The organism is Larkinella sp. C7 (genome assembly GCF_006149005.1).
In the GTDB taxonomy this organism is placed as follows: domain Bacteria; phylum Bacteroidota; class Bacteroidia; order Cytophagales; family Spirosomataceae; genus Larkinella.
In genome coordinates this window covers 1-57,671 of sequence record NZ_VBSL01000008.1, presented here as the reverse complement: position 1 = coordinate 57,671, position 57,671 = coordinate 1, and the positions used below count along the sequence as shown (strand labels likewise).

Genomic DNA, 57,671 nt, shown 5'->3' with positions numbered 1-57,671 from the left:
ATCAGCACGGTTTCCAGCAAATGCCGCCGGGCGTGAAATTTTTCACTCAGATACACCATGTCGACGGCGGGTTCCAGGCGGTCGGCATATACCGAACCCAGCGCCTGATCCATCTCCCGCATCGTACTGCGCATACTCAGCGACGTAAGTATGACCACCACCATGACGGGCAAAAGCAACAGTGTTGCCTTGATTTTTTGCTGAGTGATTCCGGATCTGTTCATACGTACGCCCTTTCCTTTAAAAAGTTGCTTCTTAATTTTTACAACTGTAAATTTACAACTGTAAAAATGGAAAACAAATAAAATGACGTATATCAGCGCACAGCCCCAACTGACCAATTCCTGGGACGACATCTGCTATCCGGTGCAGCCCGTCTGGTTAACCGACCTATTGCCAGACTACGACATTGTGGCAACCGATCGGCAGCAATTGATTGTCGGGCAGGTGAAGGGGGGACGGAATACCATCTTTGGCATTCAGAGTGCCGATTATTCCATTATTCCCAATGCGGTGATTCGGGAAGTGGTGGATGCCCTCATTCCGCAGTATACGCTCCTGATCAAGTATACGCCAACCGGAGAGTTCAACATCAACATTGTGCTGCCGGAGGTGTTTGTGCTGGGCGGGGAGCCACTGCAACGCTGTCTGATCTTAACCAACAGCTACAACGGAAAAACGCCTTTCAGCATTCAGGGGCAATCCCTTATGGCCCTGCTGGACCCGATGGTAGCCCTGCGCAGCAGCATGTTCCGAAAGCTGTGTCAGAACGGTTTGCTGGGCTGGGCCGATCACTTCGATCAGGTGTCGAGCTACCAGACCTGGCTGGGGCAGTGGTCGGGAGAAAGCGCCAAGGGGCGTTCGTCCAAAAACCGCCCGACCGAAAACCGATCCGACCGGCCCGGTCCGGCCATCCGCAAAATCCACCACAGCCAGCTCACCATCGACGTCTTTCGGCAGCACCTGCATAACCTGCTGGTCGACCACCTCAAACCGGAGCTGACGCTGACCACCACGGTCTATTCGCAGTTGCAGCAAACGGAAATACCGGGCCGACCCAATGAAATCGTACGGGAGTTGCCCATTCCGGTTCAACTCGCCAAACAGGCCTACGAGCGTCTGCGGACGGAAGAGCAGTTGCTCCATACGGGTCCATCGCTGTGGTTGTTGTACAATGCCGTCAATTATGCCTTATTCACCAGCCGCAGTAGCCTGACCCTCAACGACCGTTACCGGCTGGACGAACGGGTATTTCATCACCTGGCCACGCGGGCCTATGCCTGAACAGGTTGAAAATCAAGAAAATGGTTTCGGGCGTGATCCCGGCAAGATTCATTTAAAGTACGAGTTATGATGAAACGTGTGGCAGTTTTGACATCCGGCGGAGATGCGCCCGGGATGAATGCCTGCATCCGGGCGGTGGTCCGGGGAGCAGCCTACCATGGCATTGAAGTAATCGGCATCCGCCGGGGCTACAGCGGATTGATTCTGGGGGATGGTATTCCGCTGAGTTCGTCGACCGTCAGCAACATCATTCAACGCGGTGGAACCATCCTCAAATCGGCCCGCAGTCCTGAATTCAGGACGGTTGAAGGCCGGCAAAAGGCGTACGATTACCTCACGCATCGGGCGGTCGACGGCCTGATCGTCATTGGTGGAAACGGCACCTTCAGAGGAGCCCTGCAATTCGTCGACGAGTTTTCGTTTCCCGTTATTGGCGTGCCCGGGACCATCGATAATGACCTGTTTGGTACGGATTATACCATTGGGTATGATACCGCAGTGAACACCGCTGTGGAAGCTATCGACAAAATTCGTGACACCGCGGATTCGCACGAGCGCATCTTTCTGATTGAAGTCATGGGCCGCGATTCGGGCTACATTGCCATTCAGTCGGGCATTGCGGGGGGCGCCGAGCGGGTGCTGCTTCCGGAAACCGGGGTATCGGCTGCGGAGCTCATTGAAGGACTCCAGCAGGGCCGGAATGGCTCCCAGTCGTCTGCCATCCTGGTTCTGGCCGAAGGGGAGGGAAGAGGGACGGCAACAGTGGTCGCTGAACAAATCAAGAAACAGTCCGGTACTGAATTGGATTTGCGGGTGACGACCCTGGGACACATCCAGCGTGGAGGGGCTCCAAGTGCCTGCGATCGGATTCTGGCGAGCCGGTTGGGGCTGGGCGCCGTGGAAGGTCTGTTGAAAGGTAAAAAGAATGTGATGGTGGGAGTGGTAAATAACAATCTGGTATACAGCGATTTGTGGGGGTCTGTTTCCCGTTCCAAACCCATTCACGGAGAGTTGTTACGGTTAGTTACGATCCTGAATGGTTCGGCACCACCTGACGCTCCTGACTGAAACGAAACACCGACGGGTTTTAAGAACCGGTCGGTATAAAATTGGGGAGGGCTGTAAAGGCAACCAGCGAAAGTCCTGCCGGTGGATCAGTAGATTTTACTGGGAATGATACCGAATTTATTTTTGAAGGCCCGACCAAAATAATTGGGGTCGTTAAAGCCAACCTCGAAGGCCGCTTCGGTCACGCTCATACCACCTTCGAGCAGCTGCCGGGCCAGCCCCAGTCGATAATCGTTCAGGTACTCTTTCGTACTCAGGCCGGTGAGGGTTTTCAGTTTTGTATGAAGCTGCGACCGGCTGCAATTCATTTGCCTGGCCAGTTCATCGGCGGTTACCTCTTTATTTTTATACTGCTGGTTCACCAGGGCTGCAAACTTCAGCACAAACTCCTGGTCTTTGTTCCGCCGGGGCAGGGCACTGCGTAATGAACCCGTCAGACTGTCTGTTAATTTAGTTTTCAGCAACGATACGGTTTTCAACTGATTGCCAATGATCAAATCCAGTTCTTTCAGACTAAACGGTTTGCCGATGTATCCGTCTGCACCATTGTTCAGACCCTCGATGATTTTTCGGTCATCTTCATCGTCCAGCAATAGAATAACCGGAATGTGCTGAGTCTGAGGGTTTCTTTTTAGCACCAGGCAGACGCTCCGATGTTCTTTATCGTGTATATCGCTATCGCACAGAATAATTTCAGGCAGCATCGTTTCGGCTTTCTTCAGGGCTTCGTTGAAGGTGTTTGCCACGCTAATGCGGTAAATTTCCCCGTAATGGCGTTTCAGAAACTGAGCCAGCTCTTTCGAGCGTTCGATAATCAGCAGATTGGGTTTGCCGTTCAGTAACGATTCATCCGCCGGCGGGCTAAACCACTCCCCGTCCGGCAGCAGACTTACCTCCGGCGAATCCACAATATGCTGGCTAATGGAATGCTGGAGTTTGGCACCCGGGGTGGTTTTGCTGACGGGTGTTTTCTGAATCGGAATCTGGAGCGAAAGCCGGCTCCGGTTGTTGGCGTCGAAAACAGATACCCGGCCCGCCTGTAATTTTAGCAGGCTGAAAGCCAGAAGGATACCGATGTTGAGGGCGTTGTCCTGCCCAAAAATTTCTTCAGCGTTTCCGGCATATTGATAGCTGGTTTCGATACTGGTCAAAAGTTCCGGTTGCCCCTCGAAGGTAAAGGTCAACCACAACTGGGCCGGTTCACCTTCCGTCGTGTTCACAACCTCAACGTCGAAGTTCAGTTCGTCCCCTTCGGTCAACTGGTCGATCAGGTAAAAGAACACATTGCTAATGATCATTTCCAGCTTTCCGGCATCGAAGGAGGCCATCAGATAGGGGGGCGAAAACGTAAGCCGCTTCTGAATCTGCCTTGCCCGCAGCAACGGATCGAATCCTTTCAGGGTTTCTTTGATAAAAGCAATAACATCGGCGTCGGTGCAGTGAATTTTCTGGATTTCGTGGCCCGTTTTCCGGAGTTCCGTAATCTGGTCGATCAAGGCCTGCAACCGACGGGCGTTTTTCTTGATAACGCTGTAGTTCGTGGCCGAATCGGCCCGCCAAGCCTGATTATTTTGAATCAATTCGTCAATCTCCGCAATAATCAGCGTAATGGGTGTCTTGAATTCGTTTGAAAGAAACGTGAAGAAGTTCAGCTTCTGCTGGTTCAATTCCCGGCTTTTTTCCCGTTCTACCCGCTCTACCTGCACGGCCATTTTCTGGCGGTTCAGGTACGTAATGATTCGCCGGTAGACCACCAACAAACCAATGCCAAACAACGCGTAGAGCAAATAGGCATAGGTGGTACGCCAGAAGGGCGGTTTCACAATCAGCCGAATCGTCCGTTCGGTTGGCGACAAATCGCCGTTCGATTGAAAGGACCGGACATGGAACGTGTACTGACCGGGAGACAGATTGGTATAGGTCTGCGAGTTGACGGTGGTTTTTGGCCCCCAGCTTTTTTCAAAGCCTTCGAGGTAATAGGTGTAATAATTCGTCCGTTTCGAGAAATAATTGATGGCTACAAAATCCAGCGTAATTACATTTTGTGCGTAATTAAAGACCAGTTCGCTGGTTTCGTCAAGGCGTTTGGTGAGCATCAGTTCACCATCGGCGCGCACTTCTTTGTTGAATAGTTTCAGGTCCGTGAAATAAACCGGCGGGTCAAAAACCCGTTTCGTAATGTTATCGGGATTGAAATAACAAAGACCATCCACACTACCGAAATACAGATAACCCCGCTGGTCTTTCAAGGCCGATTTAAAATTGAACTGTGTAGCCTGAAGCCCGTTGCTGCCGTCGAAAACACGATGCGTTTGCTGGTCCGGCTTGTAGGACAGCAAACCGCTGTTGGTCGAAAACCAGTAGGTTCCGTGGTCATCCTCCAGCGTTTCATAGACGGTCTGGTTTAGCAGCTGCGCCTGTATCGGGTGGGGGATAAACTTTTTTTGCTGGTAATTCCATTGATAAACCCCCGCATTCAGGCTGCCGAACCACATATTATGGCCTGAATCTTCGTAAATGCTGATGATCTGATTGCCTCGCAAAACGGGCGTATTGCCAGCGTGGAAATGGGTCAATTGGTCAAGGAGGGGTTCGTATTGGTACACCCCCGAATTTTCGGTAGCAATCCAAATCCGGCCCGACGCATCGCCCAGGATATCAATGATAAACGGAGTGCCTAATGCATGGGGTTTGAACAGCCGGAAGGTGCCTGTTTTCTCATCAAAAATATCGACTCCCTTCGTCGTACCTACCCAAAGACGGCCCGTTTTGTCGTGGAACAGGGAATTGACAAAGTTGCTGGCCAGCGAGGTAGAGTCGTCCGAATTGTGGAGAAACACCCGTTTTTTTCCCGAAACCGGGTCGATGCGGTTTAACCCTCCCAGAAATGTCCCCACCCAGGCTGCCCCCGACTTATCGATCGAGATAGCGTGCACGTTATTGTCACTCAGTCCATTCGCCTGGTTGTGGTACGTGTAGCGGCCGGTAGCCCGATCCTGAATGCTAATGCCTCCGTCTTCAGTACCAATCCAGAGCCGTTCCTGCCCGTCGATGGCAAGCTGACTAATGGCCTTCCCCGCAATGGTTTGCCCGTCGGTGGCAGGAAACAGGTGCTCGAATGAAATCCCGACGGGTTTGGTGTAATTGACACCCCCAAAATAGGTACCCAGCCAAACCATTCCGTCCCGGCTGACGAAGCTTGAATACACCGCCCGGTCGGTTAGCCCGTAAGGCGAGGCCGTAAATGATTTATCATATCCCTGCACCATCCGGCGCTGACTGTCGATCATCATTACGCCCGATTCGCCACCAATCCACACATTGCCGGCCTGGTCTTCAGAAACCGTTCGCATGACCCGCACCCGGTCTTTGACCAGCCGAACGAACCAATCCATTGTCCTGAACGTCATCGTCTTTTCATCCAACTGCAACAGATTGGTTTCTGTATTGAGCCAGATAGCCCCCCGCCGGTCTTTGAAAAGTTTGTGGTCACGGAACGTAAATGCTTTTATGGGGTTTCCGCCTTCGATTGCCAGGGAGACAATGGTTTCACCGGCCCCGTTGATGACACAGGGCGTGTTGTTTTGCAAAATCAGAAAAGAACCTTTCCGGAATTCATGAATGGCATGGACATTCTGCGCCGGCAGAATGCGCCGGACTGACCCGTTTTTCGACAGAATATAGATTCCATCCCGGCAGCCAATCCACAGTTCGCCCGATGATACCCGCTGAATGACGGAAACATTTACCGGACTTTTCCCCAGCGACACCGGTACAAACTCATCTTTATCGAAAAGATAGCTAAACAGGCCACCAGCGGTTCCCACCCACAGTTCATCCCCAACCGCATACAGGCATCTGACACGTGTAGATTCAGTGTAGGGGTTGAAGGCATTCAGCGGGTAATTTTTGATCTGCTGGCTATCGTAACGACTAACGCCACCCCGCGTACCGAACCAAATAAAGCCTTTGTGGTCCTGGGTAATACTAAATACACTATTGTGCGACAAGCCCTGCTTGGATGTAAGTGCGTTAAAATAAAATTTTTGGGCCGTGCTCCTTGGAGAGCATAGTAGTAATAAACTGAAAATCAGGCTGGTGAATTTTATGGTGGGCAGCAGGAAATAGCCTTTTTTTTGCATTGACATACATTCAGCTAGATGTATTGTGATTCGCACAATTCTTCAGAATAGGATATTAACAGGCAAAAATTGAACAACTGTCCTGGTTAATTGATCAAAAGTAAAGATGACGCCGTTCTCTACTTCTTATAATTGCAAAATCATTCCTTTGAATTATGCCAGATTACAAAGGAGATGCCTATTCCTCACAAAATCCTCTAATTAAATTCATTTCTATGAAGAACATTTCCATCATGAAGGCAATTTGCCTGCCTGGGTTCTTGCTGCTTCTTCTGGTTGGGATGCCTGCGCTGGCGCAGCAACGTACCCTGACAGGAAAGATTACGGGTGACAAAGGGGAGGTGCTGCCGGGAGCTACCATTCTTTTGAAAGGTACCACAACCGGTACTTCAGCCAATGCCGAGGGTATGTACAGTCTCCCGATTCCGGCCGACCAGACGAACGGCACGCTGGTCGTCTCGTTTATTGGTTATCTTTCGAAAGAAGTACCCATCGGGAATCAGTCCACGCTGAACGTTACCATCGACCCTGATTCCAAAGGATTGCAGGAGGTTGTCGTCGTGGGGTATGGCACCCAGAAAAAAGAATCGATAACGGGGGCCATCTCGGCCGTAACGTCGCGCGATGTGGGGCGGGTTCATGCGGCTACTGTTACCGGAACGCTGGCCGGTAAGATTCCGGGCGTGCAGTTCCGTCAAGCCGATGGCCGGCCGGGTGCGGCTGCCAACATTCAGATCCGGAACATGGGTGGCAATCCCCTGTTCATCATCGACGGGGTGCCGAAAGACAAAACCCAGTTTGATAACCTCTCGCCGAACGACGTCGAAACCATTACCGTTCTGAAAGATGCCTCTGCTTCCATCTACGGCTCACGGGCGGCCAATGGCGTGATTATCGTGACCACCAAACGCGGGGTCGTTGGGCAGAAAAGCACCATCAACCTGGACGCTTACTACGGTTTTCAGAACTGGACCCGGTTTCCGACGGTTGTGAACGCCTATGAATGGAACCTGGGCAAAGCCGAAGCCGAAGTAAACCGCAACGGCACTACAGCCATCACCCAGGCTGAATTAGACAAGTATAAAGCCGGCACCGAATACGGTTACCAGAGCTTTGACTGGTATGATTTCATTATTCAGCCCAACTCGCCCCAGTCGAACATCAACCTGAGTGCCAGTGGTGGCTCGGACCGGATCAATTACTACATCTCCGCTACCCGCCTGGACCAGAATTCGGTGATGGGTCGTGAGTTTATATTCAATCGTTCCAATATTCAGTCGAACATCGACGTCCGGGTTACGGACCGGATTAAAGTCGGACTGACAATTGCCGGGCGGCAGGAAACCCGCGAAAATCCAGGGGTGCCGGGTGGCGACGATTATGTGGCGCCCAAATTTGCCATTCTCCGCAACCGGCCCGGCGAACGCCCCTACGCCAACGATAACCCCGATTACATCAATACGATCAGCAATCCGGCCTCCAACTGGGGCTACCTCAACTACGCGCGGTCGGGTTTTCTCAAAGAAGTCTATTCGTCGATAACCCCGCAGGCTACGGTCGAATACCAGACACCCATCAAAGGCTTGTCGGTCAAGGGCTTGTATTCGTACATGTTCCGGGATTCGCAACGTGAGGTGTTTGAGTATACTTACGATACCTACACCTACAACCCAACCACCCAGCAGTATAACCGGACGGGAGGCAGCCAGAATCCGTACCGGCAGCGGGTGGTAAACAAGATTGACGAAAATATCGGGCAGTTGCAACTTCTGTATACCAACACCTTTGGCAAGCACTCCATCAATGCCATTGCCCTGACCGAGCGGCTCAAGAAGCGCGAACGGAACGTAGAGGCTCGTACCGTGCCCAAAACCAATTCGTTGCCCGTGATGCAGTTTGCCGATATTGTCGCTTACAATGATGCCGACTTCACGCAGGCCAGAGTCGGTTACATCGGCCGGGTGAATTATGGATACGCCGACAAATACTTCCTGGAAGTGGCCGCCCGGCGCGATGCCTCCTGGAAATTCTCCCCCACCAAACGCTGGGGCACCTTCCCATCGGTTTCCATGGCCTGGCGAATTACCGAGGAACCTTTCTTTAAGGCATGGACCAACGACGGGGCCTTCCTGAATGACCTCAAACTGAGGGCGTCCTACGGGATGCTGGGTGATGATAACGTCCGACCCAACAACGCGGACCTCGACGCCTTTGCCTACAATCCTGGCTACAACTACAACACCGGCGTGGGCATCATGTCGGGAACAACGACCGTTGCGGCCCGCGACCGGGGGATTGCCTTCGACCGGATTTCGTGGCTGAAGGCCAAAGTGACTGACATCGGGGTGGATTTCTCGCTGCTGAACAACAAAATCACGGGTACGCTCGATTATTTCCGGCGGGTGCGCGACGGGTTGCCCGCCGTGAAGAGCGACGTGTTTGTACCCAGCGAACTGGGCTACGCCCTGCCGCAGGAGAACCTGGAGCGCGATGCCGTGGTTGGTGGCGAAGCCTCGCTGGTGTATAATGGCGACATCCGGGGCGTCCGGTTCACCATCGGTGCCAACATTTCCTACGCCCGGAACCGGTTCCTGAGTCCCTACAATCCGCGCTACGGCAACTCGCTGCTCGAATACCGTGAATCGCTGGAAAACCGCTGGAGCAACATTTTCTGGGGATATGAAGCCGTCGGTCAGTTTCAGTCGCAGGAAGAGATCAACAACTACGTGGTCAACAACGACGGACAGGGCAACCGGACCATGATTCCGGGCGATTTGATTTACCGCGATCAGAACAACGATGGGGTCATCAACAGCCGCGACGAACGGCCCATTGGCTACGGCATCAACAATACACCCATTCTGTCGGGTGGTCTGAACTTCACCCTGCAATACAAAGGCTTTGATTTTGCAATGGATTTCTCCGGCGGCACGATGATGGCCATCAACCGGCAGTTTGAGCAGCGCAACGCCTACCAGAACACCGGGAATGTGCCGCGCCTGCTTTTCGATGACCGCTGGCGCCGGGCCGATCCGCTCAACCCGGATAGTCCGTGGATTGCCGGTACCGAAATCCCCCTTCGCTACAACGATACCGGACACAGCAACATCAATAAAAATTCGACCTGGTGGCTCCTGAATATCAGTTACCTGCGCAACCGGACGATGGAACTGGGCTATACCCTGCCGGCGCTGCTGACCCAGAAAGTGAAGATCCAGAAGGCCCGTCTGTTTGTGAACACCTACAACCTGTTCTCCATTGACAACACCCACCCCTACGGCATCGACCCCGAAGTGCAGGACGAAAACGGGCTGCAATACCCGCAAACCAAACTGTTCAATTTTGGCCTGAACCTGAGCTTCTAAACCGACCCTGCCATGAAGAAAACTATTTTATCGCTCGTCGCTCTCTTTTCGTTAACGACCGGCTGCAAGGAAGATGCTGAATTCCTGAATATCAAGTCCACCAACATTCTGCTGGTCGATGAGGTCTATAGTGACCCCCGGCTGGTGTTGTCGGCGGCAACGGATCTGTATAACCGCATTCCCGACCTGGTCGAACCCGCTAATTTTGGAATCATGGCCAGCTTCGATGAGGCTTTTGCCTCGGGCGACTACGGGCGGCATCAAAACCGGGAATACAGCTACGACGACTGGAACCTCTGGGACTATGGCTACATCCGCGAAATCAACCTGTTCATCGAGCGGGTCAATGCCGCTACCCGGCTGAGTGCGGCCGACAAGGCCCGGTTCGCAGCCGAAGGCCGGTTTCTGCGGGCCAATGCGTATTTTGAGTTAGTCAAACGGATGGGTGGTGTGCCGTTGGTTACCGAGTCGCTGACCTACGATTACAGCGGGGATGCGAGTTACCTCCGTAAACCCCGCGCCAAAGAGTCGGAGGTGTATGATTTCGTGATCAGCGAGTTTGAGGCCATCAAATCGATTCTGCCGAAAACCCCCAATGAAAAATCCCGCGCTACCTACGGGCTGGCTCTGGCTTCGAAGGTCCGGGCTGCGCTCTACGCCGGTTCCATCGCTAAATACGGAGTCAATACGCCAACGGTTTCGCTGCCGAACGGCGAAGTGGGCATTCCGGCTACCAAGGCAAACGCCTATTTCCAAACCGCTCTGACGTCGGCTCAGGAGTTGATTACCTCCGGGCAGTATGCACTCTATCAGAAAGCACCCGACCTCTCCACCAATTTTGCCAATATTTTTCTGGACAAAGCCAATAACCCGGAGGTCATATTTGTCGAAGATTACAAGCTGCAAAGTGGTAAGATTCACAGCTTTGCGCTCGACAATCAGCCCCGCGCCATCACCGAAGAAGGCGAACGCGGGGGACGTCTGAACCCTTCGCTCAACCTGGTGCAGTCGTTCGAAAAATTAGACAACTCGTTTGCGCCTTTAGCCATCAATAAGGGCAACCCAAACGACTATATTTACTACGATAAGCCCGAAGACCTCTTCGCCGACCGCGACCCGCGTTTGCAGGGAACGGTGCTGGTGCCGGGGGCGATCTTCAAAAACCGGCCTATCGATATCTTCGCCGGGCTGGTGTTGGCCAATGGCAGCATTCTGTCGGGCGACCAATTGGGCCAACTTAAGGCGGTCAACGGGGTTTCGGTGCAGGTGGTGGGTTTGTCAGGACCCATCGACGGCTACGATGGCTCGGCTCAGGGCGGTTTTTACATGCGGAAATACAATGACCCCGTAACGGGTTCGGGCCAGATTGGAACACAGAGCGAGGTCTGGAACGTGCGCTATCGCTACGCCGAAGTGCTGCTCAATGCCGCCGAAGCTGCTTTTGAACTGGGGCAGAATGCGGTGGCCGCCGGTTATCTGAAACAGGTGCGCGACCGGGCAGGCCTAACCAAAGCCCTCACCCCGGGCGAAGTCACGTTCGACCGGATCGTTCACGAGCGCAAAGTGGAACTGGCCTACGAAAACCACCTCCTCTGGGATATGAAGCGGTGGCGCCTTGCCCATGTCGTCTGGGACGGCAGCAACTCCGACCTGACCACCCAGCCCGGCAAGGCCACCGAACCCAGTACGCGGGTCTATAGCCTCTGGCCGTACAAGGTGTATAATCCCGGTGGGGCCAACCACAATAAATGGGTGTTCCGGAAGGTGCTGTCGGGCCGGGTAACGCAAAGCCACGTTTTCCGATTGGGCAACTACTACTCGCGAATCACGGATGCCATTATCAATAATAACCCTACGATTGTCCGTAACCCTAACCAATAAGCGAATGGGCGGAGCGAAATACCGCCTGGTATTTCGCTCCGCCCCGCGACCTACTTAAAGCCATGAAAATCTCCCTCATTTACCTTGTCCTTCTGCTGCTGGTCGGTCTGACCGGGTGCGAACTAGACAATTTCGAACCGCCCAAATCCACGTTTGAAGGGCGGATTGTGTACAAGGGTGAACCCCTGCTGATCCAAAGTGCCAACGTTGCGGTGGCCAACAACTCCGATTTTCCGGTTTTTCTGGAACTCTGGCAGAAAGCGTATAACAACCGCAGTTCGATCCGGATACCGATCAAACAGGACGGCACCTTCTCGTCGCTGCTTTTCGACGGCGACTACAAACTGATTGTTCCCAACGGACAGGGGCCTTTTCTCTGGAAACGAACAGCCGCTAATACCCCGGATAGTCTGGACATCAAGATTCAGGGCAGCCAAGCGATGGACATCGAGGTGGTGCCTTATTACATGCTTCGAAACCCGAAAATTTCGAACAATGCCCGGAAAATAACCGGTAGTGTTTCTCTCGAAAAAGTGATTACCGATGCGGCCAATGGCAAGACGGTCGAGCGGGTTTCGTTGTACGTTAACAAAACCCAGTTTGTCGATGCGGGCAATAGCCTGAACAAAGCCGACCTGGCCGGTGCCGACATCAAGGACCTGGCCAATGTGAGCCTGACCACGGGCGAACTGCCCGCGCTGGTTCCGTCACAAGGGTATGTGTTTGCCCGCATTGGCTTGAAAATTACGGGTGTAGAAGACATGATCTATACCCCGGTACAGAAAATTACTTTGTAATAGATTGGTTGGTAATGCCTACTAAGCGACAAAGGTTCGGAATCGCCGGTTTTGGTTGTGAACCTTTGTACTTAGTGTTTTGATAGTCACCAACAACCTATACAGAGTAAATCGTTAATCGCTTTTAGCTTATGGTTTAAACGAACCGGGACTATGTTGATGAGTTGACTCAGAAACTATAAACCGTAAACTATAAACTATTTTTTACTAAGTACTTAGCCTCGATTCAATGAGATACTTTCTTTTCCTGTTTGTCTTTCTGGGCGCAGTGGCCCGCGCTCAGGTACCGGTCGATTGGTCGAAATTTACCAAAAGTGGCCCCACAACGGTTTCGCAGCAGGGGAGTGACCTGGTGGTGACCTGGCCCGCTGCGGGTAAAGAGAAAGGGCGGCTGGTAATTAACCTGGCCGCCGATAAGCCACTTTTCAGCCACATTCAACTTTCGAAGGTCGGGAAGTTTAGCAACATAGCCACCGACCTGAACCCGGCTTTCGTGCTCACGGTGGGCAAGCGGGATTTGGTCTCACAGAACGGCTGGAACATTTTTTTCGATAAAACCAACCGGTTGCCGCACAAGGCCTACGCCGTTGAACTGGCCAAACGGTCGGCCAGCGTCAGCACCGTTGGCTCCCGAACCGTGCTGCGAATTGGCGAAGTCGCGGCCGCATCGTTCAAAGGCGCCATCGAAATTACCGTGTATCAGGGCAGTCCGCTGTTCAACGTGGCAGCTGTGATGGCAACGCAGGTCGACTCGACCGCCATTCTCTACGATGCGGGTCTGGTGAGCAAAACCGGCAGCGGCTGGACGTCACTGGCCTGGTCGGACACGGAGAACCGGATGCAGGAAATGCCGGTCGACCTGTCCGTTCCGAATAAGGCCCAGGCGGTTAAATACCGGACCATCATGGGCAGTGGCCCCAAAGGAACGCTGGCGGTTTTTCCGGCTCCCCACCAGTATTTCTACCCGCTGGACGAAGCGTATAACCTCGATTTTACGTGGTATGGCACCGGGTACCGCAGTCTGGTTCCGGAATTTGGCATCGGCATCCGGCAGGATTTGATGGGCGACCGGCGGTGGGTACCCTGGGTGAATGCGCCCCCCGGCACCCAGCAGCGGCTCAACTTTTTCTGTTTGCTCAGTACAGACAAGCCCGCCGAAACGCTGGCCGAGGTGAAGCGGTTCACACACAACGACAAGTACCCGGTGGTGCCGGGCTACAAAACGATGTCGAGCCACTTTCACAATGAATTTACGATGAAGGTGGTGCTGGCGGGTAAGCCTATTCCGGAAAATCCCAACTTCGTGAAGGTGTTCAAGGACCACGGGGTTGATATCGTTCACCTGGCGGAATTTCACGGTCCCGGGCACCCCAAAGGCCCCGATAGCCTGCGGCTACGAGAACTGAAAGCGCTGCATGAGCAGTGTAAACGGCTGTCGGACAAGGACTTTTTGTTGCTGCCCGGCGAAGAACCCAATAATTTTTTTGGGGGACACTGGCTGTCTTTTTTTCCGAAGGATGTGTACTGGATTATGTCGCGCAAGCCCGACATGCCTTTTGTTACCGAAGACCCCAAATACGGAAAGGTTTACCGGATTGCCGACAAGCACGATATGCTGAAGCTGCTGGAAGCTGAAAATGGCCTGGCCTGGACGGCCCACGCCCGCACCAAAGGCTCGACGGGGTATCCGGATAAATACAAGGAAGAAGCTTTTTTTAAGTCCGACCATTTCTTCGGAGCGGCCTGGAAGAATATTCCGGCTGATTTATCGGAACCGAGACTGAGTCGCCGGGTGCTGGATTTGCTGGACGATTACTCGAACTGGGGGCACAAAAAACACGCCATCGCGGAATCGGACATCTTTACGATGGAACCCGAAAACGAAACCTATGCCCACCTGAACGTCAATTATATGCAGATGGACAAACTGCCCGACTACAGCGCGGGCTGGCAACCGGTTCTGGACGTCATGAAACAGGGGAAATTTTTCGTGACCACGGGGGAAGTCATGTTGCCCACTTTTACGGTCAATGGCAAAGGGGCAGGCGAAACGCTGACCTTACCGGCTAGTGGAAAAGCAACAATCAACCTGAATGTAAACTGGACCTTCCCGTTGACGTTTGCCGAAATTATCTCCGGCGACGGCAAACAGGTGTATCGCGAACGCATCGATTTAACAAACACCTTGCCCTTCGGCAAAAAAGCATACCGGTTCGACACGAATCTCAAAAACCGTACGTGGGTGCGGGTCGAAGTCTGGGATGCCGCCATCAATGGGGCCTTCACCCAGCAGGTCTGGCTCGAAACCCCGAACTAATCGCTCAACTCTTGATCTATGAAAGTATCAATTTTTATCCTGTTGCTGGCCTTCGTGCTGCACCAGGGCTGCACGAGAACTGCCCAGTCCGGACAAACAAATGGATCGGGACAGACTCGTTCCACCACGGAAAAAACCGCCCGCCGGGGCGAAGTGCTTTTTCTGGGCCACCGGAGCAAACACCACGATTCGGGGAAATATGCGCCCTGGCTCGCCATTTCCCTTTTCAAAAAAGGCGTCAATCTGACCTATACGGTTAATGTCAACGACCTCAATACCGAAAATCTGGCCAAATACGACGGGCTGGTGATCTATGCCAACCACGACAGCCTGCCGCCCGCACAGGAAGCGGCTTTAAAGGCGTTTGTAGAGGGCGGAAAAGGGCTCATCCCCCTGCATTCGGCTTCGGGCTGTTTTAAAAACTCGGATTGGTACATCAACACCATCGGGGGGCAGTTCAAGTCGCACAAGGCGGGGGCGATTGCGACAACCATCGTGGCCAAAAAACACCCGGTGATGCAGGGGTTGGCGCCGTTTACCACCGCCTGGGACGAAACCTACGTACACCAGCGGCTTAATCCCGATATGACCGTGCTGACAACCCGGCAGGAGGGAGACCGGCAGGAGCCGTACACCTGGGTCCGGAAGCAGGGAAAAGGACGGGTTTTTTATACCGCTTATGGCCATAACGACAGCACCTGGACCAATCCCGGTTTTCGAGAACTGGTGAACCGGGGCGTGTTGTGGGCCATTGGGGAGCCGGTAACCAAACAGATTGCCAAATTGGCGATTCCGAACGTGGACATCTATGAGTCGGCCAACATTGCCATTGCGGACTACACCAAACGGCACCGCGTTCCAGCCATGCAGGTGGCGCTGAAGCCCGACGAGTCCAAAAAACTGATGCAGGTGCCGGCCGATTTCGACATTCAGTTGTTTGCCGCCGAACCCGACATTACGAATCCCATTGCCATGGCGTGGGATGAACGCGGGCGGCTCTGGATTGTGGAGTCGGTCGATTACCCGAATACTTTTCTGGAAACCGACGGAGCCGCCAACGACCGGATCAAAATTTGTGAAGACACCAACGGCGACGGGCGGGCCGACAAGTTCACCGTATTTGCCGACAAACTGAATATTCCCACCAGCATGGTGTTTGCCAACGGTGGCGTGGTGGTTTCGATGGCTCCGCACTTCGTTTTTCTGAAAGATACCGATGGCGACGACAAAGCGGATGTGCGGGAGAACATCATGACCGGATGGGACAAAAATGACACGCATTTTGGCCCCTCGAACCTGCAATACGGCTTTAACAACAAGATTTGGGGCGTGGTGGGCTCCGGTTTTTCCGGCACAACCCGCGACGGCAAAAACCTGAATTTCAGAACCGGCGTCTATAACGTCAATCCCGACGGAACCGGTTTCGACTTTCTGGCCAATACGAGCAACAATACCTGGGGGCTGGGGCTTACGGAAGATAATAATGTGTTTATTTCCACCGCCAACAACACCCACAGCGCGTTCTATTCGATGCCCGCCCGTTACATGCAGCGCAACCTGCCCGGCTCCACGGTGCTGTCCGTCCAAAAAATCGACGGGCATTACGATTCGCACACCCTGACGCCGAATCTGCGGCAGGTGGATGTGGTGGGGGGCTTTACCTCGGCCGCCGGACACCATTTTTACACCGCCCGCAGTTTTCCGAAGTCATACTGGAACCGGGTGGCGTTTGTGTGTGAACCAACCGTTCGGCTGATTCACAACGCCATCATCGAGCCGAAAGGAGCCGGTTTTGCTGAACACGATGGCTGGAATATGCTGGCCAGTTCGGACGAGTGGGTTGGTCCCGTTCACGCCGAGGTTGGCCCCGACGGGGCGCTGTGGGTGGCCGACTGGTATAACTTCATTATTCAGCACAACGTTTTCGTGGAGCGGCAGGCACCGTCCGAGATGGTACTGCCGTTCAAGGAGCAGCCGCGTGGGCAGGGGAATGCCTTCGACAGCCCGCTGCGCGACATCAATTTTGGACGCGTTTACCGCATCGTTTACAAAAAAGCAAAACCGTACCAGCCCATCATCTTGTCGAAAAATGAACCGGCTGGCCTGATTGCGGCCCTCAAAAGTGACAATATGTTCTGGCGGATGAACGGGCAGCGGCTGATTGTGGAGTCGAAAAACACCAGCCTGCTGCCGGAACTCTATAAAATCATCGCCAATCCCGAAGTAGACGAAATCGGTCTGAACAGCCCCGCCGTTCACGCCCTGTGGACGCTGCACGGTTTGGGCGCTTTGACGGGCTCGAACGCCGAAGCCATTCAGGCCGTTTCCAAAGCCCTGACCCACAAGGCCGCCGGTGTGCGTAAAGCCGCCGTCGAGGTGCTGCCTGCCACAGCCCAAACCCTGGATATTCTCCAGAAAGTAGGTTTGCTGGACGACGCCAGCCTGAATGTCAGGCTGGCGGCCATGCTGGCGCTGGTGCCGTTGCCACCCTCCGAAACCGTCGGAGCCGCGTTATACCGGGCCGCTCTCCGTCCCGAAAACGATAGCGATGAGTGGATTGGCCGCGCCTTGTTTGCCGCAGCGGCCGTTCACCGCGACGGTTTTCTGGCCGCAGCGGCCAAGTCTCCCTCCAAAGGCGCAGAGAATGCACTGGTTGGCCGGTTGCTGGCGGGCATCAACAAAGAGGTGTACACGCTGCAACGACGGGCGGTCATCACCCTGCCCCCCGATGTGACGGGCAAGGAGATCATTCTGAAAGGATCGGCGGCTAAAGGAAACCGCCCGATGGAGGGCTTCATTGTCGGACATGGTGGTCGGGAAGGGGGCTACGGACTGTATGTGAAAGACCGTCGCCTGACGATGGTGGTGAAGCAAAACGGGCAGGTGTATGCGACCAGCACCACGGAACCGCTGCCCGACAATTTTGAATTTGAAGGCCGGTTGGTGAACGACGGCGAAATGCTGTTGTTCGTAAACGGGCAGGAAGCCGCCAGGGGCAAGGCCCCCTCGTTATTTACCAAACCGCTGACGGGTAGTATTCGGGTACAGCGCGACTTTGTCGATGAAAGCTCGATGGGGGCCTACGCCGGTGCCTACGACACAAAATCCTCCTTTGATTTTATGGGCAATGTGCAGAACGCCACCCTTGAAGTTCGCCAACCAACCGGCGAAGCCCGCCCGGCCACTCCGAAGAAAATCATTTCCGAAAAGGCGACGGTTTTGACCATCAAGGTGATGGAAGAACAGATGAAGTATGACACAAAACAGTTTACGGTTCGCGCCGGGCAACCCGTGGTGCTGACGCTCGAAAACCCCGACATCATGCAACACAACGTGGTGATTTGCAAACCCGGCACCGCCGAGAAGGTGGGGAAAGCCGCCGACAAGATGGCGCAGGACCCGAAAAGTGTGGAGAAACACTACGTTCCGCAACTGCCGGAGGTGGTGGCATCCAGTATTCTGGTCAACCCGGGCGAGTCGTACACCCTTGAATTCACCGCTCCAGCCAAACCCGGTGATTATCCCTTCATCTGTACTTTTCCCGGCCACTGGAGCATCATGCGGGGAGTGATGCGGGTTGAAAAAGAGCCTGAAACCAATAGCCGTTAAGCGGGAGAAAAGCCGTCAGGGGTCACGAAACGGCCCGGCAGAACCGCTTGAGGAGTCACTTAATTTATCAATAAAACACCATGAAACCATTTTCTTTTCTTCTGTTGCTACTGGGGGTAAGCCTGTCGCTGACGCAATGCAAGGTCGGTTCACCCCAAACCGCCAAAACCGGCAAACCCATCCGGGTGCTCGTCGTGGGTGGAGGAACGTCGCATAATTTCGGGATGTGGTACCGCAACGTGGATGGCCAGACGTTGAGCCGCGACGGTTTTGCAACGGTCAACTACGTGGGTGATCCCGATTCTATGCTGACCTTTCTGCCCCAGGCCGATGTGCTGTATCTAAGCAACAACCGGCCCATCACCAACCCGGCGGTTCGTCAGGCCATTATGGATCACGCCAACGCGGGCAAAGGCCTGCTGCTTGCCCACGCGGCCCTGTGGTACAACTGGAAAGACTGGCCGGAATACAACCAGAACCTGGTGAGTGGCGGCACGCGCAAACATGATAAGTACGGCCCTTTCGACGTAACCGTGACCAATCCGCAACACCCCATTACGAAGGGGGTAGAACCCAAATTCAACCTGAAGGATGAACGCTACTTTTTTGTTCCGGACCCGGCCGGGCCGGGCATTACGGTGCTGGCCAGTTCGAGCGTCGCCACTTCCGATGTGATTTATCCCTCCGTTTTTCTCGTCAATCACCCCAAAGCCCGCATCGTCGGTCTGGCACTGGGTCACGATGCCGAATCGCACAACCTGCCGGTGTATCAGACGATCCTGCGGAATTCGGTTGCCTGGGCGGCCCGCAAATAGTCTATGGTTTAGTGTTTATGGTTTTTAGTTGGTCGTAATCGTGTAACTATAAACTCTAAGAAGCTGTTTGAACTAAGGCCGGAGGCCTGTCCTGTCAATAGTCAATAGCTGATGGATGCTACTGACTATTGACAGACCGCCCTTCCAAGGCTCTCCCCGGTTAACTCAAACAGCTTGTAAACTGATTTTAACAAAGTTCGTATCATCAATCAACCAAAGTCGTTATGAGTGACCAGAAAATTACCGTTGTCATCGTGGGTATGGGTTTCGGCAAGGAGTTTATTCCCATTTACCTGCAACACCCCAATATCGGCAAGGTGGGCATCTGTACCCGCAATCGCCAGACCCTCGATGATTTGAGAACCAAATACAACCTCGACCCTGACCTCTGCTTCGAGCATTTTGAGGATATACCCGGCCGCGCCGATGTCGACGCCATCCACGTCGTTACACCCGTGCCCGATCACGCCCGGATGACGCTGGCGTCGCTCAATGCCAACAAACATACGGCCTGCACCATTCCGATGGCCATGACCAAAGAGGACTGCAAGGCCATTGTGGAGGCCAAACGGCGGAGCGGCAAAGTATATATGATGATGGAAACCGCCCTCTACACGCGCGAATTTCTGTATGGCCTGAACCTGGCCGAAACGGGCCAACTCGGTCGCATTCAGTTCGTTCGGGGGTCACACATTCAGGATATGAGCATGGAAGGCTGGGGCGAATACTGGAAAGGCTATCCGCCGATGCTCAATGGTACGCACGCCATTTCGCCCCTGCTGCGCATCAACAACACTACCGCCGAAACCGTCGTCTGTCACGGTTCCGGGCGATTGAGCGAGGACCTGGCCAGTCGATACGGTTCGCCCTTTGCCGTTGAAACGGCCACATTTACGCTGAAAGACTCCGACGTTGTGGCCGAGGCTACGCGATCGCTGTTCGACGTCGTGCGGCAATACCGGGAAAGCTACGATGTGTACGGTACCAAAATGTCGTTTGAATGGGAACAGTTGCAGGATGAGGAACACATTATCTTCGACGGGGGTGAGAATGCCCGGCGCATCAACGTGCCGGACACCGACGCGATGCTCATCGAACCGATCAAACATTTCACCAAGCGCGAAAAAATCGACGACCCCAACCACGTTTCATTTTTGCAGGGTGCGGGTCACGGGGGATCGCACCCGCATTTGGTACAGGAGTTTCTGGCCGCCATCATCGAAGGTCGCGACTCGGCGGTAGATGCCGAATTGGCCGCCAACTACACCCTCGCGGGAATCTGCGCCCACGAATCGGCCATGAACGGAGGGGTTCGTGTCACCATTCCAGCGTATTAACTTAATCCTAAGAAATCTAAAAAGTTGGGCGAAGGCGTGGTTTTTGCCCGACTTTTTAGCTTGTTCGGTCTGGCTGCCGGACGGTTTCCAATCCCTATTCCCCGACAACATGATTCAATTTGGCGTTAGTACTTTCGTCTGGGTTTCCCCGTTCACGACCTCCTCGTTCGACCTGCTCTATAAAGTGGCCAATATGGGTTACGATCTTATTGAAGTGGCCGTTGAAGACCCGCACCTGATCGACTGGGGCCGACTCAAACAACTAGCCCGCGAAACGGGTCTAAAAATGACCCTGAGCGGGGCATTTGGGCCAAACCGTGACATCTCCAGCGACGATGCTGCCATTCGCAAAAATGGCCTTACCTACATCGCAGACTGCCTGCGCCTGGCGGAAACGATGGAAAGTCCGATTTTCACGGGGCCGGTTTATTCCGCCGTGGGGAAAACCCGCCTGGTTTCAGCGGAACGCAAACAAGCGGAGCGGGCCTGGTGCCTTGAAAACCTGCACGAAGCCGTTGAGGTCGCTCAGGCGTGTGGTGTTATTCTTGGGCTGGAACCGTTGAACCGCTTCGAGACCGACATGGTGAACACCGCTGAGCAGGCGCTGTCGCTGGTGCGCGAGCTGGGTCACCCCTTTCTCAAAATCTCGCTCGATACGTTTCACAATAACATTGAGGAAAAAAGCATCCCGGCTGCCATCCGGGCTGTCGGGAAAGACCTGCTGTGCCATGTGCAGGGCAATGAAAGCGACCGTGGCACCCCCGGCACCGGCAATGTCGACTGGCCCGGCATCAAAACCGCCTTAACGGACATTGGCTATGAGGGGGCCGTCGTCATCGAAACCTTCGGCGCGCCCTCCGCCGAACTCGCCAAAGCCGCGTCCATCTGGCGACCCCTGGCCGCCAGTCCCGATGAATTAGCCCGCGAAGGGTTAGATTTTTACAAATCGCTCTTTTAGGGATGTATGCAACCATCTATCGTCGTTATTGGGTGTTTTGACACGAAAGGCCCGGCCTTTGCCTTTTTGCGGAATTGCATTCTGGCGCGGGGTGAATCCGTCATTACCATCAACTCCGGCGTCATGGAAACCGCCGTCGATTTCCCGATTGATTATGATTCCGAAGCCGTTGCCGAAGCCGCAAACCAGTCATTGGCGGATCTGCGAACGAGCCGGGACCGGGGTCGGGCCATCGAGGTCATGGGGCTGGGAGCGGCCACCATCGTGGCGCGGCTGGTTCAGTCGGGATGGGTGAAAGGGGCCATCGGTATGGGCGGTGGGGGCGGCACATTCGTGTCCCTCTCGGCCATGCAGCCCATTCCGTTCGGCGTCCCCAAACTCTGCCTCTCGACCATGGCCGCCAAGGATTTAACCCGGCAAGTTGGCACGAAAGACATCACGCTGATGGCATCGGTCGTCGACGTGGCCGGTCTGAATGGCATGTTGTCCCCGCTCATCGAACAGGCCGCAGCGGCCATTTGTGCAATGGGGGCGGTGGTTCCGGCCCTACGGCACAAACCGGTGGGCCGCATTGCCATCAGCATGTTTGGAAACACCACGGACTGCGTGAATTACTGTACCGAACGGCTGGAAGAACGCGGGTATGAAGTGGTCGCTTTTCACGCCAACGGCACTGGGGGGCGCACCATGGAAAGTCTGATCGAGGAAGGCCATTTCGACGCTGTTCTGGACGTAACGACCACCGAGCTGGCCGATGAATTGTGTGGAGGAGTGTGCAGTGCCGGGCCGGATCGGCTAACGGCGGCTGCCCGGATGAACCTGCCCCAGGTGGTGGCACCGGGCTGCCTGGATATGGTTAATTTCAGCCAGCCGGACACGGTTCCGGCGCATTACCGGCACCGGCAACTGTACAGTTGGGCTCCGAATGTAACGCTGCTGCGAACCGATGCCGCTGAAAACGAGCAATTGGGTCGGCTGCTGGCCCGGAAAGTGAATCAGTCGAAGGCGGGCGTAACGGTGGTTCTGCCGCTGAACGGCATTTCGCAGATCGACGCCCCCGGACACGTTTTTTATCAACCCGAGGTAAACCGTGTCCTGTTTTCGGCGATCAAAACGAATGTATCCGAAGCGGTGCGATTAATCGAGTCGCCCGCGCACATCAACGACCCCGCATTTGCCGACATACTGGTCGCCCATTTACTGGAATTAGTACAACCAAAATAAACCAAGACATATCGTATGCCGAACCAATGGACGGGAAAAGGAAACCCCTATACGAGAGCTGAAGTCAGAGCGCGTTTGCAGGCTACGCTGGACAGCCAGAAAGCCATTATTGCCGCGGGTGCCGGAACGGGTATTAGCGCCAAATTCATCGAGAAAGGGGGTGCCGATCTGATTATCATTTACAATTCCGGGCGGTTTCGCATGGCGGGGCACGGTTCTACCGCCGGTTTGATGGCCTACGGCGATGCCAACGCCGTGGCTATGGAAATCGGCGAGTTTGAAGTTTTGCCCGTTGTCGAAGAAATTCCGGTGATTTGCGGGGTACACGGCTCCGACCCCCGCCGACGGATGTGGCACCACCTGCTGAAAGTGAAGGACATGGGCTTTTCCGGCATCAACAATTTTCCGACACACTGCATTGTCGACGGCCACTTCCGGCGGGTGCTGGAAGAAACCGGGATGGGCTTTCAGAAAGAAGTCGAAATGGTGCGGCTGGCGAGCAAAATGGACTTGTTTTCCATCGTCTATGTCGCCACCCCCGACGATGCCCGGCATATGGCCGAAGCCGGTGCTGACGCGATCATTGCCCACGTCGGCACCACGGTTGGTGGTTCCGTCGGGGTGACGGATGCCAGTTGTTCCATGGACGAAGCCGTGGCGCGGACGCAGCAAATCATTGATGCCGCAAAAGAAGTCCGTTCCGACATCTTTTTTCTGGCGCATGGCGGCCCCATCAACACCCCGGACGATGTTCGCCTGGTGCTGGAGCGGACGAATGTGCAGGGTTTTGTGGGCGCTTCATCGCTGGAGCGAATGGGCGTGGAAGAATCCCTGACGGAACTGACCCGAAAATTCAAGTTGCTCGCCCGTTGATGACCGGGGCGTTGCTGCCTGTCCGGCAAACCAACCGAAGGAACTTGGCAGAAGTGTATTCCAGAGAATCAGAGGTGTACCCTGAAAAATACCGGGCGGTTTGTCTGGCCGTGAGAACGTTGGAAATAGGAAATGGCAAGAGCCCGCAGATTGCGGGCTTTTTTTTGGTTTTGAGGAAGGGTTTTGGGGTACTCGTACTGGGATAAGCGAAAGCCTTTGATTTTCAGGTATTTATTGGCAAGTGAATAAGTTTACTTTCACCTGTATATATTGGAAGTCTATAATTTGTGCTTGGTGAGTATCGGTGTTTTGAGTTAGCCTATTACTGGATCTATTTTTGACACTCTTCTGGTTATACAGCCAATTCAATCTGTAAAATAGTTGTACCCAGTTATCGCGATTATTTTTGTGCCTGGATTCCCATTCACCTTAATGACATGACTTTTTCCATTCTCATCTTTCATTCGGTCTACCCCGGCAAACCGCAAATCGCCCTTTGTAGCCTTTCTCAAACCGGAATTTTCCCAGAAGCATCCACTTGCCCGCCCTTGGCCCGCTGGTTAACCGTTAGGGGCTGTTTTCCATCGGCCTGATGGATCGTCACGACTATCTGCCTGTGGTTGCTCTATCTGGATTGTCTGTGAAATGGCCGTCCTGGTCAACGATCTTTTCCCCATTTGTAGAACCCGTGTGCGGGGTTTCTTTCAGAATGAGCGTCCGCAAACGCTGGTCATGCGCATCACCCCACTGCCCGATTGCACCGATGACCGGGATCAGGGATTGGCCAAAATCGGTCAGATAATATTCCACTTTGGGGGGAACAACCGGATAAATCACCTTTCCCACCAGCTCGTGACTTTCCAGTTCTTTCAACTGCACATTCAGCACGCGCCGGGACGCCCCCGGAATTTTTCGCTGCAACTCGCTGGGGCGTTGAAATCCTTCGTTGATAAACCACAACAGTCGCATCTTCCATTTCCCGTAAAGTATTTCGCCGATCAGGTCGAGCCCGCAGTTCAGGTCGGGCAATGTCTTTCTTTCGTACATTCTGCAAAGATAATCATAGGCTTTGGGCGGTTCAATAGGGATAAATTTATCCCTATCTGAATCGTAAGTCCGTACTTGTCAGCCCGTGTCCTACGCCCGAAATTTGCCCTAAACAAATCAGCAGGTCCATGGACTTTACTTTTGAAAATGAACTGGCGGGCAAAATTGCGCTGGTAACGGGCGGCAGCAAAGGCACTGGGAAAGCGATTGCCGATCGCCTGATGAAAGCGGGTGCAACGGTGATCAGTACGGCAAGAAACAAGCCGGAAATTGAAAACAACGGCACCTTTTTTATCGCGGCAGATCTGAGCAAGACCGCAGGAACGCAGAAAGTCGTTGACGCAGTACGGGATCAATTCGGCCATCTGGATATCCTCGTCAATAATATGGGTGGCTCAGAAACACCGGGTGGCGGTTTTGCGGTGCTTTCTGATCAGGATTGGGAGTCATCTATTCAGACCAATTTCCTGGCGCCCGTGCGACTGGACCGCGGATTTTTGCCCGGCATGATCAAGCGCGGTGAAGGGGTAATCATCCACATCGCGTCCATTCAGGCGAAATTGCCCCTGTATGATTCCACGCTTCCTTATGCTGCGGCAAAAGCAGCGCTGGTGAATTACAGCAAAAGCCTTTCCAATGAAGTTTCACCGAAAGGCGTACGGGTGCTCACCGTATCGCCAGGCTGGATTATGACCACGGCATCCGGCAGGATGATGGAGCGTATCGCCCAGAGTTCGGGCGGCACCGCTGAACAGGCCGCTAAGGGGGTCATGGAAGCACTGGGCGGCATTCCCTTCGGCCGTCCGGCCTGGCCCGAGGAAGTTGCCGAGCTGGTGGGCTTCCTGGTTTCGCCCAGGGCAACCTACCTCACCGGCACCGACTATGTGATCGACGGCGGTACCATACCCACGGTATAGGCGGGCCTTTATCAAACCGTTCTTGAAACGAAACTCGTTTAATCAACACAAACCTAAAATTTTATGAAACTTCCAGGCACTATTGAAAGCCTTATCAAGGCACAAAACGATTTGGACAGCACGGCATTCGCTGCGCACTTTACCGAAGAAGCCACCGTTTCCGATGAAGGATCGGTTTATGCGGGCCGAACCGAAATTAAACAGTGGATACAGCAGGCAACGCAGAAGTATCAAATGCAGTTACAACCGCTCGATTACAATCAAACCGGTACCGTGGCCGATCTGACCGTAGAAGTTACGGGCACCTTTGATGGAAGTCCTGCCGTGCTGCACTATCATCTTGACCTTGCTGGTCCATTCATCCGCTCGTTGAGAATTACGGGGTGAGTGTTCAAACCGTACATTCGCCGGCGTTGCTGCGAGAAAACGCATACTTTTGTGCCGGAACCTCCTGCGAAACCTTAAAAGTATCTTACAAATGATGATCGAAAAATCGGGATTGAGATGGGTAATGTTGGCATTGGTCATGCTGTTTTGCTCCGCATTTACCAACGCGCAAAAGTCGGACGTCACCTACAGAAATGACCCGTCTCAGCGAATACGAATTGCACCTGAAAGTGTTTTCAAGATGTTTCGCGAGGCCGGTATGAAGCCCGTCGATCATGGCCTGACGCCTGCCCAGAAAGACAAGGTGAAGAATGCGTTCACGCTGTTGCCACCGCTGCATCAGCGGATTTTGAAACAGCATCTGCACAGCATCAGCTTTATGGATAACATGCCGAACACGGCATTGACATCTCCGGTTGATTCCGCTGGCGTGCCGAAATTGTTCAACATTACCTTCCGGGCGGGTTTACTGGATGAGACCATTTCAGAATGGGCATCGTGGAAAGAAAATACCTGTTTCAAACCGGCAGATGAGGCTGCCTACAAACTACGCATCGAAGGCGGCAATCTGGATGCCATCATTTACGTGCTGCTGCACGAGGCTACCCACATCGTCGACGTGGTGATGGGGGTCACCCCGCAGGCGGCCGAAAAACAGTCCGTTGTTGAACCGACAGCGTTCACCAAAGGTATTTGGCGCACGATGAACGTGCCCGTCGCTCCCTACATCGATTCGCTGCTGGAACAGACCCGTTTCCGAAGCGGAAAAGCCGTGCCGATCAGCCTGGCACCGGAAGTCTACCGAAAGCTCGCGCAGACGCCTTATGCCTCGTTGTATGCAATGGCGGCCTGGTCTGAGGATATCGCTGAACTGGTAACCATCTATCACCTCACCACCCGGTTGCATCAGCCGTTTTATGTGGTCGTTACCAGAGACGGCGTTGAACTGTCCCGATTCGAACCCATGAAGAACGCGCTTGTGAAACAGCGATTGGACCAGCTATCGCAATTCTACGAAAAATGACCTTACATTCTTGTTTGCCACAGTAGCCGTATGCGGCTTGCGCTAGCAGTATGGTCCTCAAACAACTGTTGATCCGGGCTACCCGATACGGGGCTTCCGAATATCACCAGATCTTTGCCTGGTTGCTGTTTAAGTTTGTTCATTACTTCCACTACATTGTCTTTAATCAGCGTCGTATAAAGTATACATTGCTGATTAAACCCGTGCGTTACTTTTTCCAGTAATGAAGCGCCACACTGCCGGATTTGAAAACGAACGTATCCACGAGCTTTAAATCAAGCTTTTCCAATAGACTGCCGCCCTCAATCAATGGCCGGCCTTTGCCCACCATCACCGGATGGACAACCAAATGAAATTCATCGATCAGGTCTGCTGCGATCAATTCCGGCAGTAGGCTGACACTGTCAACTGAAATTTTTTTGCCCGGTTGCTGCTTCAGTTTCCGGAGTTCTGCGACGGGGTTGCTACGAACAAGTCGCGCATGATCCTCCACCTTGTCGAGTGATCGTGAAATAACCACTTTATCGATCGCTGTCAGTCTTTGGGAAAATCTATTTTCATCGGCTGTGCCGGATTGGTTTTTGGCCACATCGCTCCAATAGGGAAACATGAGTTGATACATGATCCGTCCGAAAAAGAGCAGATCAACTTCGGCCAGGATGCTGGTGAAATAATCATGCACCTCTTCACTGGGCTTGAAAATAGTGTGGTCACAATAGCCATCGAGGCTGATATTCATTCCGAATGTTACCGTTCTCATCGTAGTGTTCATTGCATTGACTTTTAGGCTGTAATTCAAAAATAAGCGCTGACATCAACTAGGATTCGGCCGATCGCTGCCAAAACAGGTGCAACGCCCACCGTTTATAAGGGATCAACGTGTCAAAAGTTGTCCGCCTGGTTCGAGCCCAGGTACTCCAGCAACCATACGTTGATTCTTATAAGGATAAAATATCATTCGCAACCACCGTGAGATCATTATTCAGTTGGTGACCCCCGCTGGCTAGTTCGCGGAAAATCGCCCGGGGAAGCTTTTTTCGATATATAGCAAAGTGTGCGAACGGCACCTCCTCATCATCCTGGCAGTGATAGAGAAAAAGAGGAACGTCCTTCGACAACCGATCTGCAAAGTTTTCTGGCAGCTTAAAACCGTCTTTCCACTCTTCATCACCGCTCCAAAATGGTGTAGCGATGAGAAAAACGCCTATAGCCTTTTTCCTGATTTCGTTTTCGGAAAGGTATTTCAACAGCATGGAAGCGCCTAACGAGTGTCCTAACAAAATAAGGTCTCCCTCAATCTGCAAGATTTGGTCGCCAATCTGCTTGATTCTCCCTAAATCCGGAGTGGACTCGCTGGGTAGGCGAGGATAATGCACGGTGTAAGTTTCTCCTAAGATGGTCTGTAACGAATCAACAAGTTTTTTATCAGCCTCGTAGTCTTCTGTACTTCCTCCTCCCTGGATAAACAGCAAATTCTTGTTGGTCCTGCTCATGGTTGTTTGCTATCCAATAGTGTCGAGCAAAGTTAAACCAGCCCCGTTTCTGGCGCCCGGTGCAATTGCGTCAAAAGGAAGGGCAGTTTGCGACTATCTGTCATTTTTTTGCCGATATTCTGGGCCAGAATAAGCCACTTTTTTTGTTTCGATGATTCAGGCTCAGAAAGTGGTCAGGTCTTGAATGCAAGAATTTCCTTTCTCAATTTTCCAATCACAAATGTCTCACGTCCTCATTGAGAAAATTTTAATATTACTTTGATTTGTGATTTGAGCCCCGTTTGGACTGGGCCTTGTACGGCCAGTCTTGAAATACGCAGGGCAGATCGTGGAAAAACACCGCCGACAGAATTTTGGTGATCCTGAGCCACATAAGCCGGAAGGTGACCGCAACTTTCGGTCCTTTTGTGTTTATTTGTTCTTCCTTCAACCCTACCCATGAAACGTTTCACCTACCCCGCCTTACTCCTGATGGTCGGTCTGCTCAGCCTGACCGAAAAATCCGGCACCACCGACTGGCCCGAATACAACGGTGGGCCCGATCGTAACCATTTTTCGCCCCTCACACAGCTACATCCCGGCAACGTCGGGGGCTTGAAGGTCGCCTGGTCGTATGCGTCGGGCGGAGTCGATACGCTCAAAAACAACACCCAGATTCAGTGCAATCCGCTCATCGTCGGCGGTGTGCTGTACGGGGTTTCGGCCGGGTCGCAGGCTTTTGCGCTCGATGCTGCCACGGGTAGGGAGATTTGGAAAACCGCCTTCACCGACGATACTTTCGCCATGAATAGCCGGGGAGTGACCTACTGGACCGATGGGCGGGAGGCCCGGATTTTCTTCGCCTACGGCTCGTTGCTCTACGCCCTCGACGCCCGAACGGGAAAACCGGTGGCCAGTTTTGGGAAAGGCGGAAAAATCAGCTTGAAAGAAGGGCTTGCCCGCCCCGGCGCCGACGAGTACGTGGTGAGCAACACGCCGGGCGTGATCTATAAAAATCTGCTCATCATGGGACACCGGGTGTCGGAGATCGCGCCGGCCCTACCCGGCGACGTGCGCGCCTACGACCTGCGTACGGGACGGCTCGTCTGGACGTTCCACACCATTCCACACCCCGGCGAGTACGGGGCCGACACCTGGCCGAAAGACGGCTACCGCAACTTCGGTGGCGCCAACAACTGGATGGGCATGGCCATCGATCGGCAGCGCGGCATCGTGTACGTGCCCACGGGGACGGCCGCCTTCGATTTATACGGCAGTACCCGGCCCGGCCAGAACCTGTTTGGCAACAGCCTTATTGCCCTCGACGCGGCCACGGGCAAGCGACGCTGGCATTTTCAGACGATCCACCACGACATCTGGGATCGTGATATTCCGGCTCCCCCCAATCTATTCACCGTCGTTCATGGCGGGAAAAAGGTGGATGCCGTTTCGGTTTTATCCAAACAAGGTTTTCTGTTTGTCTTCGACCGGGTCACGGGAAAGCCGCTGTTTCCGATTGAGGAACGACCCATGCCTGCTTCCACCGTTCCGGGGGAAAAAGCCTGGCCCACCCAGCCGATTCCCCTCAAACCCGCGCCTTTTACCCGGCAATCGTTTGCGGAAAGCGACATTAATGATTTTGTAACCGACCGCGACACGGTGCTGGCCCAGCTCCGGCGGTGGCAATCGGGGAAGGAGTTCATTCCTCTGCCCCTGAGTCCCAACCGGACCGTGTTTTTCCCCGGCACCGACGGTGGCGCGCAGTGGGGCGGGGCCGCGGTGGACGAAGCCGGTATCATGTACGTTCCCGCCAAGCAAATTCCGGTCACCATGGCGCTGGTTCCGACCAAAACCGGTTCGGTGTCAGCCGGAACCGTAAATCGCACGGGTAGCCAACTCTACCAAACCCACTGTGCCGCCTGCCACGGCCCCAACCGCGAAGGCAGTCACGACGGTACCTATCCGGCCCTGACAAGCATTTCCCAAAAACGCAACGAGACGTCCGTGGCCCAGGTTCTGGCCAAAGGCCAGGGCATGATGCCGGCCTTCACCCACCTGAAGGAAGTTGAGCGCAAGGCCATCGTGGATTTTCTGTTCGGCAAAACAACGTCCGTCGCCAGCACCGCGGGCCTGAACACCGCGCCCTACCACCACACCGGGTTTACCCGCTGGTACGACCGGGCCGGGTATCCCGTGAGCCGCCCACCCTGGGGCACGCTGACGGCGATCGACCTGAATACGGGCGAACACCAGTGGCAGGTGCCGCTGGGCGAGTACCCCGAACTGGTGGCCAAGGGCATTCCCCCGACGGGCACCGACAACTACGGTGCTCCGGCGGTTACGGCGGGCGGTTTGCTCTTCATCGCTTCTTCCCGTGACGAACTGATTCGGGCTTTCGACCGAAAAACGGGACGAGAACTCTGGCGCGCCAAACTGCCCGCTGCCGGGTATGCCTCGCCGAGTACCTACGCCGTTCATGGCAAGCAATACGTGGTGATTGCCTGCGGGGGTGGCAAACTCAAAACGAAATCGGGGGATCGGTACGTGGCGTTTGCGTTGCCGTAAACAACGACTTCGTCAGTCAGCAGTTGTCTGGCGTTTGATGAGAAAGTTATACTGGTCACTTCATTGCCTTGATCCAGGCCCGAAGCAGTTCCAGACTTTCGGTATGCACCGTTTTTCGACCCAGTTCGGGCATCCGATCACCGGGGTCCGTCGAATACAGGCGGTAGATCAGAATCGATGCCTCGGGTTTGCCCGGTACGATATCGAAGGCGTGACCACCCGACCCGCGCCCTGCGGCAACCGGCGTTTTCAAAATTCCCAACGCCGTGGGGTTCGTTTCTCCAACGCTCAGGTTTAGTCCCGACGTCATGGCTGGCCCCTGAGGGTTATGGCAGTGGGCGCAGTTGATGTCGAGCCAGGCCCGCGCCCGGTCGTTGAGCGAACCGGTTTCCGGCTGGTTCCACACGGGCGTTTTGGGGCAGTCGGCCAGTGGGGGCATGCCCGTTAGCATCCCGGTGCGGTGCCAGTGCAGCAGTTGGTTATCGCCTTTTCCTGTCCCTGCATAGGCCAGATCACCGTTGAGTTGCCGCACCGACGGACCGATGGGAGTCAGGACTTCCTGGCGGTTGTGGCATCCTTTGCACTGGTTCAGGTTGGGAATCCCGTACGCGTGCTGACGGGCGGTCCCCTGTGCATCCACGTACTGAACGGTTTTGGTATCGCCGGCCACTTCCAGCACGGCGTCGGTCTGCTCGGGGTTCCACACATACACCAGCGCTTTCCAACCGCCCGGCTGGTGAACCAGCAACCGCGTTTCCAGCAACCGACGCCCTTTGGCCGGATCGCGGAAATCATGCGGGTAGTAAAAGGTTTTGATCAGCGTGGTGCCGACCGGAAAATGGAGCACCGCTGTATCAGTGTACGTCACCGACTGACCCGGGGGGAGTTGGATGAACCGGAGTTTCTCGGCGTAATCCGAAAACAAAGGCGTGTTCAACGTGTAGGGAACCACCCCGGCGGCTGGTCGCTGGTGGGCAAGATCACCGGTAAAAAAACCGTAGTCCGATAGTTTTTCAGGAACCGTAGCCGATTGCCAGCTGACCAGCGTCAGCCAGAAGGTCAGTAGCCAGGCTGCGATTAGGTACGTGCGCATCCGTTAACGGGCGTTGAGGGCCGGGGCCTTTAGTGGTGGCAGCTGGCAGTCGAACGGGACGGCATCGCGGGACATATTTTTGAAGCCCTGACCGGCATCTAAGGTAATGAGACTTTGATTTTTGTTGTTCCGAATGCAGATGCGTCGGTCGGGCAAGGGCTTGCCGTTTGGTTCCAGCGTGGCCGGGTCCACAATACCGTCGTACAAAATATGCGGCATCTGGGGTCCGGTTTTGAGAATGTCCTTGAAAAGTTCACCCCACGAACCGCGCGCACTGGCTGGGCCGGGGTTGCGCTCGTAGACGTTGTCGTGAATGGAAATCGCCGTCGAGAAAGGGTAATAGGCCTGGTCCGTGATGGTTCGTTGGGTAAACAAGTAGCTAATGATGCCCGTGCCAATGCTTTGGTTGCGAATAAACCGGTTGTTAAAGACTTCAATCCCGTTGGCCGCCAGGATGAGCAGACCGGTTCCCTCCGCAACGCTGGCGACGATGTTGCCTTCGGGGGCAAAATTCGGCAGGTTGTTGTCGTGTACATGGTTATTGAACACGCGCACGTTGCCGCCCTGCTTTTGAACCAGATCGGGCAGGTCGAACACCAGGATACCGCCCGTATTCTCGTAGGCTTCGTTGTCGAACACGTCGGCGTCGCGTGAATTTTCGATCTCGATGCCGGCTACGTTGTGGTAAGCCTTGCTGTTTTTAACGATAATCCCGCGCGACTGCCCCACATAGATCCCCGCGTCGGAAGCTCCGATGGCCGTGCAGCCCTCAATCAGCACGTTGTCGCACTGGACCGGATACAGCCCGTAGCCGCCATTGGTCGACTTGGGAGGTCCCGTCCACTCGACTTTGACGTTGCGGAAGGTAATGCCTTTGACATTCATGGTTTTGATGCCGTCGCCTTTGGTATCCTGAACGGTCAAATTCTCGATAACGATATTTTCACCGTTCGACACGCGCAGGCCCTCGGCTCCGTCGGTCTGGCCTTTAAAGCTGAGCACGGTTTTGTCGATGCCTTTACCGCGAATGACGATGCGCTTTTTGTCCTGGAGTGATAGACTACTGGTGAAAGTGAAAGAACCCGCATCCAGCTCGATGGTGCTGCCGTCATCGGCCATGATCAATTTCGTCTGGTAGCGTTTCTGAACGTCTGACTGGGCGTAGAGCGTAGAAGCATACAGCCAGGTAGTCAGCAGCAATAAGGCCGGTTTCATCAAAAAAGGGTTAGCGTAAGCGAATGCCGATCCACACTAATCACAGGATGTAGTGGACGAGCCTAAAACTACGCCAAAGAAGAATTACTTGCAAATCTCCAGGAACGTAATGGGCCTCTCAAGTGCCTGATAATGGGGACAATGCTTCTCCGTGTTGAACGAACAGGCCCTTGTTTATTTCTGATACCATTGATATATTTCTGAACCAGCCAGTTTAACGCAGGAGAACCACTCCCAGCGCTTATTTGTGACGTCCTGTGCGTAAAGTGGTGGGTGTAATGCCTGTATACTTTTTGAACTGTTTACAAAAATGACTTTCATCAGTGTAACCAAATTCATAGGCAATCTGCGCCAGGCTTAGGGGGCTGTAGAGCAATCGGGCTTCGATAAGTTTGATTTTGTGTTTGATGATATACTGCTTCAGAGATTCCCCCGTCTGCTTTTTGAAAAAGAGGCTAATATAGGCAGGTGCATAATGGAATGCCTCGGCCAGGTTTTCAATTCGTAGTTTGTCTGGCTGGTAAATGTGTTGCCGGATATAGAGGAGCATGGCTTCTACCGAATGGCTTACCAGGGGTCTGGCCGACGTTTGATCGAACAGGTTCCGGGCAAGGATCATCAGCATACAGCGCATGAGACTGTCGCGAATGATGGCAAAGTGGGATGACTGATGACGTTCATACTCGGCTTCCAATACCATCAACAGAGCGTGCAGTTTCTTCTTCTCCTGATTGTCCAGGACAATTGATCCACGACTCTGAGAAGAGGTGGTGAGTAAGGCTTTTATGATCGGTTGTCCGTTGCTGTCTTTCTCCTCACCATAGTGCTTGTGGATCGATTCGTTGAAGCGAATAAAGCAGAACTCGGTTAGTTCCTCAATGGCAAAATCATGGTAATCCTGCGGTCCCAGCAGAAACACGTCGCCCTGAGTATAAGGAAACGCGTTGCCATTCATGTTATGAATCCCCCGGCCTTTGAGTATGAAAATGATTTCGAAGTACGTATGGGTATGTACGGCATGAACCCAGCTCGCGGCTTCGAAATGATAGATGTTAAAGGAAGTATGCAGAATGTACCGTTTCATGTGTCTTCGGAAAGCTATAAATCTACCAGGAAAGAATGGATTTTTACAACTCGTTCCCTTTTCATGGTCGTAGTTTTGTACCAGGAAAAGCTTGTATTCTACCCATATGAAGAAATCTATGAAGTACTTTATTCTCTCCCTGACCGGTTTACTGGGGTTTGTTTTGTCGTTTTCGTTTCGGAGTAAGGCCGACGAATGGGTTTCCCTTTTGGATACTAACCTGACCCAGTGGGAGACTTATCTAAGCTATGCCCATAAACCGGACTATAATGGAAAGATACCAACGGATGCATCGGGCAAGCCGATTCCACCGATTGGCTACAACAAAGACGACACCCATGTATTTTCGGTTTTAAATGAACCCGGTGGCCCCGTCTTGCGGATCAGTGGGGAGACCTACGGGTGTTTGTTTACCCGGAAGGCCTACGAAAACTATCACCTGGTGCTTGAAATGAAATGGGGAGAGAAAAAATATGACCCCAGAAAGAATAAATTACGGGATTCGGGCATCCTGTATCATTCCATTGGCGAAGCGGGTGTGGAATATTTTCGATCGTGGATGCTTTCGCAGGAGTTTCAGGTCATGGAGGGGCACATGGGTGATTTTTGGTGCCAGGCTAATTCCGTCATCGATATCCGCTCTTTTCCATCCGAGGGCATTATGAACCGGGTGGCGGACGAAAAGCAACCGTTCGCGCCCTTCAAAGGGGGCGGTGACTACTACTGCCTGCGGTCGGCCAATTACGAAAGTCCGGCAGGAGAATGGACCCGACTGGAACTGATTTGCTTCGAGGGGAAAAGCCTCCATCTGGTCAATGGCCACGTGGTGATGGTTTTGAAAGATTCGCGCTACAGTAAGCCCGATGGGCAGGAGGTACCCATGCGGCAGGGTAAGATCCAGCTTCAAAGTGAAGCGGCTGAAGTGTTTTACCGTGACATTCGCATCAAACCACTGACTGCCCTGCCCAGGGCATATGCGGACTTATTCTGATACCCGCTGTGCATCGCTCATTATGGTATCCTGATTTAGGAGTCAATGTTTGTTTGATTCGGAGCCCCGCTTTGGCTCCGAATTTTTCTTTTTGTAGGTCTTGACCTTGGCCCAAATCCTGGACAGTCAAACTTGGGGAATCAGGCCTGTATTCTCTTTCCTTTTCATCCGCATTCCGACCTCATGGGGAATTAAGTTGCCAAGTGAGTCGGCACCGGTTCATAGCGATTTTTGTGATTGTTTAAATTACCAAAATCGCCCGAATTTCGCTACTTGCTCACTTGTCCAGTTTTTAGGGCTAAGGTCAGAACCCTGATCACTTTAAAATTAAACGTTTATATACAAGCGTTAGTAAATTTTCCTCTGGTATTCCTTCGTGTCTCCAAAGTTCATATCCCTTGCGAAGCAGTACAAAGGTGGGATTAATGGTAATCTCAAAACTTTGAAAAATATCGGGGTAGGATTTCTCATCAAGAATTATTACGCTAAGTAATTCGCCCAGATCCTGTTGCAGAGAATTGGCCAGAGTTCTTACCAGTACTCGTTTTGGTGGATCGATCCGTTCAGAAGTCATGAAAATTAATAAAATTGCTGATCGATCACGAATCGGCTCTGGAGGTGGATTATTGCGTTTCATTAGACCGTTGTTTACCATTTTGTTGTACCTGTCTCAATTGACGTTAGCAGTAGGGAATTCAATATGGCAATTTAGATAGACAAAAAAACTGACAACCATTAGCAGGAGTCCTGATAGTAAGCAACAGTAGGTATTGTTATTGAATCCTTCCAAAATCCCTCATCTATTTTGTAGGTAAAGTAAGACTCAAAATTCTGAGTCTGATTGCCGGGCTGTTCAATAAAAATTACACGGTTTGATTGTACCTGGTAATCAGGCTTGACTATATTGTATAGTGCTTTCTTCATTTCATAAGACAATCGGGTTAACTGCCTTCAACTGCAGCTAAAAATTAAGGGTAGGTGTATGCTTAGCGACTTATACCGGCATCCATTGATTGACTTGTTTTTTTGATCAACGTGCACATTATAGGCCGCTATGTCGAACTAATGGGCGGTCAGGTTTCATTGCAAAGCAAGTTGAACCTGGGTACAATCGTAACCTTAACTCTTCCATGTGAAGAAAACCAGGCTGTTGATTGAAGACGACACCATGATCCCGAGAAAACCGCTCTTCAAACTGGGTTAGGGGCTATGGAGCTATGGAGTAGAATTCGGCTAATACAGCGCCGGAATCTAAATCAGGGTAGTTGCTAACCTTCTGTATGACAAAAGTCAATAATGGGCTTGACCCCACTCATCGGTTGAGGTAGCAGGGTAAGCTAGTTTGCTTCATTATTTCTTGGGTGGCTTTATAATAGCCGGGGGGACATCAGCCTGCTTCAGGCTCCTCAGAGGTAGGCAACAAAAACCTTTCTCGACTCCTTCACCCTGATCATTTTAAATACCACAACATAAAAAACGCAACTCTTAGTGGGTATGAAAAATAGAGATGTATTCCGTGGGCTCCTTTGCCTGGTATTGACGATTGGATTTTTTAGCTGTTCGGACCACCGGATTCCGGCAGTTTCGCCCGGGTCGGTCACCGATCGGCAACGCATTAAAAAAATAATCCGGGAAGGGCCAGATCAAACCGCAAAGGTCAGTTTGTTTCAGTACGATACCCTGGGTCGACTGAGTTCGATATTTACGTTTCAGACGCCTGACAGCACGGTTTCGCCAGTGGAAACTACTGTCTTCGCGTACAATGCCCAGAACCGGCTTACAGAGGCTCGGCGCGATATCAGCGAACGAACCGGCAGTGCACCTTTTCAATACGAAATCTATACCTATACTTTAAATGAGGCCGGTCAGGTTGTTGAGCTTAGGTATGTCAACAATGTGAGTGAAGATAACATCTGGCTGGTGCATCTTCAGTATCACCCGGACAACCGACTGAAAGGTAGCGTGAAAAGCTTTGACCCGGGGGGAATTAGATACCGTCAGACCAGCAGCTATGTCTTTACAGGGAATAACCTTACTGCTGCCACGATCAATGAATATCTGTTTCGGGTAATTACTTTGTATGATGTCACCCGAACGGCGGTCTTTACCTACGATTCGAAGGTCAATCCTTTCTATGGGTTGTATATCATTCCGGCTCCTTTTACGGGCAGGCTCTCCGATCCGCACTCCGGTAGTTTATCGTACTACACCTATTATGGTGGTGTCGATAACCTGCTTACTTTAAGTCAGAACAATATGCTTTCTGACGGTTCCACGACCTATACGTATACCTACAACAGTTCGAACTTGCCAACGAGCCGAATTCGGGCCACTCCCCATGAAAGTATAGAAACCCTTCACTATGAATACGAGACGTATTAGATTCCGGTAGGCCTTGGTTAACCAGTCGGTAAGCTATATGGGGTCAGAATTTTGGAGAAACAGAGTTGCCATTCTTCCTGTATCCACAACGATCTGCCGATTTTAATTTTTGAAAAATACATTCCTTTAATCATTTGAAGAGCTATGAACACACTTTTAACAGCCTGGATGCTCCGTGTTGCCCGCGGCAATTGGGGGCTCAATTTCGTGATCGTGACGCTGGCCTTCTGGCTGGGAAGTCTTACGGTTTCTCCGGCTCAACTCCTGGATTGGCAGAAGACCCTGGGAGGGACGGATTTTGATAATGGCCGGGCCATCAAGCCTACCTCGGATGGGGGGTATGTGGTGGCGGGAGATACGAAATCTAACGATGGTGATGTCAGTGGTAATCACGGTAATAGTGACGTTTGGGTTACTAGGCTCAATGCCTTCGGGAATGTGGTCTGGCAAAAAGCCCTGGGAGGGACCGGAGATGATTTTGCCTACGCCGTCATTCCAACACCCGACAAGGGGTTTGTGGTGGCCGCAAGCTCGCTTTCCAACAATGGCGATGTGAGTGGGAACCACGGGGAAAGTGATTTTTGGGTGGTAAAGCTCAACAGTGCAGGAGGCATTGTCTGGCAAAAAGCCCTGGGAGGAACCGGTACGGAGTATGCCAGAGCCATCACGACGACGGCGGATGGCGGCTTTGTCGTGATTGGGGAAACGCTTTCCAACGATGGCGATGTGCGTGGTAATCATGGGTGGAGCGATATTTGGGTAGTGAGGCTGAACAGTACAGGAGGCCTTGTTTGGCAGAAGACGATTGGCGGTTCGGGGAGTGAAGGAGCAACGGCCATCATAACGACGGCGGATGGGGACTTTGTCATAACAGGGAAAACATCCTCCAACGATGGCGATGTCAGTGGCAATCACGGTGGGCAATCGGATGCCTGGGTGGTGAAACTTTCCGGTTCAGGGAATGTGGTCTGGCAAAGGGCATTGGGCGGATCAAGTGCCCAGGTCGACATGGCTCTGGCCATTACTCCCTCGCCCGATAATGGGTATATGATAGCCGGAACAACGTCTTCCAACGATGGCGATGTGCTTGGCAATCATGGCAGGTATGATGCCTGGGTCGTACAACTCAACGATCAGGGAAAATTCATCTGGCAAAAAACGTTGGGAGGCACGAGCGATGACATTGCCAATGCCATTACGACCACAGCCGATGGTGGCTTTTTAGTGGCAGGATCCACAAATTCAAACGATGGGGATGTCAGCGGCTTTCAAGGCGGAATTATGGATTTTTGGGTGGTGAAACTCACCCGGTTAGGCCAATTGAGTTGGCAGAAACCACTGGGAGGGACGGACGAAGAATCCGTCTTCGGCATTGCGTTAGCTTCGGATGGCGGCTACGTGGTGGCCGGATATACAGGGTCCGACAATGGCAATGTGACTGTTTTTCATGGAGGACATGATGTCTGGGTGGTTAAGCTCCGGGAGCCGCTCCAGGTTTTGCCTCCTTTTTATAGCTGTCAGACCGGCGAGATCACGTTTCGTACGAAAGGAGGCAATAACACGCCGATCACCTTCACCGCCCCGGGCATTATGCGTGCCTCAGCCGCCGATAAAGCCGGTATCGTTGAACCCGGTTTACGGAGCGATCCGAAAGTAATCCCGATTACCGCGATTCAAAGTGGCCAACCGGTCACGTATAACTTTGATCTGGAAGCGGCCTGTACTACGCTCCGCCCCCCGTTTATTCCCGAACTCATCCAACCCATTCCACCGCAGGTCATGACCCAGGGACAGACGCTGGCCGGAAGAGGTCTAGTCCTGAGCACGTTTATTGTCGATCCTACGCCCTATATGACCCGCTATCCGACCTATGCGTCCGAGTGGGCTTTTGAGGTGAATGGGTTGCCACCGGGTTTGTGGTTAACTACTACCACGTTGGAGTATAGCCCATTGGCCACTATCCAGGGAACACCCACCCAGGCGGGACAGTTTACGGTTACGTTCAGGGCCAGTACGGGCCAGTTTCGCAATCGACCGATCCTGACGACCTTTACCATAACGGTTTTCCCCGCAGGGCCTCTGACTTTGCAGCCGCCCCGCTATGACTGCGGAAGCGGAGCCTTCCACTTCAATACCAGCGGAGGAGACGGCTCATTGATCGAGTACATGGCCGCGGGGATCACGCCCTGGACCGCCAACCCAGATCAATTTGTCGATTTCGCGCTTCGGACAGCGAATGATGTGCAACCTTTTACACTAAAAGCCCGTCAGCATGGGGTGACGGTAACCACCCAGTGGAACCTGAAGACCGCCTGCAGCAGAGCCCGGTTTGGGTCTGGTGAGCCGGATTTGTCCGGCTTACAGGTGCGGCTACTGGGCAACCCACTTTCAGGGTCTTTGGCTGAGGTCGAGATTCGGGGGGCAGAAGGAGAGGGGGTGCAGCTACAGGTGATCAACGCCCAGGGGCAGGTGCTCCACCACAAGCGCATTCAGCAGGTGGGGGCTGTGGAGCAGCAGCGCGTGCCGATTGGTTCCAGTCCGGGCCAGTATCTGCTGGAAGTGGCAACCCTCAGGGAGCGAAAAGTGCTCAAGATTCTCAAATTGTAGGTACTTTCCCGTCTACCGGCTTTATCAATGTGAAGACGCCCAAACCATTCATGAAGTAATTGATCAGAAGCAGATTCCCTTCCCATTAGACTAATTATTTTCAGTTGTCTTTCTTTCATATAAGAAGCTCAATGGGAAAAGAAGTCCGGTGTCTGAGCATAATCAAGTTCACTGCGAAGCACGGTCATGGAACATGATGTAAAAAATAGAGCGCTTTATGTAATCCGAACGCCGGGAAGCAGAACATTCGGCCTGGTCGGCCCCGGGTGTGGTAAGTGTTGAAGATGACCTGATTGTTACCAACTAATAACCGGTTTTATACAAAAGGTCGTCACTCTCATGGATGGTGACGACCTTTTGTAGATATCTATCAGACTGAGGTACTAAAAAACACTCGAATCTTCTGCTTGAACTGTCGGTAGCTTTGATCAAAATCATCCATTTTCTCTTGCAGATAGGCATGATCCTTCTTCGTTTCGGAGCCGATTTGATGTTTCTTTTGTACATCGGTGGCTAATTCCTGTTCCAACTGTTGAAGTTCCTGCTGCATCTGGGGAATGATCCGTCGAAAATGATGAATCTGGCTAACCAGGTCATTAAAGGGCGGAACCTCCGGCGAGGTGGACAGTCCAATGGGATTGAACTGTCCCAGTATATCTTCAAAAAAAGTAAGCTCCTGGATGGCCATCGCCAGGTCATTCCGCCAAAGTTGATGAGCAAAATGCTGGTCACTAAGTTTTCGGTAGGTCTGCTGATTCATGATAAAAAAAGTTAAATTGATTTTTGTGCCAACGAACAATATACGCGCCCACTTGCTGTCAAACAGGTGATTGCGGCTGGCGTCGAGATGCTGCCAGATCATGTCTACACTTAACAGGGTGGACCGAGAGGTAGCGCACGTTACTAGCCGTACTGAAAAAGGCGATGTTCATGACGGAGAAGATTTTAGTCGCCCGAAATTGCCTAGATTCCGGGCTTAATGGAATGACGCCAGTCATTACAAAATCTGATTTAAAGTCTGATCAGATCTTTTCCAGTAACCACCAGAGTGGTTTCCGTCGTCGGATAACCCGGTAATTGGTTTCCACGTAGGTTCGGATATGGGACATCGCTTCTTCAGGGTCATCCGTCAACAAGACCAGTTTTAGGTCATGCTCGCTGATCGTACCAGCCCGGATCATTTGCTGGAGATAGTCCAGAAGCGGCTGGTAGTATTCGCGGTCCATCAGGACTACCGGAAAATGATGCAGAATACCGGTTTGCACCAGGGTTAAGGTTTCGAACAGTTCATCCATTGTTCCCCAACCACCCGGCATGACCACAAAAGCGTAGGAGTATTTGACCAGCAGTACTTTGCGGACAAAGAAAAAGTTGATCGTCACATTCTGTTGCATGTAGCGATTGGGTTGCTGCTCGTACGGCAGCCGGATGTTACACCCCACCGATCGTCCTCCAGCTTCGAAAGCACCCCGGTTGGCCGCTTCCATAAGACCCGGTCCTCCGCCGGTCATGACCGTAAAACCTAACCCGGAAATGGCTTTCCCTATTTTTCGGGCCAGCTCGTAATAGCGATGGTCTGGACCAAACCGGGCTGAACCGAATACCGTCACACAGGGGCCCACAAAATGTAAGGTCCGAAAACCCTTTAAAAACTGCCAGCCAACCTGAAAAATAAACTTCAACTCAGACTGGCGGCTTTTGGGGCCTTCCAACGATTGTATTAACCCGTTGCTGACCAGCGGGGCAATTGGGGGAGTTCGATTCGGTGTTTTGGGTGGAGGTGCCGCTTGCATAGAAGATGAAATAAAAACCAGGGAGCTAAACAGTTGTAAAGCTGGAATAGAATAAGGAAGGTGCGTATGAAATTTGATAGAGGGCAAGTTGATTATTATCAGGACAGCCGATCATGGCCCTTGTTGGCCGCGATCAAATCCGGCCGAAAGAGACCAGCAGGGGGCGCACCCAAGGAATTTTTATTTGCAAGAAACTCGATTGCGGTTAATCAGACTGATTATTGATTTTGATTGGCAAGCCGGGCCCTTTTTATCAACCAAAACTGATATCAATTAGCTTTTTAGTTGAGTGCCATCACAGTTTCCTACCGGTGTATCGAACAATTTTACGAGTGTTGGCGGCCATTCCGTTCAGACCGCTTTCTACAATTCTTGTTCAACTTAACAACGTCACTTTATGAAACCGGCACTGCGTAATTCGCTCCTTACCACATTCTCCAATCTGTTTGATGATGACTTCTTCAGTCGTTCTCTGTTCCGCGAACAGACTTTCCCAGCAGTAAATGTTCGGGAAGAAGCCGACCACTACAAACTGGAGGTGGTTGCTCCTGGCTTGAAAAAAGAAGATTTCAAACTGGCCCTGAACGATGGTACGCTGACCATCTCGGCCGAAAATCAGACCGAATCGGAAGAGAAGCAAGATTCCTATCGTCGGAAAGAGTATAGCTACCAGTCATTCAGCCGCACCTTTGACTTGCCTGATGGAATCGAATCGGATAGCGTTCAGGCTAATTATACCGATGGGGTGTTAAAAATTGACCTCAAGAAAAAAGCGTTAAAGCCCAAAGCGGAGCCGAAATTAATCCCGATTGAGTGAGAAGCAACTTGCCCGTACAAAGCGGGCCGCGTAGCTGAACCGCTTTGTACGGGCCCAGATTTCTTTCTTTAGAGAGGGCAGGTCATTTCCACCCATCTGCTGAGCAACGGTCTCTGGCACGTTATACGGAGCTAGTGGGAGGGCAAAAGGAAGTATGGTCCGAAAAGGATCTTGTGATCCATTAATTCTGGGCAACGTTGGAGTCCACTTGCACACTGAGTTCTGTTTTCATGCCGATATGAAATCGTTCGTCATTGCCTCCCTACTAACCCCACGTCAGCTCAATCAGCATTGGCAACGGCAATTTCCCTTCCTGAAGCTACAACTGTATACGCTTGCAGATCGCCCGCTGGAGGAAACGGAAACCGATTGGCCTCTCAGTGAGCTCAACCCCACCCTGAGTAACATAAGGTGGCTGGTGGTTGACCCGGATGCGTCTGTCAATGCATTTGAAACCGCCTTTCACTATACGTTTGGCTTGCGGGCTGAAGTGCTGCGAAAATCCGGTTACACCTGGGATGACACCGATTACACCAAAGCCTGGACGCTACAGGAGCAATGCCGGAAAGGGAAAGAAATTTCAATGGTTTACAAGGCCTAAGCTTGATCTTACCAAAACCAGGAATATGATGAAAAAGATACTGCTGTTGACTGACTTCTCGGAGGCTTCCTTAAAAGCGATCCATTTCGCGCAGCATCTATTTGATGCGATTCCGGCTGAGTTTTATTTGATGCACGTCTATCCTGTTGAACCCAGTGATCTCTATATTTTTCCGATTGAAGATGTCGAACGGAGTGTAAAACGAAAAATACGCCAATTTCTAGCTGATAGTACGTCTCAATCCGTACCGGATTATCATTCTTACCATACGCTTACCGCACCGGGTGATCCGGTTCGTACAGTAGTAGCCACCCTTGAGAAGACACCTTACGACTATGTGGTGGTGGGAGCCACTGGCTCTGGGTGTTTGCCGGTGCTAGGCAGTGTGGCAACGGGGCTGATTCGGAAGGCCAAGACCCATGTGCTGGTGGTGCCTCAGAATGTCAATGGTAAACCCATCCGGGAAGTCGTTCTGGCAATGGATTATACGACGTTGAATCAAGTGAACTGTTTACAAGCGCTGGAAGAACTGGTGCATGCAAAAAAATCCCGGCTAACGGGCCTCTCCATTGTCGATAACCGGACGCCGATGTGGATTGGACAAGAATTCGAAGAATACCGCCAGCGGTTTGCGCATGTATTTGATTCCGTGGAAACAGGCTCCTATCTCATTCTGGATGAGGAGGTGACTCGCGGTATCGATACGTATCTAACGACCCATCCGGTCGACTTACTGGTAACGGTTCCACACCGGAAAACCTTGCTGGATGCGGTTTGGGATCGCAGCCTGACGCGACGACTGGCGTATAAACCCCGGGTGCCGCTGCTGGCGTTGTATGATCCGGAATTATCTGATAAAGACAACCTGTCGGTACCTGAAACGTACAGTGAGCAGGAAAATTGGAGTGAGTAACGAGCCTTCCAGGAACGGTACTCAGAACAAGCTCAGAATTGTAAAGCGACCGGTAAGGCAGGATGTACCTGCTGGATGAGCCAGGGAATAATTTCCTGATCGATGGTGTCGCTGGTTGAAACTTGGGTATTTACTTTTAGTCCATTTTCAACATACGTTTCGATCGCATAGGTAATTTCAAACTGCCCCGACACATAATCGCTCATTTGTAAATCCGAAACCGATGGCTGCGTTTCCCGTTGCTGCAGGCGTTGTTGGATCAATTCAACCGGAGCCTCCGTTTGAATAACGAACAGACGGACGTTCTTCCTTCGGCAAATGGCTTGAAGATTTTTCAGCTTGTCTTGATCCCGATAGGTCGCATCCAGAATAACGGCTCCGGTTTGCTGCGCTTCCCGCAATCCCCGACTGGCCATTTCCTTATAAACGTTATGAGTAACCGCTTTTTCGTATAATAGCCACCGTTCGGACTCGGGCAGCCGATAAAAAGGATCAATTCCGGCCTGTTGCTTGCGAATATTATCGGAGTTTAAAACGGCCAGACCCAATTCGCTGGCCAGAGAAGTCGCCAGCGTCGATTTGCCGGTAGCTGCTCCACCCATACAAACCAGAATGGCAGGCTGGCTGCCCAGTACGGCATAGCGCAGGGCCAGTTGAAAATATCGCCGGGCTTTTTGCTGACTCTCCTGGCGGACCGGTAAAGAAATTTCGGGCTCTTTTGCCTTCAGCGTATCCACTTTTCCGCGTACGCAGGCCCGGTACGTTTTATAGAAGGTGATCAAGGGAGCCCAATCGCTGTTTTCTTGAACTGAAAAAAGTTTTTCCTGCAGGTAATCAGCCAGTGTGCGGCAGTGTCGATAGTCGAGGTCCATCAACAGAAAGGCCAGATCGTTTAGAATATCCAGACAACGCAAGTGCTGACTAAACTCGATGCAGTCAAAAATGGTGATGATATTGTTCTCAATATGAATGTGTTCCGATCGCAGATCCCCGTGCCCTTCGACAATTTTTCCCAATTGAATGCGCTCTTCAAAGAAATTGCGGTGAGAGTGGAGAAAGTTGGTAAGGAAAATGGGAATCCATCGGGCGGCCAGTGGTGTTAGGGTTAGGTTCTCGTATCGGAAAAAATTGCCGGTCACTTCCTGAAGAGTAGCCTCAATGATTTCTGGGGTTCCAAAAGCAGCTATGTCGGGAGAGGAGGGGGCATTCTGGTAAAAAGCCAGCAACCGATCAATCAGGCCGTCTACCCGGTGCAAGGGGAAACCGGGGTCTTTCATCTGGTTGATGAGCAATCCTTCGTCGGAGAGTCGGCGCATTTGAATGACGTAATCGACCACTTCACCCCCGGACTGAAAAGTCAACGTTTTCCCATCCCAGTAAATGGGTAAGATTCCCTGATATAAATCCGCACTCAGTCGCTGATTCAGCCGGACTTCCTCCTGGCAGTAATATTGCCGTTTTGCCAGCGTTGAGAAATCCAGAAAATCGAACCGGACATTTTTCTTGAGTTTATAGACAAATTGGTCTGTGAGGGCCACTACGGAAATATGCGTTTGAAGAACCGCTACGGAAGTTGTCTTTTCTTCGTAGGAATCCGGGCGGGCCAAAAATTGGATCAGATCGGTAAGTTGCGGTTCCGGTATCATACAATTTTGAAAAAAAAGATTGATAGTCAGTAATTTAAGCCTGTATGGTAAACTCCGTAGACCGAAACCCGAACTGGAAAGTCCTGTTCACCCGGAATTGGACCAGATAGTTGTTGGACCGATAAGGGAGTTGGATGGCGATCAGGCTTTCAAATGGAGTCAATACCATCATGGCCTTCATCCGATACCATCGTTAAATTAGCTTTTACTACGCCTGAAAGGCATTTTAGGAATGATCAGCAAAGGCATTTTGGCCGTCAGGACGACCTGGCGTATCAAACTCTTATGAAAAATAGTGTCTAAAAAAGACCGGTTATGGTGAGCCAGAACGACGACACTCGGACTGTACTGCTGAATATAATTTTCAATTTTCTGATGCGGATGGTCGTCGGAAAGCTGCCAGAAATGAATGTCGGATTCTCCCTGGAATACTTCTTTCAATTTTTCAAAGGTCGGTTCGGCATCCCATTGATTTTCTGACGCTGAAGTCGAAATGTGAATAACTTTGGTACTGGCATCCAGGTCCCGGGCTACTGCCACAATCCGTTGAATGCAGTCCACTTCGTCCCCTTTGAGATCCGCAAAATAAGTGAACGAACGAAGGTGGCCCGGCGAAGTTGTGCCCGATACAACCCAGACGGGGCATCTGGCCTGCTGCGTTACCGCCGTAGCCACGGAACCCAGCCAATTTTCCAGGGTAGTGTTGGCCCCACTGGTACCCAGGATAACGAAATCGGCTTTTAACTCCGTCGATTCCGATAAAATGACGCTTTTTGCTGAACCCGGAACGACTTTCGTCGTAACGGGCACAGAAGCCAGAAGTGGATGCCTCCGTAGCAAGTCGTCCCGAAACTCCTGTAAGTATTCGCCGGTTTGCTGGTGAAGTGTTTCGTCCCGCTCGGTCGTTTGGACCGGTATTGTGTAAGGAGCCGGAATAGCCGTAACCGGGTAGGCGTGTAGCAGGATGACACGGGCCTGCCACTGTCCGGCCAGCAACAGGCCAAAATCCGCTGCGAGTCGGGCCGAAGCGCTGTAGTCAACAGGAATTAGAATAGTTTTCATTGGCGGATGGGTTAACCTTTCAGGAGGCATGAAATGGATAATTAACTTTATGGAATACACTATTCAATACTAAGCTGAATTAGCTTATGAATGATTGACCAGTACCCTGTTGTGTAGGTGATCTTTGTCACTGATCCGCTGCGTATAGGCTAAAGCGTTCATCAACTTCCTGTACAAGTAGGCGATGAAAACAGGATCCGAATTCAGCTTTAATGCCATACGCTATTGAAGAGTGATGATAATAATCAGCCAGATCTTTGATAAAAGTCAGAGTTGTTTTATCATCGGTTATCTATCTTTAAATATTAGCATAAATTCATGTCCTTATAAGGGAGGATTTCGGGCAGCATTATCGCTGGACCGAAGGGGAAAGTACAACAGGAACTGAGAAAGTGCCGTTCTCAGGATGGAGATGAGCCCATCGACTTTCGGTTTATCGAGCGTTATTAGATTCAGGGTGTGACCACAAGCCGTAATTGCCTTTCATAAAGTGCCACTATTCTGGAAAGGATTCAGCGTAGTAAAGAGTAAACCGTATGGTTTACCGTCTAAGTATTAAACCATGGTTTCGCGGAGTCTAATATGGTGATTGTGATTAATTGAAAGACAGTCGATCATCTAGGCTTTCAATTGATGGATTAGGATACCTGTACCAGGCGAATACTGTTACTTTATGAAAACTCTTCTCTTGATTGAGGATGATGGGGCCATCCGTGACAATACTGCCGAAATTCTTGAACTGGCAGGTTACAACGTCCAAACCGCCGAAAATGGTAAGGTTGGGATCGAAAAAGCCTTGGCTAACCTCCCCGATTTAGTCATCTGTGATATCAGGATGCCGGTGCTGGATGGGTATGGCGTTCTGCATGTCTTTAACAAAAACCCTTCGTTGTCGGGCATTCCGTTCATCTTTTTGACAGCTAAAACCGACCGCGCCGAAGTACGGAAAGGTATGGAACTGGGAGCCGACGACTACGTGACCAAACCCTTTGGAGAGTCGGAGCTGCTCAGTGCCATCGAAGGGCGGCTTAATCGGTTTCAAAGCGCAGCACCGACGCACATCGGGTCAACAGCCGACCCGTGGCACGCGGGAGCTTTTTTGAATACTGATGCCAAAAACAGCAATTTGCAAAGCCTGCTGGCTGACCGCAAGGTACATACCCTACTCAGAAAGCAAGTGGTTTATTGGCAAGGTGATGAGGCCATTCGGTTATATTTTCTTAAATCAGGTAAAGTTAAAACCATGAGAGTCAATGCTGATGGAAAGGAATTCATTACGGACTTCTACCAATCAGGCGACTTTTTTGGCTATCTTCCTCTTCTTGAGGATACTGAATATACGGATACCGTTGTCACACTGACCGATGTAGAGTTGATTTATATTCCCAAAGAGGAGTTTAAACGGTTGCTTCTGGGCCATCCGGAAGTAAGTCAGCAGTTTATTAAACTGCTGGCCAGTCATGTCAACGAGCGGGAAGAACAATTGCTAAACATGGCCTACAACTCCATCAATCGCCGGGTGGCTGATACCCTACTCCGTTTATTCAAGCAGGAACCGGAAGGGATCATTCAACTCTCACGCCATAATCTGGCCGCCATGATCGGGACGGCTCCCGAAACGTTGATTCGTACACTAAAAAAGTTTAAGGAAGATGGCTTACTTGATATGGGCCATTCGGGTAGCATTCGGATTGTACAGCCTCAAAAACTGCAATCGGGAAACTGGTAATTATACCATCGACGTTCTATTGACTTCGCTTTTTCATTTCATGTCTGCTGCCGGTTTAAAAGTAACCTGCATTTTAGCAGATCTCCACTTGGGTTTTAACCGTGACCAGTTTTACCTGGGGTAATACCTCCGCTGCGGTGTAACAGGGTAGTAAAATTGACGCAGATCAGTCTGGCAATTGACCGATTAATATCAATCAAGTTGCCTTGTGATGGGGGTTGTTTTTTTTGCTGATTTTCAATCTGATACATTCGTCGCCTGGTTGACCGGGAAGATTTTGAGCGTGTCTCGAACACGTCAGAAACCGTCTGCTTTGGGTCATAACCGGAGTTCTATTCCTTAATTCTTTACTATCATGAAACGATCTCTATTTTTTCATCGGCTTTGGTCCGTTGAACCGACTCTTTATGCAGGGTCCTTATGGGCATTAACACTGCTGGTTTCTGTCGGTTTGGTTTCTTTCACTCTCCCAAAGAACTCGACCCGACTTGCAAAAGATCTCCCGACCTGGGTAGATAAACGATGGGGGAGTGGTGGCCGTTGGGTATACATTTTCCAACAATGGCGATGTGACCGACCATAAGATTTACGCTATCAAACTATGAAGTTCATGAAACGAATTCTGTGCCAACCAATTTTTCGACTGCTGCCGAAAACGCGTTTCGGTGTGCCTTTATTTGAATAGGACCCTTGCGAATATGTTTTGATGCATGGTTTTGGGGTGCCGGAAAGAGAACTCGCGATTCATGACTGGCAGCTCTACCAGAAAATGGTAACGCAGGTTGAGGAAAAATTAAAAGCACTCGAAGACAAACTGCAGCCTTTTATCGTTTCTGATCATCAGCATTTGCGTCGAATAGCCCTGTCGGCTTTACCGATCAAAGCCATTACCCAGATGGTGGACACGGAACCTGTAGACTGGGTGGTGCTGGGAGCTACTGGTCTCGGTGAGGCAACAAGGCTTGGGAGTGTGGCAACGGACCTCCTTCAGACGGCTGCCCACCCAACTCGGTCTCACCAGTTGCACTGGAATGCTAATCGTATTAATTCAATTTGGCGTATACTCCAGCAACTGATTCTGCTGATTGATAAAATAAGCTTTTTCGTTCAGACTGGTGCCCACGAAAAACCGGTTTCCGAGGGCATTGTAGGTGTGCCACTGGCTGGTGCCGGGCGTAAAACTGATCAGCTGGCCAACGCTGGTAATGATATATCCCGTGTTTTTAAGTGCAAAAGCCTGGTTCGCCCGGGTCAGATCGTAATCCGTTGCCGGCGTCTTGAACCGATTCGACAACACGAGATCAAGGCCTGTCCCGGTTTCGGTGCCTTCAAATTCGTAGAGATCATGAGCTTCCACTTCTTTCTGGAGGTTATCATATTGATAAAAGGGATCCAGCGTGCCGGATCGCTGGACGAAGCCCCCGCCGGTATAGACACGATTGTCGATTGAAAACCCAAAACCCTGTTTACGCCGGACGCTGTACAGGTTTCGTTCATTCAGCGGTACATCGGATGACAGGGGGAAGGTCGGGGTTCCCAGGATGGTGATGGTTGCTATCTCCCAGCCCTTGATGGCATCATAGACAAGTCCGTCCGGGTTCCATCGCACAAATGTATTGGCGGGGGTGCGATAGGTGCCCCACAGCGAGACCCCCTTTTGCTGGAAGTTAAAACAGGTTGCGCCAGTGCCCAGGCGAGGGGTGGGTAGCACCACCGTTTTCCAGTCATCCGTAGCGGGGTCATATTCATAAAAGTCTGTGGAGTAGGCTTCTAAATCAAAACTGGAAGCAGGATTCAGTTCCCCGGTGGTGGATAAGCCGACATAGAGTTTGTCGTTGACGGTGAAATACGTAAGCCCGGATTCCAGTTTGCCGGGGAAATCTTTCTTCGGTTTCCAGGAATTGGTGGTAAAGTCGTACTGCCAGAGTTTGGTCAGGAGGGAAGGAAACGTGCCATTGCCGGTACCGACATAGAGATTTTCCTGCATTTTTACCATAAAAAGAGGTGGCGATGTGGGTAATCCGGCTAAGGTTCGCCAGGCGTTGCTGGGATCTACATGGTCGGTAAGACAACCCCCTAAAAAGAGCGTCAGGGTAAGCAGACTGAGGAACGATACATAGCGCATCATAGTCTTTTGGATTTATTTGAAGTTAAAACCGTCCTTTAATGCAATAGAGGGAGTGGTATTGGGATCGTGGCTAAAATGGTGATAAGGGCTTCGATCAGCTGACCATTTACGCGCTATTAGGATACTGATTGAAATGGCTTGTTGCTTGTTCATTCCCTTTTGATTGATCAGATTATTGGCTATTTCAATCGCCATGGCGCGTGTACTCGGATTAAGGGATCTCATCGCAGCCGGAAAACGAATACTGTTCCAGGTCATAATCGTATTGTTTACGGTTTTTTTGAATTTGAAAAGCGTGGCGTAAAGCTAAAGATCTTCCCGGCCGACTTTCGTGACGGGAATCAAGTAATGAATTGATTTATTTCAATTTATAGCAAGAAAAAGAGAAGAGAACGGCACGGATTCTTAACCCAATTTATAAAATCGTCCGTACCAGTTTAGAATCAGGTTTACCTTGCAGGGATCGGGAGCATCAAAGTTAAAATACGAAAGGGGGCGCTCCGGTTCTCCTGTTTACAGGATCGGTTAACTGATAGAAATCAGTTTCCAGTTAGATGAATATCAGCGGCTTGTCAAATCATAATTTTTACTTTTGATCGGCTTTCGCACGCTTCCTGGAGTTCCGGTCCAACCTTATAAACCTTATTCGTTATGAAGATGAAGCGCGTTTCCCGGTCATTGGTCTACCTTTCATTTGTCGTATTGTCAACTTTACCCTGGTCCTGCCTGAAAGATCACCTTCCTCAAACGGATAATGAACTCCGCCTTGTTAATTGCCGCTCGGGCTGGAGACCGGTTGGCGTCTACTTCCAGGGGAACCGGATAGGGGATGCTGCCCCGGGATGTTATCGGATGATTTTTCAGAAGGATGGCAAACTGGTCTTCAACCGGAAGCTGTGTACCGACCAGGATACTACGGCTGTTGTGTCGGGGTGGTCTCTTACATCGACTAATCTTACACTGCCATACCGACCCGGCAATATTTATGGGCCGCCCAATGGTGGTTTATTAGAAGAACTAACTTCCACTTCTTTAAAATTTAGTTACAGGGGTGGTCCTGATAAAATTACTGAAATCTGGGCTTGTCCATAATTGTCAAATAGGTGGCTAATTTTTAATAAAAAAGTATTGATTTGGTATAAAAAAACCGAAAACCGGTTTAATTTCTTTATTAACTGATAGAGAAGCGGCTTTGCTTGTCAGAGATTTCCTGACCGGACAGGGCTGAAACCGGACTGTGATTTTGGTGATAATCAGTCTCGTTTTTGAATAAGTTCATCAGGGCTGGTGCTCCGGTCTTTCATCCTGATAAGGTGTTATTTGCAAAAATATGACAGGGCAATTCTGGATTATTTTAACCGTCGGGGTCGTTTTAGGATTGGTTGGCTGGCTTTTAATAGCCCCGTTGATGCTGGTGATCGACACCGAAGAGCAACAGTATGCCGTGCATTGGCGTGGGCTGCTTTCAATTCACCTGGTTTCGGGCGGGCGTATTCGATTTTGGGTGCTGGGTTGGACGAAGACAATTGATCCCTGGAGCTTTTCCTCCCTATTTCAGCCAGGAAAGCCTAAACGGAAATCTTCCGCCAGCGTTAACCGTTTCCGCATGTCGTCCCGGATTGTTCTTCGAAAAATTAAACGTATGCTGCAAACTTTTCAGGTCAAAACGTGTGAAGTCAACTTGGATACCGGTCATTACGGATACAATGCCTATTTGTATCCGGTATTTGGGTTGCTGAGCCGCCCGGATCGTCGGTTACGAATTAATTTCACAGGCGAGGTCCTGGTTAAAATTATAATCCGAAATCGTTTATACCGCATTTTGCTTTCTTTCATTTTTTCATAAAATATCAATAGAACTTGTATGGAAACGTCATTGAATGAAGTCTTAAACAAGGTAACGGAGTTTCTTCGTACGGAATCGAAAACCGAAACCGTCGTGGGGCAAGTCTTTCAATTAGGCAGCTACTCCTGTGTTCCCGTCATCCGGATTGGTATGGGCTTTGGCTTCGGCGGGGGCGAAGGGGAAGACAAAAAACAGGGGCATGGTGAAGGAAAAGGGGCCGGGGCCGGAATGGGAATCGAACCGATTGGCTTTCTGGTTACACAGGGTGATCAGATTCAGTTCATAGCGACCAGACAATCAAAAGGTCTGGGCGAAGTCTTTGAAAAAATGCCCGACATTCTGGAAAAATTTCTGAACAAAAAGGGATCCCCCGAAACGGTCCCGGTCTGATTGTTACTGAGTTTCGATTGAATTGATAGCAGAGAGTAGTGACAGTATGGGTAATGAATGGAGAGAACCTCGATTCATTACCCATATTTTTTTGCTTACCTGCCAGCAAACCAAGTCATTAAAATGACAACCCTAATTCTGAATCCCGTGTTAGTTTCAAGGCTCCTATAGCCTGATCAACGGGATTGGAAAAGCCCTGTTGAAAGGTTGCATTCAGATAAGCATATAAGCGTAATCGCTTATCGGGCTGGCCCTGCCAGTTCACCATCTCCTTTACCGTGGCATTACCTTCGGTAATGGTGCCGGTTTTATCCGTACACAACACCGTCACTTCGCCAAAATTGAAGATAGAGGAAAGCTTCTTAACAATTACTTTTTTCTCAAGCATGCGTCGGGCCCCCGCCGACATGGCAAAAGTCATGATGGCTGGTAAAAGCTCGGGAGTCATGCCGATGGCGAGGGCCAGAGAAAATAGGATCGAATCGAAAACCAGCTTTCTAAAATACAGGTTGGCCATCAGAAGGACCAGCGACAGCACGATCGTGATCCGCAGCAGAAAGTAACCGAAGTGTTTAATGCCTTTTTCAAAAGCCGTCTCTGGCGTTTGAGTCAGACTTTGGGTCAATTGACCGAATACGGTTTGGCTACCAGTGCATGCGCCCTGCCACTGATGACGTTTGTTCCCTGCCACAGACAATTCGTTTTTCGACTGAGTGGCAACGCATCCGGAATGGTGTCAACTGTCTTTTCGACAGGATACGATTCGCCTGTCGGTCAGTGAGCTTTCATCCACGTGCAGTTCATTGCTACTCAGGATCCGGCAATCGGCTGGAATACGATCCCCCGTATCTAAAACCAGCACGTCGCCCGTCACCACTTCCGACGTATCCACCTGCGTTTCTTTTCCATCGCGCAAAACCGTATGCTTCATGGCAATGATGGAACGCAATTTTTCAATGGCGCGTCCGGCGGTCCATTCCTGCCAAAAGCCTAAAAGTCCGGTTGCCAGCAGGATGAAGAGAATGATGAGGGTATCGGAGGTTTCCCTAACATCGCTGACAGAATAACGGCTACCACCAGGAGCAGGAGCAGCGGATTGCTAAACTGCCGAACCAACAGTTTCAACTCTCGTTGAAATCGGCTTTCTGATGGCAGTAGTTTGCGTTGTTCCTGACTGCGTTTAGCCGCAACCCCGCTTTCAAGCCCCGTTAAAGTGGATTGGAGTTGGGCCAATAATTGTTCCAGGGGTAATGAGGAGAAAGGTGGGCTGTTCATAGAATAGCGCAATGACGACACCAGCACCTGGTAATTCTGAAAGGCCATATTCACCTGACCGGTTTTGTGAGAGCCTGGTTTCTAACGGCGGCTGGTGAAAATTACCGTTCTCCTGCCGTGGCAAAGGTATAGCCCAGGGTGAAATCACCCGCCCCTTCCACTTTTCCACGGAAAATCCGGCTACCCAGCGACAAGTTCAGGTAAAAATTACGGCGATAGGTCCGTTGAAAACCCCACAGGGCTTCGACGCCAAAGCCGCTTCCGTTACCAATGGGAATGTATTCCGATTCGCTTTTGGCAACGGCGGGCAGTTTGTAGCGTGCTTTTACGCTGAGGTAGTTCCCTGAATTGTACCGGATACTTTTTCCTTTTTCCAGGCGTCGGTCCAGATTGTAAAAATACCGGGCGCCAACCGACAGATCCGGATTCACTGTGCTGGAAGAATAATATTTGGGTTTGTCAGGAGACACTTCTACTTCTTTGGTTTTGGTATAGGTCGACACCCGCGCTTCAGAAATCAGGGTAACCTGGTTTCCCAGGCGCGTTTCATTTAGTATACCGGGAGCCAGAAAAGCGGCCCGCCAGACGGTTTTTACCAACATGGGTTGTTGGTAAGACTGGCCACAGGCCAGCAATGGCAACAGCGAAAGTGCGATTAGTGCTTTTTTCATGGTGTTATAACTGCATACGTTAACGCATCAAAAATGGCGCTTTCCCCTTCAGTGTAGAATGAGCGGGATCGGACACCAGCCTGATCGTAATCAGTTTTTCTTTCTATATGCGGGTTATAAGCGACTGAAAATGACGGTTACAAAAACGTTTCCGAACTGTAGTAGTGCTCCAGTAGCAGCACGTTTTTCATGGATCGATGATCCCGCTCAATTTTGCCCTGCGTCATGGGATGAAAGGGAGCGCTGCGAATATGCTCAATACTTTCCCTTTTCAAATACTCTTTTAAATACCGAGACACGTAATTTTCTGACTTGATTGACTGTACTTCGGGCGCGGTAGCTTCGCGAGGGGTATTACCTGCCAATCGCTTTTTCCCGGCTTCTAACAATTCTTTACTGCATGGGCGGTCCCATCCAGCGATAATAGATGTTGGTATTGAGTCCTGCGACAGATTTCGGCTACTGACTGTTCACTCTGCAAACCTTCCAGTACAATCCGAATCTTTTCTTCGGCCGTGTACTGGCGCCGAGTTTGTCGCTGGATACCTTTGATCATGGATAAGGCCGGTTTGCGCTCGCAGGCGGTTGAAGCAGTTCAAGCCGTTTTTGGACGGTTAGGAGGGGATTTTGGGGCTGAACCAAGGGGATTTGAGTGAAACAACGGGGTCGCCCGTGCGATTACTGAATTGTCTCTTCTCATTCTCACCCCTGTTGTCCACTTTTACTTGAAGACGTGCAGTGGCCTTATTCTCTAGCGTCAGAAATAGTAGGCTTGTCCTCTTGCAAGCGAAGCAGAAAGGCTAGTAAAAGAGCAGCTATTATATTAACAGATACTTCCCCATGCTCGCCAGAGTTGATAAAAAGATGAAATAGTGATAGACCAATACCAGATTCAACTTTATTATTCAAAACATCTACTCCAAGCGTAATATATATCCCTGAACAATACTTAAAGAGAAAAGAACTAAAACCAATCATGAATATTTGCAATCCTTGATTGATAGTTGATAAGAGTAGAGCCTTTCTACGATGGATAAGAATAAGCCAGCCACAAGTAATCGAAAAGCTAAAGAACACGGCTCCTGCAACTGCGACAATAGCTATGTTCTTAAACCGATCTGTCCCTGTCATCAAAGTGTATCCTGTTAACAGTCCTACTATGCCACCAATGATTTGATAGAGTCCAATGTATCGAAGACGATCGGCTATTTGCATTATTTTTTTGTTTCAAACGTTGCGCTAGTGTAAATAAAGCTATTGAGTAACTACTGATACTAGATTGGGATCATACTATACATCCTCATAGCCTTCTTCAAGATCAATCAAAAACGCCATTCTGGTCCTACTATAACTACTATTGTGTTATGTATCTATTTGTACATATCTCCCATTATTTAATTAATAGGGAAAGTTCAAATTAGCTCATTATACCAAAGTAGTCCATATCTCCATATTTTAGAACTAGGCTTTCCGAATTAGGGAAAGCTCGGCTTATATGTGTTAACATCATACGGTCCCAACTATTCATTATGTAGTTACCGGATGAGTCTATAATTGTTTGATGAACAATCTTTTTACTAAACTCATACTTATCAATTAATTCCAAAATTACACTTCTATTCTGATCATTGACAACGACTTGAATGTACGTTTTATGAAGAGTCAAAAAATCATTCAACAACTCAGGAAGTCTTTCCCATAAATCTCTTGTTATTTCCCAAGTTGAATTATCAGGACAACATTTAATCAAATCATGTAGTAATTTGTTTTCTGAAAGCATATACCACATCTGATTTTACTTATTATATAAGTGCGTTTAAGTTTACCTAAGTCAAATTCATCGGAGTTTTTTACTTTCAATAGCTGCTTCTAAGTCACCTAAGGTTAGAGGCTCCTTCCCGAAATCATCATCAATCTTTAACCAGTTTGTTAGCCAAGGAGTAAATATACCTCCTTCACCAGCAAAATATTTGGCATAGTTAAACTCCGAGATATCTACTTGGAAAATTTGCCCAAAACGCTCAATGAACTCTGAAGCGTCATCCCCATAAATGCCCAGGTCCTTTTGAAGCGAAGTATTTGCTGTCAGCTCAAACTTGTAGTGTCCTCTAAGTTCAAAAACCAAAGCTTTGATCTGGTCTAAGGAATTCATTTTCTGTTTTATGATCAAATCAAATGTTAACAAAGTCCTGGCAAGAAAAGAATTTTAGGATAGTTAGCGATTGAGTTCAACCGGACCAGCCGACAATCCGCCGGTTTGGTGATCGGCAGGCTGAATCGAAAAAGAAGATTTTGAAAAATTTTATTGATACGTGAGTAAGTTTGTTATGTAAGGTCCTTTTGGTT

General features: G+C 51.2%; 44 protein-coding genes and 2 pseudogenes (1 of these 46 running past the window's edge). 25 read left to right on the top strand and 21 right to left on the bottom strand.

Annotation, left to right across the window (positions count from 1 at the left end; genetic code table 11):
• Positions 1-224 carry the start of an MCP four helix bundle domain-containing protein gene (locus FH871_RS20160; RefSeq protein WP_171062900.1) on the bottom strand. It extends 460 nt beyond the left edge of the window, so 224 of the gene's 684 nt are visible here — the first part of the coding sequence; the start codon lies at positions 222-224; its stop codon lies beyond the left edge, outside the window.
• An 82-nt stretch (positions 225-306) separates the two neighbouring features.
• Between FH871_RS20160 and FH871_RS20155 the strand changes: the two genes are divergently transcribed.
• Entirely contained in the window at positions 307-1,284 is a 978-nt protein-coding gene (locus FH871_RS20155; RefSeq protein ID WP_138993166.1) for a hypothetical protein, read from the top strand.
• Positions 1,285-1,353: 69 nt separating this feature from the next.
• Entirely contained in the window at positions 1,354-2,352 is a 999-nt protein-coding gene (gene pfkA / locus FH871_RS20150) for a 6-phosphofructokinase (protein ID WP_138993357.1), read from the top strand.
• A gap of 86 nt (positions 2,353-2,438) precedes the next feature.
• Here the strand turns inward: pfkA and FH871_RS20145 are convergent, their stop codons facing one another.
• The gene (locus FH871_RS20145) at positions 2,439-6,362 is read right to left on the bottom strand and encodes a two-component regulator propeller domain-containing protein (RefSeq protein WP_171062899.1); all 3,924 of its coding nucleotides are present in this window, start codon (positions 6,360-6,362) and stop codon (positions 2,439-2,441) included.
• 347 nt (positions 6,363-6,709) lie between these two features.
• Between FH871_RS20145 and FH871_RS20140 the strand changes: the two genes are divergently transcribed.
• The 10 genes from FH871_RS20140 to FH871_RS20095 all read left to right on the top strand — a co-directional run bounded on the left by FH871_RS20140 (position 6,710) and on the right by FH871_RS20095 (position 23,670).
• Positions 6,710-9,859, top strand: coding sequence for a TonB-dependent receptor (locus FH871_RS20140; RefSeq protein WP_138993164.1), 3,150 nt, complete (start codon positions 6,710-6,712; stop codon positions 9,857-9,859).
• A 12-nt stretch (positions 9,860-9,871) separates the two neighbouring features.
• Positions 9,872-11,740 carry a RagB/SusD family nutrient uptake outer membrane protein gene (locus FH871_RS20135; protein WP_138993163.1) on the top strand — a complete coding sequence of 623 codons (1,869 nt, stop codon included), beginning with the start codon at positions 9,872-9,874 and terminating at the stop codon, positions 11,738-11,740.
• A gap of 62 nt (positions 11,741-11,802) precedes the next feature.
• Positions 11,803-12,537: a DUF3823 domain-containing protein gene (locus FH871_RS20130; RefSeq protein ID WP_138993162.1), complete on the top strand. Its 735-nt coding sequence runs from the start codon at positions 11,803-11,805 to the stop codon at positions 12,535-12,537.
• A gap of 229 nt (positions 12,538-12,766) precedes the next feature.
• On the top strand, positions 12,767-14,854 hold the full coding sequence (locus tag FH871_RS20125) for a hypothetical protein (RefSeq protein ID WP_138993161.1): 2,088 nt from the start codon (positions 12,767-12,769) through the stop codon (positions 14,852-14,854).
• An 18-nt stretch (positions 14,855-14,872) separates the two neighbouring features.
• Positions 14,873-18,463, top strand: coding sequence for a PVC-type heme-binding CxxCH protein (locus FH871_RS20120; protein ID WP_138993160.1), 3,591 nt, complete (start codon positions 14,873-14,875; stop codon positions 18,461-18,463).
• An 80-nt stretch (positions 18,464-18,543) separates the two neighbouring features.
• Positions 18,544-19,278 (top strand): ThuA domain-containing protein, encoded by a 735-nt coding sequence (locus tag FH871_RS20115; protein ID WP_138993159.1) that lies wholly within the window; start codon positions 18,544-18,546, stop codon positions 19,276-19,278.
• 224 nt (positions 19,279-19,502) lie between these two features.
• Positions 19,503-20,615, top strand: coding sequence for a Gfo/Idh/MocA family protein (locus FH871_RS20110; RefSeq protein WP_138993158.1), 1,113 nt, complete (start codon positions 19,503-19,505; stop codon positions 20,613-20,615).
• A gap of 109 nt (positions 20,616-20,724) precedes the next feature.
• Positions 20,725-21,573, top strand: coding sequence for a sugar phosphate isomerase/epimerase (locus FH871_RS20105; RefSeq protein ID WP_229317426.1), 849 nt, complete (start codon positions 20,725-20,727; stop codon positions 21,571-21,573).
• A gap of 6 nt (positions 21,574-21,579) precedes the next feature.
• Positions 21,580-22,797 (top strand): Tm-1-like ATP-binding domain-containing protein, encoded by a 1,218-nt coding sequence (locus FH871_RS20100; RefSeq protein ID WP_138993157.1) that lies wholly within the window; start codon positions 21,580-21,582, stop codon positions 22,795-22,797.
• A 15-nt stretch (positions 22,798-22,812) separates the two neighbouring features.
• On the top strand, positions 22,813-23,670 hold the full coding sequence (locus FH871_RS20095; protein ID WP_138993156.1) for a phosphoenolpyruvate hydrolase family protein: 858 nt from the start codon (positions 22,813-22,815) through the stop codon (positions 23,668-23,670).
• 606 nt (positions 23,671-24,276) lie between these two features.
• Here FH871_RS20095 and FH871_RS20090 read toward each other — a convergent pair.
• Complete coding sequence (locus FH871_RS20090; protein WP_229317424.1) at positions 24,277-24,717, bottom strand: helix-turn-helix domain-containing protein; 441 nt, start codon at positions 24,715-24,717, stop codon at positions 24,277-24,279.
• Positions 24,718-24,845: 128 nt separating this feature from the next.
• On the opposite strand from FH871_RS20090, the gene FH871_RS20085 reads away from it, so the two are divergent.
• From FH871_RS20085 to FH871_RS20075, 3 genes are all read left to right on the top strand, one after another.
• Positions 24,846-25,634, top strand: a complete 789-nt coding sequence (locus FH871_RS20085) for an SDR family oxidoreductase (protein ID WP_138993155.1) — start codon at positions 24,846-24,848, stop codon at positions 25,632-25,634.
• Between the two features lie 63 nt (positions 25,635-25,697).
• Positions 25,698-26,021 carry a nuclear transport factor 2 family protein gene (locus FH871_RS20080; RefSeq protein ID WP_138993154.1) on the top strand — a complete coding sequence of 108 codons (324 nt, stop codon included), beginning with the start codon at positions 25,698-25,700 and terminating at the stop codon, positions 26,019-26,021.
• Positions 26,022-26,262: 241 nt separating this feature from the next.
• Positions 26,263-27,045, top strand: coding sequence for a hypothetical protein (locus FH871_RS20075; protein WP_229317421.1), 783 nt, complete (start codon positions 26,263-26,265; stop codon positions 27,043-27,045).
• Positions 27,046-27,253: 208 nt separating this feature from the next.
• Here the strand turns inward: FH871_RS20075 and FH871_RS20065 are convergent, their stop codons facing one another.
• Together FH871_RS20065 and FH871_RS20060 are read right to left on the bottom strand one after the other, a co-directional pair.
• On the bottom strand, positions 27,254-27,805 hold the full coding sequence (locus FH871_RS20065; RefSeq protein ID WP_138993153.1) for a dihydrofolate reductase family protein: 552 nt from the start codon (positions 27,803-27,805) through the stop codon (positions 27,254-27,256).
• A gap of 178 nt (positions 27,806-27,983) precedes the next feature.
• Complete coding sequence (locus tag FH871_RS20060; RefSeq protein ID WP_138993152.1) at positions 27,984-28,538, bottom strand: alpha/beta hydrolase; 555 nt, start codon at positions 28,536-28,538, stop codon at positions 27,984-27,986.
• A 438-nt stretch (positions 28,539-28,976) separates the two neighbouring features.
• Between FH871_RS20060 and FH871_RS20055 the strand changes: the two genes are divergently transcribed.
• Positions 28,977-31,082, top strand: coding sequence for a PQQ-binding-like beta-propeller repeat protein (locus FH871_RS20055; RefSeq protein ID WP_138993151.1), 2,106 nt, complete (start codon positions 28,977-28,979; stop codon positions 31,080-31,082).
• 55 nt (positions 31,083-31,137) lie between these two features.
• Here the strand turns inward: FH871_RS20055 and FH871_RS20050 are convergent, their stop codons facing one another.
• The 3 genes from FH871_RS20050 to FH871_RS20040 all read right to left on the bottom strand — a co-directional run bounded on the left by FH871_RS20050 (position 31,138) and on the right by FH871_RS20040 (position 34,474).
• Positions 31,138-32,175 carry an SO2930 family diheme c-type cytochrome gene (locus FH871_RS20050; RefSeq protein ID WP_138993150.1) on the bottom strand — a complete coding sequence of 346 codons (1,038 nt, stop codon included), beginning with the start codon at positions 32,173-32,175 and terminating at the stop codon, positions 31,138-31,140.
• Positions 32,176-32,178: 3 nt separating this feature from the next.
• Positions 32,179-33,390 carry a parallel beta-helix domain-containing protein gene (locus tag FH871_RS20045; RefSeq protein ID WP_138993149.1) on the bottom strand — a complete coding sequence of 404 codons (1,212 nt, stop codon included), beginning with the start codon at positions 33,388-33,390 and terminating at the stop codon, positions 32,179-32,181.
• Positions 33,391-33,631: 241 nt separating this feature from the next.
• Positions 33,632-34,474, bottom strand: a complete 843-nt coding sequence (locus FH871_RS20040) for a helix-turn-helix domain-containing protein (RefSeq protein WP_138993148.1) — start codon at positions 34,472-34,474, stop codon at positions 33,632-33,634.
• A gap of 118 nt (positions 34,475-34,592) precedes the next feature.
• Between FH871_RS20040 and FH871_RS20035 the strand changes: the two genes are divergently transcribed.
• Positions 34,593-35,465, top strand: a complete 873-nt coding sequence (locus FH871_RS20035) for a DUF1080 domain-containing protein (protein ID WP_138993147.1) — start codon at positions 34,593-34,595, stop codon at positions 35,463-35,465.
• A 316-nt stretch (positions 35,466-35,781) separates the two neighbouring features.
• Here FH871_RS20035 and FH871_RS20030 read toward each other — a convergent pair whose 3' ends face one another.
• On the bottom strand, positions 35,782-36,102 hold the full coding sequence (locus FH871_RS20030) for a thioredoxin (protein WP_138993146.1): 321 nt from the start codon (positions 36,100-36,102) through the stop codon (positions 35,782-35,784).
• 857 nt (positions 36,103-36,959) lie between these two features.
• On the opposite strand from FH871_RS20030, the gene FH871_RS20025 reads away from it, so the two are divergent.
• Positions 36,960-37,847 (top strand): DUF4595 domain-containing protein, encoded by an 888-nt coding sequence (locus FH871_RS20025; RefSeq protein ID WP_138993145.1) that lies wholly within the window; start codon positions 36,960-36,962, stop codon positions 37,845-37,847.
• A 144-nt stretch (positions 37,848-37,991) separates the two neighbouring features.
• On the top strand, positions 37,992-40,454 hold the full coding sequence (locus FH871_RS20020; protein WP_138993144.1) for an Ig domain-containing protein: 2,463 nt from the start codon (positions 37,992-37,994) through the stop codon (positions 40,452-40,454).
• A 370-nt stretch (positions 40,455-40,824) separates the two neighbouring features.
• On the opposite strand, the gene FH871_RS20015 is transcribed toward FH871_RS20020, so the two are convergent.
• The gene (locus tag FH871_RS20015) at positions 40,825-41,316 is read right to left on the bottom strand and encodes a hypothetical protein (RefSeq protein ID WP_138993143.1); all 492 of its coding nucleotides are present in this window, start codon (positions 41,314-41,316) and stop codon (positions 40,825-40,827) included.
• 160 nt (positions 41,317-41,476) lie between these two features.
• Complete coding sequence (locus FH871_RS20010) at positions 41,477-42,247, bottom strand: TIGR00730 family Rossman fold protein (RefSeq protein ID WP_138993142.1); 771 nt, start codon at positions 42,245-42,247, stop codon at positions 41,477-41,479.
• Between the two features lie 397 nt (positions 42,248-42,644).
• Here FH871_RS20010 and FH871_RS20005 point away from each other — a divergent pair, with 397 nt between their 5' ends.
• The 3 genes from FH871_RS20005 to FH871_RS20000 all read left to right on the top strand — a co-directional run bounded on the left by FH871_RS20005 (position 42,645) and on the right by FH871_RS20000 (position 44,578).
• Positions 42,645-43,064 carry an Hsp20/alpha crystallin family protein gene (locus FH871_RS20005; protein ID WP_138993141.1) on the top strand — a complete coding sequence of 140 codons (420 nt, stop codon included), beginning with the start codon at positions 42,645-42,647 and terminating at the stop codon, positions 43,062-43,064.
• A 238-nt stretch (positions 43,065-43,302) separates the two neighbouring features.
• Positions 43,303-43,665 carry a hypothetical protein gene (locus FH871_RS33205; RefSeq protein ID WP_171062898.1) on the top strand — a complete coding sequence of 121 codons (363 nt, stop codon included), beginning with the start codon at positions 43,303-43,305 and terminating at the stop codon, positions 43,663-43,665.
• Between the two features lie 28 nt (positions 43,666-43,693).
• Positions 43,694-44,578: a universal stress protein gene (locus FH871_RS20000; protein WP_212768249.1), complete on the top strand. Its 885-nt coding sequence runs from the start codon at positions 43,694-43,696 to the stop codon at positions 44,576-44,578.
• Positions 44,579-44,610: 32 nt separating this feature from the next.
• Here FH871_RS20000 and FH871_RS19995 read toward each other — a convergent pair whose 3' ends face one another.
• Both FH871_RS19995 and FH871_RS19990 read right to left on the bottom strand, forming a co-directional pair.
• The gene (locus tag FH871_RS19995; RefSeq protein WP_138993139.1) at positions 44,611-46,224 is read right to left on the bottom strand and encodes an AAA family ATPase; all 1,614 of its coding nucleotides are present in this window, start codon (positions 46,222-46,224) and stop codon (positions 44,611-44,613) included.
• A 198-nt stretch (positions 46,225-46,422) separates the two neighbouring features.
• The gene (locus FH871_RS19990) at positions 46,423-47,286 is read right to left on the bottom strand and encodes a universal stress protein (RefSeq protein WP_171062896.1); all 864 of its coding nucleotides are present in this window, start codon (positions 47,284-47,286) and stop codon (positions 46,423-46,425) included.
• 673 nt (positions 47,287-47,959) lie between these two features.
• On the opposite strand from FH871_RS19990, the gene FH871_RS19985 reads away from it, so the two are divergent.
• The gene (locus FH871_RS19985) at positions 47,960-49,015 is read left to right on the top strand and encodes a response regulator (protein ID WP_138993137.1); all 1,056 of its coding nucleotides are present in this window, start codon (positions 47,960-47,962) and stop codon (positions 49,013-49,015) included.
• A gap of 1,048 nt (positions 49,016-50,063) precedes the next feature.
• On the opposite strand, the gene FH871_RS19980 is transcribed toward FH871_RS19985, so the two are convergent.
• Both FH871_RS19980 and FH871_RS19975 read right to left on the bottom strand, forming a co-directional pair.
• On the bottom strand, positions 50,064-51,143 hold the full coding sequence (locus FH871_RS19980) for a hypothetical protein (protein ID WP_138993136.1): 1,080 nt from the start codon (positions 51,141-51,143) through the stop codon (positions 50,064-50,066).
• Between the two features lie 12 nt (positions 51,144-51,155).
• Positions 51,156-51,401 (bottom strand): hypothetical protein, encoded by a 246-nt coding sequence (locus FH871_RS19975; RefSeq protein ID WP_138993135.1) that lies wholly within the window; start codon positions 51,399-51,401, stop codon positions 51,156-51,158.
• A gap of 1,072 nt (positions 51,402-52,473) precedes the next feature.
• Here FH871_RS19975 and FH871_RS19970 point away from each other — a divergent pair.
• Entirely contained in the window at positions 52,474-52,989 is a 516-nt protein-coding gene (locus FH871_RS19970) for a hypothetical protein (protein WP_138993134.1), read from the top strand.
• An 18-nt stretch (positions 52,990-53,007) separates the two neighbouring features.
• Positions 53,008-53,379 carry a GerW family sporulation protein gene (locus FH871_RS19965; RefSeq protein WP_138993133.1) on the top strand — a complete coding sequence of 124 codons (372 nt, stop codon included), beginning with the start codon at positions 53,008-53,010 and terminating at the stop codon, positions 53,377-53,379.
• 118 nt (positions 53,380-53,497) lie between these two features.
• Here the strand turns inward: FH871_RS19965 and FH871_RS19960 are convergent.
• The 6 genes and pseudogenes from FH871_RS19960 to FH871_RS19930 form a co-directional block, all read right to left on the bottom strand.
• Positions 53,498-54,310, bottom strand: a pseudogene (locus FH871_RS19960) (HAD-IC family P-type ATPase).
• Positions 54,311-54,369: 59 nt separating this feature from the next.
• Positions 54,370-54,654: a cation-transporting P-type ATPase gene (locus FH871_RS34215; RefSeq protein ID WP_369008804.1), complete on the bottom strand. Its 285-nt coding sequence runs from the start codon at positions 54,652-54,654 to the stop codon at positions 54,370-54,372.
• A 101-nt stretch (positions 54,655-54,755) separates the two neighbouring features.
• Positions 54,756-55,325: a hypothetical protein gene (locus tag FH871_RS19945; protein ID WP_138993129.1), complete on the bottom strand. Its 570-nt coding sequence runs from the start codon at positions 55,323-55,325 to the stop codon at positions 54,756-54,758.
• Positions 55,326-55,630: 305 nt separating this feature from the next.
• Positions 55,631-55,881 (bottom strand): annotated as a pseudogene (locus FH871_RS19940) (transposase); the annotation flags it as partial.
• Between the two features lie 188 nt (positions 55,882-56,069).
• Positions 56,070-56,540: a hypothetical protein gene (locus FH871_RS19935; RefSeq protein WP_138993127.1), complete on the bottom strand. Its 471-nt coding sequence runs from the start codon at positions 56,538-56,540 to the stop codon at positions 56,070-56,072.
• Positions 56,541-57,162: 622 nt separating this feature from the next.
• Positions 57,163-57,477 (bottom strand): DUF1493 family protein, encoded by a 315-nt coding sequence (locus FH871_RS19930; RefSeq protein ID WP_138993126.1) that lies wholly within the window; start codon positions 57,475-57,477, stop codon positions 57,163-57,165.
• Between the last annotated feature and the right edge of the window lie 194 nt (positions 57,478-57,671).

Bases quoted from the DNA above. Each gene is read 5' to 3' on its own strand.
- FH871_RS33205 (WP_171062898.1), top strand. From the start codon at position 43,303: ATGAAATCGTTCGTCATTGCCTCCCTACTAACCCCACGTCAGCTCAAT.
- FH871_RS20010 (WP_138993142.1), bottom strand. From the start codon at position 42,247: ATGCAAGCGGCACCTCCACCCAAAACACCGAATCGAACTCCCCCAATT.
- pfkA (WP_138993357.1), top strand. From the start codon at position 1,354: ATGAAACGTGTGGCAGTTTTGACATCCGGCGGAGATGCGCCCGGGATG.
- FH871_RS34215 (WP_369008804.1), bottom strand. From the start codon at position 54,654: ATGAACAGCCCACCTTTCTCCTCATTACCCCTGGAACAATTATTGGCC.
- FH871_RS20005 (WP_138993141.1), top strand. From the start codon at position 42,645: ATGAAACCGGCACTGCGTAATTCGCTCCTTACCACATTCTCCAATCTG.
- FH871_RS19995 (WP_138993139.1), bottom strand. From the start codon at position 46,224: ATGATACCGGAACCGCAACTTACCGATCTGATCCAATTTTTGGCCCGC.
- FH871_RS20130 (WP_138993162.1), top strand. From the start codon at position 11,803: ATGAAAATCTCCCTCATTTACCTTGTCCTTCTGCTGCTGGTCGGTCTG.
- FH871_RS19935 (WP_138993127.1), bottom strand. From the start codon at position 56,540: ATGCAAATAGCCGATCGTCTTCGATACATTGGACTCTATCAAATCATT.
- FH871_RS20055 (WP_138993151.1), top strand. From the start codon at position 28,977: ATGAAACGTTTCACCTACCCCGCCTTACTCCTGATGGTCGGTCTGCTC.
- FH871_RS19975 (WP_138993135.1), bottom strand. From the start codon at position 51,401: ATGACCTGGAACAGTATTCGTTTTCCGGCTGCGATGAGATCCCTTAAT.
- FH871_RS19985 (WP_138993137.1), top strand. From the start codon at position 47,960: ATGAAAACTCTTCTCTTGATTGAGGATGATGGGGCCATCCGTGACAAT.
- FH871_RS19980 (WP_138993136.1), bottom strand. From the start codon at position 51,143: ATGATGCGCTATGTATCGTTCCTCAGTCTGCTTACCCTGACGCTCTTT.
- FH871_RS20155 (WP_138993166.1), top strand. From the start codon at position 307: ATGACGTATATCAGCGCACAGCCCCAACTGACCAATTCCTGGGACGAC.
- FH871_RS20065 (WP_138993153.1), bottom strand. From the start codon at position 27,805: ATGAGAACGGTAACATTCGGAATGAATATCAGCCTCGATGGCTATTGT.
- FH871_RS20040 (WP_138993148.1), bottom strand. From the start codon at position 34,474: ATGAAACGGTACATTCTGCATACTTCCTTTAACATCTATCATTTCGAA.
- FH871_RS19965 (WP_138993133.1), top strand. From the start codon at position 53,008: ATGGAAACGTCATTGAATGAAGTCTTAAACAAGGTAACGGAGTTTCTT.
- FH871_RS20085 (WP_138993155.1), top strand. From the start codon at position 24,846: ATGGACTTTACTTTTGAAAATGAACTGGCGGGCAAAATTGCGCTGGTA.
- FH871_RS20015 (WP_138993143.1), bottom strand. From the start codon at position 41,316: ATGATCTGGCAGCATCTCGACGCCAGCCGCAATCACCTGTTTGACAGC.
- FH871_RS20105 (WP_229317426.1), top strand. From the start codon at position 20,725: ATGATTCAATTTGGCGTTAGTACTTTCGTCTGGGTTTCCCCGTTCACG.
- FH871_RS19945 (WP_138993129.1), bottom strand. From the start codon at position 55,325: ATGAAAAAAGCACTAATCGCACTTTCGCTGTTGCCATTGCTGGCCTGT.
- FH871_RS20000 (WP_212768249.1), top strand. From the start codon at position 43,694: ATGAAAAAGATACTGCTGTTGACTGACTTCTCGGAGGCTTCCTTAAAA.
- FH871_RS19970 (WP_138993134.1), top strand. From the start codon at position 52,474: ATGACAGGGCAATTCTGGATTATTTTAACCGTCGGGGTCGTTTTAGGA.
- FH871_RS20095 (WP_138993156.1), top strand. From the start codon at position 22,813: ATGCCGAACCAATGGACGGGAAAAGGAAACCCCTATACGAGAGCTGAA.
- FH871_RS20100 (WP_138993157.1), top strand. From the start codon at position 21,580: ATGCAACCATCTATCGTCGTTATTGGGTGTTTTGACACGAAAGGCCCG.
- FH871_RS20140 (WP_138993164.1), top strand. From the start codon at position 6,710: ATGAAGAACATTTCCATCATGAAGGCAATTTGCCTGCCTGGGTTCTTG.
- FH871_RS20075 (WP_229317421.1), top strand. From the start codon at position 26,263: ATGTTTCGCGAGGCCGGTATGAAGCCCGTCGATCATGGCCTGACGCCT.
- FH871_RS20060 (WP_138993152.1), bottom strand. From the start codon at position 28,538: ATGAGCAGGACCAACAAGAATTTGCTGTTTATCCAGGGAGGAGGAAGT.
- FH871_RS20115 (WP_138993159.1), top strand. From the start codon at position 18,544: ATGAAACCATTTTCTTTTCTTCTGTTGCTACTGGGGGTAAGCCTGTCG.
- FH871_RS20030 (WP_138993146.1), bottom strand. From the start codon at position 36,102: ATGAAACGCAATAATCCACCTCCAGAGCCGATTCGTGATCGATCAGCA.
- FH871_RS20025 (WP_138993145.1), top strand. From the start codon at position 36,960: ATGAAAAATAGAGATGTATTCCGTGGGCTCCTTTGCCTGGTATTGACG.
- FH871_RS20050 (WP_138993150.1), bottom strand. From the start codon at position 32,175: ATGCGCACGTACCTAATCGCAGCCTGGCTACTGACCTTCTGGCTGACG.
- FH871_RS20045 (WP_138993149.1), bottom strand. From the start codon at position 33,390: ATGAAACCGGCCTTATTGCTGCTGACTACCTGGCTGTATGCTTCTACG.
- FH871_RS20035 (WP_138993147.1), top strand. From the start codon at position 34,593: ATGAAGTACTTTATTCTCTCCCTGACCGGTTTACTGGGGTTTGTTTTG.
- FH871_RS20020 (WP_138993144.1), top strand. From the start codon at position 37,992: ATGAACACACTTTTAACAGCCTGGATGCTCCGTGTTGCCCGCGGCAAT.
- FH871_RS20125 (WP_138993161.1), top strand. From the start codon at position 12,767: ATGAGATACTTTCTTTTCCTGTTTGTCTTTCTGGGCGCAGTGGCCCGC.
- FH871_RS20110 (WP_138993158.1), top strand. From the start codon at position 19,503: ATGAGTGACCAGAAAATTACCGTTGTCATCGTGGGTATGGGTTTCGGC.
- FH871_RS19930 (WP_138993126.1), bottom strand. From the start codon at position 57,477: ATGAATTCCTTAGACCAGATCAAAGCTTTGGTTTTTGAACTTAGAGGA.
- FH871_RS19990 (WP_171062896.1), bottom strand. From the start codon at position 47,286: ATGAAAACTATTCTAATTCCTGTTGACTACAGCGCTTCGGCCCGACTC.
- FH871_RS20135 (WP_138993163.1), top strand. From the start codon at position 9,872: ATGAAGAAAACTATTTTATCGCTCGTCGCTCTCTTTTCGTTAACGACC.
- FH871_RS20120 (WP_138993160.1), top strand. From the start codon at position 14,873: ATGAAAGTATCAATTTTTATCCTGTTGCTGGCCTTCGTGCTGCACCAG.
- FH871_RS20090 (WP_229317424.1), bottom strand. From the start codon at position 24,717: ATGTACGAAAGAAAGACATTGCCCGACCTGAACTGCGGGCTCGACCTG.
- FH871_RS20080 (WP_138993154.1), top strand. From the start codon at position 25,698: ATGAAACTTCCAGGCACTATTGAAAGCCTTATCAAGGCACAAAACGAT.